Here is a 56510-nt window from a genome sequence, read left to right on the forward strand (position 1 = left end):
GGACAGCACCGACAGGGAGCGGGCGACGCGCTCGCGCCCGAGTTCGCCCACGTCGTCCAAGCCCGCCGTGTCGATGAAGACCACCGGGCCGATCGGGTGCAGCTCGCAGGCCTTCTCGACCGGGTCTGTGGTCGTCCCGGGGATGTCGGAGACGATGGAGAGGTTCTGGCCGGTGAGCCGGTTGATGAGGGAGGATTTGCCTGCGTTTCTGCGGCCGAAAATGCCGATGTGGATCCGCAGAGCCTTCTGAACTTCGAGTTTGATGGGAACGCTGTTCATTTTCTTTTGCTTCTTCTCTGTCCGAAGCCTGCCTCCAAGGGGTTGAGGCAGCCTTTTATTGTAAGGAGAGGCCGGCGGGAGGCTCCGCCCGGAATGGCGATTTTCCCACCCGGAGACCCCTTTTCGCGCAGGGGATTTTCCCTTAAGGGAAAAAATGCGGCCCGCTGCGCGCCGCCAAACAAAAAGCCGCCGCGGGCGGCGGGCGGACCCGCGCTGCGGCGGCTTTTCGGGGGCGGGTCGCCCGCGGCGAAAGCGCCGCGCCCGCCTCCAGAGGGCTCAGGTCAGGACTGGTTCTTCGGTTCCTTGATGTCGACCCTCACCACGTCGCGCTCAAACCAGAGCGGCGTGTGGTGCTGGGCGGCCTCGACCGAAATCGTGCCGGAGCCGAACCTCCACAGGCCCGTCACGTGAGACCAGGACAGGAGCGCGAGCGGAATGTGCGCGCACACAACGAGCACCGTGATGATCACCCCGCCCCAGACGTGGAAGTAGAACATCGGCTTGAAGACGCCCTTGCCGATCAGGGGCGCGCAGACCCACAGCAGCCAGCCCGTGATGCAAAGCGTGAAGATGAAGAAGAAAAAGAGGAGGTAGCTCATCTTCTGCCCGCCGTTGTAGCGGCCCTGCGGGGGCACTTCCACGGGCCCGAACGGGATGTGGAAGAAGCGCCGGGGATAGCCGCCCAGGTTCCTGAACCACAGGATCGAGTTCAGGTCCCACTCGAGCAGGTTCTTCATCGTGACGGCGAAGCGCTCGGGGGCCATGAGCAGATAGCTGATGATATTGATCGTGAAGATCAGGCCCACCACGATGTGGGCGAACATCAGGCCCGACTTGGTCGCGTCCGGGGCGTTGCTGAAGTAGACGATCGCGCCGGTGATGAGCAGGATGAACCAGGTGATCGCGTTCACGCCGTGAAAGATCTTGTCGGAGGCGTGGTAGCGGAGAATCCTCTCCTCGGTGGGGCAGACGTTAAGCTTCATGGCTCTTCTCCTCGAGGTCCAGGTTCGCGCGGGCCGAGTAGGTCGTGTGGACCAGGTCGTACATGAGGCCCTCGCAGGGCTTGCCGTTCATGTCCTCATAGGCCTTCTTCACCGAGGGGTTCTGGTGCGCGGAGGCGAGGTTCATCTTCTGCAGCCGCAGGTCGTCCCGGTAGAGACCGTCCTGGCGGGCGAGCAGGATCTTGTTGCGCTTGGCGATGAGGTCGCTGATCGCGAAGCTGGCGAGCGCCGCGCAGGCGACCACGAGCCCCACGACCTTAAAGAAGCCGCGGCGGCCGATCAGCATCGCGGCCGGCGCTTCCATCAGTGTGTAGCGGGTTTCCATTTAACTGTTATCTCCGAAATAGGGTCAGGCGCGCAGCGGCAGCGGCAGCGCGGGCTTGAGCCAGGCCGTGCCCATGTTCTGCACCGGCTGGCCGCCTCCGTTCACGCAGCCGCCCGGGCAGTTCATCACCTCGATGAAGTGGAAGGCGTTGCGGTCCTGGCTGAGGCGGTGCATCAGCACCGGCAGCCCCTGCAGCGCCCCGTTCACCACGGCCACGCGCAGCTTGAAGATCTTGCCGCCCAGGGCCTTCACCGGCACCGCGATCTCGGCGGTGACGAGCGCCTCGTTGCGGCCGCGCACGCGCAGCACGTTGGGGTCGGCCATGTCCTCGCCGGAAAGGGCGCGGTAGGCCGTGCGGATCGCGGCCTCCATCACGCCGCCCGAGGCGCCGAAAATCGTGCCCGCGCCCGTGTAGAGCTCCATCTCGGTGGGCTCGTAGTCCTTCGGCTCCTTCAGGGGGTTGATGCCCTTGCGCCGGAAGAGCTCGGCGAGGTCCCGCACGGTGAGCACCGCGTCGATGTCGGGGAACTGGGGCGTGGAGGCCGGGATCTTGCCCGCCTTCTTCAGGTAGTCGTAGGCCTGGTGGAACTCAGGACGGGAGGCCTCGTAGATTTTGGCCGTGCAGGGGGCGACCGCCACCATGTAGATCTTCGAGGGATCCTTGTGCCAGACGTGCTCGGCGGCCCAGGCCTTCGCCATCGTGCCGCCCATCTGGATCGGAGACTTCGTGGTGGAGATGTGCGGGATCCAGCCCGCGTAGTTGCCCTCCATGTTGCGCACCCAGGCCGGGCAGCAGCTCGTGAACTGCGGCAGCGGGTGGTGCGCCATCATGGCAACGTCCGGCGACCGGTCGTTGAGGATCCAGTAGCGGATCCTCTTCACGAGCTCCATGCCCTCCTCCCAGATCGTCTGGTCGGCGCTCTGGTTCACGTCGTAGACGGTGAATCCCACCTTGCGCAGCGCGTTCACCAGCTGGCCGGTGGAGAGGTCGCCCGGCTCGCCGCCGAATTCCTCGGCGATCGAGACGCGGTCAGCGGGCGAAGGATGCGCCACGCAGAAGAGCTCCTTGTTGTCGAGCGCCTTCATCACCTCGTCGACGAAGCTCATCTGCTCGATCGCGCCAAAGGGGCAGGCGATCAGGCACTGGCCGCACGACAGGCAGGCGTCGTTCTTGATCATGTGGGCGACGCCAAGGCCCCCCGAGATGGCGTCCACCGGGCACATCTTGCTACAAGTGTCGCAGCCGACGCACTTGTCCTTGTTGATCTTGATGATTCCGCGCAGTTCGCCCTTGCGGAAATTGCCCTGGACCGCCGGGCCGTTTTCACCCCGGCAGCCCGCTGGGGGTGTAAATGTCTTAATCGAAATGACGCTCACGATATCTCCTGGAACCGGCAGACCGGTCGTTTCTTCCTTTTCTTCGAACCGGCGCGAAGCCAGTCAATTAGACTGCCGAATTATAGGTTTAGATTTAGTTCTCTTTTTAAAAAGACGATATCTTCATCATTTTGTGAAAAAGTTAATAATCGATTGAATTTAACTAAAAATATTATATTTTTATCACTTAAGTCATAGGGGCTTTTCTGGTCTGTACCCAGTTTTTAATATACCTATTAAGGGTTATTAAGGAAAAAAGAGGAAAAACGCTTAAAAAACAAAAGACGCCGACACCGTATGAAGAACCGGGCGCGGAAATTCAGGTCTATCGATTTTGTAATGAGAATAATTATCATTACAATCTGTTTCGTTTTTGTCACCTCAAATCACTGGATCTCCAATCGTGAAACTTGCACCCATCCTTGCGATCGCTGCACCAGCCATTGTCTTAACGCCATCCTTCCCGGCCCGTGCCGATGTGATTGAACTGAATGACGTCATCGTGACCGCCGCCGGGCATGAACAGGACACGACCGAAGCGCCGGCCAGCTCCTCGGTGATCACCCAGAAGGAACTCATGACCAAGCCCGCCGCCGACATCGGGCAGGCCGTCGGCGACATTCCAGGCGTCGACATTTCCCAGACCAAGATGGGAAACAACCAGATCTCGATCCGAGGTTTCAGTCCTGAGTACACCCTCGTGCTGATCGACGGACGCAAGCAGAACACCTCCGACGGCATGATCAACAACGGCTTCGACGCAGGCGGCTTCTACATGCCGCCGGTCGGAGCCATCGACCGCATCGAGGTGCTGCGCGGGCCGGCCTCCGTAACCTACGGCACGGACGCGGTGGGCGGCGTGGTCAACATCATCACGAAAAAGCGCTACGACAAGTTCTCGGGCTCGCTCTCCATCGAAAGAAAGCAGTTCTTCGAGGACGATACCTGGGGCAACCAGACCGGAGCCTCTGCGGTCCTCGTCATCCCGCTGAAAAAAGGCGTCGCGTCGCTGCAGCTGCGGGGCCGCTATCTCAACCGCGACGCCTCCGAGATCCTCACCCCGGCCGGCAAATACGCCACGCACTCGCCCTCAAGCGGCTACACCGGAAACTTAGGCGGACGGCTCGACCTCACGATCAACGAGTCAAACGACATTTACTTCGATGCCGACTACTCGCGCTTTGAAGGCGGCTCCATGAGCACGAGCGCCTATTCCATCAAAAACGTCCGGACCTGGGAGAAGGCCAACGCGACTCACGGCGTGGAATCCTCGTTCGAACTGATCCTCAAGCTCAACCCCGAGTACTTCTTCGTGCTTGACCGCGACGTTCTGGACAACGAGCTCATCGCCTCAACCCGCGCGGCCCGGCAGAAAAAAATCATTTACCTGAACGCTGCGGCCTGGTACCTGTCCGAGGGCGGCGTTCAGTCCATGAACCTGATGCTCGATGATGTCGCCGGAGCTCTGGGGATGAAGGCATGACACAGGAAAAAAATTCGTCCGGCATCAGCCGCAGGACGCTCCTGAAGGGACTTGCTGCCGGAGCGGTTCCCTTAAGCGCGTCCGCCTCCCCCGAAGCCTCCGGCCCGGTCTCGGAGCTGCGGCTCGGGGAGCTGCGCCGCCTCGACTCCGAGATTCTGGCCGAGCCCCGCCGCCTGCGCGTTCATTTCTCCGCCGAAGCGGCCGCAGCCGCCTGCGCCGGAGCCCCCGTCGCGGCCTACTACGTGCTGGACGCCGAACGACTTTTCGCTCCCGTCGCAGCGTTCTGCGACTATCTTTCGGGCGGAAAGCTACGCGCACGCGCAGCGGCTTTTGTGGCCGGGATCGACACCGGAGGGCTGGAGACCCGGTTCCGCGACCTCACGCCGACAGCCTCGAGCGCAGGACGGGACGGGCAATCCGCCCCGGGTGCGCGGGTCCGGGGCGGCGGCGCCTCCCGCTTCCTCGAGTACCTTGCCCGGGAGCTCGTCCCGGCCGCGGAGTCCACTCTTCCCGACGGCCTGAAGCCAGCTCGAAGAGCGCTTCTCGGACACTCCCTGGGAGGGCTTTTCACGCTCTCGGCGCTGACCGCAGAAAGGCCCCGGGTCTTTCAGGATTTCATCGCGATCGACCCAAGCCTGTGGTGGGACCGGGGCAGCACGCTTGGAAACGGAGTGCGGGCCTTGGCCCGGATGCCGGATCGCGCGCTGCAGGGCTCGCGCATCTTCATCGGATTCGCCTCGGCGCCCCGCACCGGCAACGAGCTGCATCTGAACAAGGCCCGCAGCATCGAAACCGACTGGGGCCCCGCCCTCGCAGCACTGGGAGCGGGGCTGTCCACCCGCTTCTATCCGGGCGAGACTCACGACACGGTCGCCCTCGCGGGATTTCTGGATGCCCTGAAAGAGATGATGCTTGCCTGAACGCGCTCAGCCCTGCCCTGTGGCAATGGCTACCAACGGCATCGTAGACACCGAGGCCTCGGTCGTCATCGCACCCTCTAGACCGTCACGTCATAGGCCTTCGGGTTGTATAGCGCGGCCAGCAGCGGGATCACATTGCCCGAAGGCGTCGCGCTCGAGGACCACGCCGGCGAGACCATGCTGCTTTACACGCACATCGGCTTCTGGTCCGAGCTCGTGCGCAGGCGCATGCCGAAGACCCGATTCCTGCTTCAGGATGACCGCCGGACACTGCTGGAGCTCATCGGCAGCTCGGGTATCCCCGCCTTTACCACGGACATTGACAACCTGAGCCGCAACCTCGGGGGCCGGGTCTGCATTCCCTTTTCCGACCCCGAAGCCCGGGTCGACTACTACCTGGTGTGCCGAAAGGATTACTGGCGGCAGCTGCACCTCTAGATTCGGGAGAAGGACCGGCCGCAGTAAGGGTTATTACTAAAACAAGAAAGGCCCTCCCCCATATGTTGTTGTTCCCCGACTTCGGCCTAAAAAAGGTTTCCCTTTCTGAACAAGAGCTTTGGGAAACTCTGGGGCGGACGCTGACCACAAGCCTCCAAAAACACTAGAACTAGAAGAGCGAAACTTACAAAATACAATCCTTAGTCAGCGTGTAGAATGTGCCTTCGTGCGCGGAAGATTGTCCGCGGGTCCGGGCTGGCCCCGGCCCCGCCTTTTTTTTCGCTTCCGCGCTTGCTACTTGCTGAAAAGCTCCCGCGGTCCAGGCCTGATCCTCCGGAACTGACCCGCCCGCTCCAAGGTAAGGGCCGTTCTGAAGAGGACGCCTCGGGACCGCAGATTGTGAAAACACGGCTGATAGAGAAAAGAAAAATGGTACAGGTCATCAAAAAAGACGGTTCCCTCGAGAACTTCATCCCCTCGAAAATCTCGGTTGCGGCCAACAAGGCCGCCTTCCGCTGCGACAAGAAGTTCACCGAGCAGCAGCAGGCGCAGATCGTCGAGGCGGTGCTCAAGAAGCTCGGCAACCGGGACAAGACCACCGTCTCCGACCTGCACGAAATCGTGATCGCTACCCTCGGGTCCCTGGGCTACGTCGACGTCGCGCAGTCCTACGCCGAATACCGCTACTACAAGACCCAGTACGCGAAGACCTTCGAGAAGCTGCGCCAGGACGCCGACGACGTGCTGCACCTGGGCGACCGCGAGAACGCGAACTTCGACTCCGCGCTCGTCTCCACGAAGGGCTCGCTCATCAAGGGCTACCTCACGAAGTCCCTCTACAAGCAGTTCTACCTCTCCAAGCAGGAGAAGGCCCTCACCGAGCGCGGAGACATCTACATCCACGACCTGCGCGACATGATCCTCGGGAGCGTAAACTGCTGCCTCTTTGACATCGGCCGCGTCCTCAAGGGGGGCTTTGAGATGTCCAACGTCGAGTACACGGAGCCGAAGTCGGTGCTCTCGGCGCTGCAGGTCGTGGGCGACCTCACGCTGGTGGCGACCGCACAGCAGTTCGGGGGCTTCACGCTGCCCGAGCTCGACAAGGTGCTGCTGCCCTACACGCTCAAGACCTACAGGAGCGCCCTTGAGCGCTACAGGGGGCTGGGGCTTGCCGAGGACAAGTGCCTCGAGCAGGCCGAGAAAGACACCCGCCGCGAGCTAGAGCAGGGCTTCCAGAGCCTCGAGCTCAAGCTGAACACCGTGCCCTCGAGCCGCGGCGACTTCGCCTTCACGACCGTCACCTTCGGGCAGTGGTCGATCACGAAGACCACGCACGAGGAGCGCAAGTGGCTCGAGGCGATCGACGAGACGCTGCTGCGCACGCGCCGCAACGGCCACGGCAAAAACCACCAGCCGGTGGTCTTCCCGAAGCTGGTCTACCTCTACGACGAGAACCAGGTGAAGAACGACGACTCGGGCTACAGCCAGAAACTCTACGAGGAAGGCATCCGCACGTCGGCTGAGTGCATGTACCCCGACTGGCTGTCGCTCTCCTCGAAGTACGGCACCGTCTCGCACGAGTTCCAGACCCACGGCGAGATCATCAGCCCGATGGGCTGCCGCGCCTACCTCTCGCCCTGGGCGAACGAGAAGGGCGAGTACATCTCGGTCGGCCGCTGCAACATCGGCGCGGTCTCGATCAACTTCCCGCTCATCATCAAGTACACGCAGGTAAACTACCCCGACTCCTGGCGCGAGCGCTTCTGGGTCGAACTCGACCAGAGGCTCGAGGTGATCCGCGCGTTCCTGAAGAAGCGCTATGACGTGATCCGTCACCAGAAGTGCTCCTCGAACCCGCTCGCCTTCACGCAGGGCGGCTTCTACGAGGGCACAAAGGATCCGGACGACGAGGTGGGGGATCTCGTGCGCTACATGACCGCGTCCTTCGGCGTGGCTGCGCTCGACGAATCCACGTACCTGTGGACCGGCCGCCGCCTGGTCGAGGACGAGGGGCGCTTCGGCAGCGAGATCCTCAACCACCTCAAGGCTAAGATCGCGCAGTTCAAGAAGGAGGACGGCTACCTCTACGCGATCTACGGCACGCCCGCCGAGAGCTACAGCGGCACGCAGGCCCGCCAGTACGATGCCTACTGCAGGAGCGTCGGGGTTGACAACGTCTTCGCGCACACGAAGCACTACAACAAGGACTACTTCTCGAACTCCTTCCACGCGAACGTGACCGAGGACATCACACCGTTTGAGAAGCAGGACGCGGAGTTCCGCAACTTCCACCTCTGCGAAGGCGGGCACATCCAGTACGTGCGGCTCGACAACCCCGAGAACACCGAGGCGGTGAAGGCGGTCATCGAGCGCGGCATGAGCGACGGCTTCTACCAGGGCGTGAACTTCGACGCGGCCTACTGCCACGACTGCGGGACGCACTCGACCAACGTGCTCAACGTCTGCCCGCACTGCGGCAGCCGCAACATCACGGTGATCTCGCGCGTATGCGGCTACCTCGGCTACACGAACGTGAACGGGAAGTCGCGCATGAACGACTCGAAGCAGCTCGAGATCTCGCAGCGCGTCTCGATGTGAGGCGGGCGGACAGTCCGGGGAGCGACTTGACATGAACTACGTGGGCTTCAGCAAATTCGACACCGCCAACGGCCCGGGTGTGCGCGTCTCGCTTTTCGTGGCGGGCTGCACCGTGCACTGCAAAGGGTGCTTCAATCCCGAGTCCTGGGACTTCCGGGCCGGAAAGCCCTTTACAGGGGAGACGCTCGAGGCGCTGCTCTCGGGCCTTCGTAGCCCCTACGTGCGGGGGCTGTCGATCCTGGGCGGCGACCCCTTTGAAAAAGAGAACATGCCGCAGGTCCTCGCGATCGCGCAGGCCGTGCGCCGCGAGTTCGGCTCGACAAAGGACATCTGGATCTGGAGCGGGCGCACGCGCGAGGTGCTCGAGCGCGATTCCTCCGCCCGCGCGATCCTGTCCGAGGCCGATGTGCTGGTCGACGGCCCCTTCGTGGAAAAGCTGAAGGTCACCGAAAAGGGGCACTGGTTCGGAAGCACCAACCAGCGGGTGATCAGGCTGCGCCCGGTGGCGGCGGTGCCCGCCGCCCAGGACAGGGCGCCCCGGTAAGGCGCCTAACCTCATGCTGTAGCAATCTGTAGCGTTCCAAAAAAAGTACTATAAAACAATAATATAAGAAAATATTGCATTTTTGTCGTGCTGTCTCGTGCTGTGGATAACCGCCCACAGCTAACATATTTATGTAGTCCCCTATGTAGTCCCAGATGTAGCCAACAAAAGAGGGGAACGCTAACCAAATTAAGGCGAGAGCACATGAAAAAGGCAAGAGACCTTACCGATGTAGCAATCAGGGCGTTTATCAAAGAGGCTGAACAGCTGCCAACAGAAGGGGCGGAAAAACACAGGGCTGACGGGAAAGTACCGGGCCTGTCGGTCTGGGTTAGGAGAACAAGTCTAGGGACATCCGTACGGTGGAAATATGCCTACAGAACAAAAACGGTTAACAGGACGTTCGGGCTAGGGAGCTATCCGGGGATAACGCTTCAAAAAGCAAGGGAGCGGGCCGCGGCGATTAGGGATCAGATGGGGGCCGGTATTGATCCAAGGGAAGAAAAGAGGAAACGAGAGGCAGCTGCCAGACAAGAAAGGGAGGCGGCGGCTAAGGCTGCGGTGACAGTGGGCGATCTATTCGAGGAATTCGCCGAAACGCGCCGCGGCAGTTGGAGCAGAAAAAGGGACGAATTAACTGAACCTAACCGGGTTCGGCTTCATGTGCTGCCTGCTTTAGGCCCGCTGCCGGTTGAGAAAGTTACACCCGCGGATATTGCGGAAGCCATCAAACCATCTTGGAAAGACCACCCGGAGACAGCGAAAAAGGCGCTGACCATGCTGCGGAAATTTTTCGTTTGGGTTACGGACAAAGGCTTTAGGGAGAACAGCATCAACCCGGTTGATACCGAACGGATAGAGCTGCTCATAGGAAAAAAGGGAACAAGAGCGGGACACCATGCCGCTATGGACTGGAGGCAAATGCCGGATTTATTTGTAGAGCTTTCCCAGAGCACAGGAACGGCTGCACGGGCGCTCATTTATGCGATTCTGGCCAATGTCCGAATAGAGAACGCCATAGGGCTTAGGTGGGGCGCCGTTGACTTTGACAAGGGCGAAGTGCGGTATCTGGCTTCAGACATGAAGATAAAGCGCAACGGAGACTTCACGGTGTACCTGTCTCGCCAGTCTGCCGCCGTCCTGAAGTCTCAGGCAAAGGCTGATGCTGTTATGGGTACTACCGCCCCAGACGGCTATGTATTCCCCTCCCAAACAAGGAATAACCGGCCAATCACAAACTCGGCAGTTGAGAGCCTCCTTAAAACCTTCTGTGAGCGCCGCGGGTTCATTGATGCAAAAGAAACCGAGAGGATGAAGCGGCCGGCCTACCCTACGCCGCACGGGACGGCCAGAGCCTCGTTCATGACATGGGTAGAAGAGACAGGAAGGAACCGGACTGCCGCCGAGAGAAACCTTCACCACCGGACAGAGACATCAATAGGGCTTGCCTACAACCGCACCGACTACCCGGATGAACGCCGGAAGCTGTCTCAGGAATGGGCGGATTACTGTTTCTCGAAATGTATAACAGACAAAAAAGAAGGCAAAAAAAGCGGGAAAAACGGGAACACCTGAATTTATAGGGGTTAGCAAGGAATGGGGTAGCGGGAATAATGCGGGAATAGAGCGGGAAAAAGAGGGAATAAGAGGGAATTGATTATTTATTTATTATTTTTTTTATTTATTTATATATTTATATCTATATCTATGCAGTGTCTTTGGATGTGGCCAGAATTTTTAGCTCATCCATTCGGTGATTTCGGTTCTGATGATGCGCGGCCTTCCTGTCGGTGTTTGCCGCACCCTGTGAACAGGAAAGCCGCAGCGCAACGATTAAGAGAAAACGCGCAGCGCGCGGCCTCTATGCTCAATCCAGATTAGGGGCTACTTTTTCATACTGTCGGGCTGAGCAGGCAGCGGCGCCGCATCAATAGCGGTGTTCAGCCATTCGCGGCCGCCCAGTGCCTTTAATTTCTCTATGCGGGACGGTGCAAGGAACAGGACAACGCGCTGAACCCCCTCGCCTATCTTTTTCCGCCCGGCGCCCTTTAAATCCATCCAATTCAACTTAATTGAATTGATCCGTTGAATTGATCAGTTGAATTGATCCGTTGAATTGAATTCCGGCGCCTACTGGTTAATAAAACTAAAGGTTTCGGACATCCAGATCCCGCGACCGCTTCGGCTGCTAGTAAAAACTTGTGTTTCCGAAACGGTCCGCGCGTACGTGCATGATGGTGGGAGCAGCCCTGCGCCTTCAGTTGCTTGAAACTATGAGTTTCTAAAACAGCCGGAAATAGATATCCGGGTACAGAAAGCGAGGGGGCTTTAGCAGGAATTTATACAACGGTCCGCGCGGGTGCATGTGAATATGGGACAATTCTTATATGTCCGAACATATTCTTACGGCGGTGAACTGAATGCAGATGACATTACGGAGCAGAGGAAGAGAAAGGACGGTTAACGTTCCTGATGATTGGAACAAGGGGCGCACGTGCCTGAACGTGTATCAGGTAGCAGCGCTTTTAGGTCTGGCGCCTTCAACCATCTGGAGGAAGGTGAAGACTGAATCCGCCTTCCCCCGCCCTTGCCGTATCAGTGCGCACACAACAGCGTGGTACTCGGATGAACTGGATGAATACTTGAATGCTGCGCCCGCCGATTTTGGTAAGGGCGAAAGATTCCGGGACTGTGTGCTTGAAGCTATGAGGAATCCGCGATACAGGCGCGAGCTGATTGAGTTTCTTGTATCGTCCGGCCTGATCAATGAAACCAACATCAATAAAGCGCTTAACATTTCTTAGCTTCCCTACCCGCGGTCGGTGCCATCATCCTCGCGCGCGCGCGCGGACTGGCGCAGAAAATCTTCCCCACCCGCGGGCGGTGTCATCCCGGGGCCAATGTCGCAACTAGAACGCGCGCAGAGCCATCAGGCGGGCCGGGTATAAAGGAACACCGGCCTCATTGAGAAAGATTGGCAGCGAGAACCTGATAAAACCTTGCATTGCTAGCGCGCGAGGACTTCCATCCGGTGCCATAAAACGGAGAAACCCCGCGGCGCCCTGAGTTCATTGAGCCATTGCGTGGTCTGCGGGTTGTTGGAAGCACTGGGGCGCGGCTGTAACCTGAAACAGTTACGCACGGCATGAGCTGCTCCAGTGGCTGCGTTCTATGCGCTGCCTGTAAGCGCCAACGGGGGTAGGGGGATCAGATTTTGAAATCGAAAAACCTCAAGACCGCGCCCTTAGCCTTTTTTTTGCGCACGAATTTCATTTTTTGGAAACCTGAAGCAGCGGCCTATCCACCCTACCCCCGGTGTTCAAAAGTACACGCGAAAGCCCTATAGACCGCGTTCATAGCCAAGTTTTGTAAGTGCCTTTCGTTTTTAGGGGTTTTGGGGGTTTTGACCTTTTCCCCGGCGAATCAAGAAAACTGGCAGGAATGGAAACGCGATAAGGCGCACCGGTAGAGGCGCCGGTGCATTCCATTGAGTGCTGTGTTGTTGTGTAAGCCTCATCCCCGCGGAAGATCAGCACCGGAGCAGGCAGGCAGCCGCAAAGAAAACGGCCCGACCTAAAAAAACCTCACAAAACCTTACTTTTCTCGCCCGCGCAGGTGCGCCCGTGAAGGTGCGGCCGCGGCGCTGCTTTTTTCAATTCTTGATTTCCCTAAAACAGGAACGAATAGGCTCTAACCGGGGTTGTCATCTAAAATTGAATCAGGTGCGCTCCCGGCGCCGGATTGATCCCCGGCGTTTTTCCTGTGCTCTGTGAAACCCCTTTATAAGCAAGCACGGGACGGGGAGCGGCCTATCTTCGATTGGGCGAGAGCGAGGAAAGGGGAAAGGGGCGGCAATGGATAAGGAACGATACAACTACTGGCTGCATAAAGAAGGGTGGGATGCGGTTGAGGGCTGCTTATTGCTAGCGGACATAGACCCTGACGCAGAAGAGAAAAGAGAAATTTTCGGCGCGGGATCGTTTGACGGAAGTATAAAAAGCTGCCTTAAAAATTTTCTTAATAACTCCGGACAGTTTCCGACCTATAGTTTTAATTACCTTCCGGATGAATCTGATCTTGATGGCGCATTTAGCGGCGTTACATTTCCGCAATTTAAAAAATTTACAGAAATATTTTTAGCTTTTTGGGGAAGCATAGAGAGAGAAAACACACCCGATAACGAACGTTTTACGCAACGCAACGTTAGTGAAATTTTAAAAACCATTCATTTTTATAGAGGCGATCTCTTTATAAACAAGGATAGAAAAGAGCTTATTGATGTTGCGTTCCCGAAAGAATGGTTTTATGAATTTTCTGAACAATGTGTAAGCACCGTAGAAGAGGGGGACTATTGTCAGGATCCTCTGGCCTTAGATGTCCCGATTTTCGGATTGACTGTAGAGGCCAATCAAACATCCGAGTTATTCGAGCAAGCCACGTCAAAGCTGCAGCAGCGGATGGCTGACCTGTCTCCCGTACCGGAGCAGCCCGCTGATTCTGTAGATCGTTTTAATGACGATCTTGACGCCGATGATTATCCGGTTCAGGAAAGCGAGGAAGAAGGCGGCAATGAGCAGGCGCCGGTGCCAGAACCACCAGAAGGCAGTGACCCATTCGGTGATTGGTTGAGGTCCCTGCAGAAAGGCATAGAGGAAGAGAAAGCCAAAAACAAACAGATTCAAGAAAATCTGGCAGAAGTGGCTGCGCAACGGGATGAGCTGAAGAAAAAATTAGACGATTCCAAAGGAGGCGCCGAAGAGGATAAGGAAAAGCGCCAAAAACTGGAACAGGAAAACGCAGCACTGCAGGCCCGGGTAAATGATCTTGAAAAGAAAGTATCTGCAGATCCAAACGGCGATCTAGGCCGGGGCGTAACGGTCCGGGATATAAAAAGCATTCTGGAAGCGACCATTGAGCAGCCGAACCATGAGGCTATTTGCCTTCCCCTCGCTGCCATGATTGAAGCCTATTCGAGCGTTCACCGCAACGGCTCATACCGGTGTGGAACTAACGCGGCGGTTCAGCAATACATTGAAAAAAGGTTTGTTGACGGCGCCGGTAAAAGCATTTTTTCGAAGAATGTACGGGAGGCCATGGCTAAGGTGACAAACTGGAATTTCACCCCGGGCCGCCCTCCCAAAAACGCATACAGCTGAGCAAAAAATGGGGGGCACCCCCATTTAAACCTGTGGGCACCCCCATTTAAACCTGTGGGCACCCCCATTTTTTTATTGAAAACATCTGCATACGCTTTCCATTGAACGCGCCGGGAATGGCTAAGGCGCGCCAAAACATTACGGAGAACGCTATGCAGGGTAACAAACCACTAAAGCTTACTGTTCGGGTAAAAGAAATCGCGGCCGCTACCGGTCTGGGGCGGTCGACCATTCGGCAATATGTAGCAGAGGGGAAATTTCCTAAGCCTTTCAAAGTTGGAGCTGCCACGCTCTGGCTATGGTCTGATGTCGTCAGGTGGATTGATGAGCAGGCCGGGAAATCGAAGAATGCGGAGGCCTGAAAATGCAGCGCAGCCGCAGAAAATCGATTTCCATACTAGACATCTTCAGGACTGAACCAGAACACCATCCAGTTGCCACCAGAAGGCCCCGTAAGCCTTCCGGCGGGGACAAACAGCCGGAACCCTCAGACAGTCCACAGAAGGGCGAGAAAGGCCGCAGAACGAAAAGCGGGGCCGGTATTTGCCACGGGGCGCCGCGCAGTGCTAAAGTTTCCGCATCCGTATTAACAAGCGGATACGGCTTTGACAGGCCGAAAAGCTATAGGCGAGCAATCGCCGCACTTCTTCAAGCGCGGTTTTTTGTTGCTCAATCTCATGGCATTAGTGCGCCCGCAGTTTCTATGGGCGCGCCGTGCGGGACGCCTTCGGGCGTGCCGGTCCCTATAGCCCGGTCTGTCAACCCGCACGGTGCCGCCCGCCTTTTGACAGGGGCGCGCGGTTCCATTCCTTACTTAGCTATAGGAGCAAGCCATGATTAACGCTCGCAATGGCGGCCGCAGCATATCCGGCCGCAGCCTGTTTTCACCTTCTTCCCTCTCATCCATCCGGCGCCTTATCGGTGCAGCAGTGAACGCTGCCGCATTCCTGATGGCCATTGTCTTCGTTGTTCTTTTCTTCATGGAGAGGGCTTAATCATGGCTGAGAACAAATACCCCGAAACCCTTGAAGGATTTAAGGCGGCCTACAGGAACATGCTTCCCCCGGAGCAGCAGAAAATCGACCCACTGGAGCGGGCCTTCAATCTGTATCTGGCTTACTCGTGGTCGCTCTGTTTGGATAGTGACGAAAGGAGAAACCTTTTTACAGGCGGGGCGAACGCCGCTCTGGGGCTTGAAACCTATGAGGCCCTTGATCGGATATCCGGAATCATGGGTGCGGTCAATGCGTTTTCGTCTGATCTGCTCAAGGCTGTTCGAATTATTGGAACGCTTGAGAAAACAGCCCCGGGCGCAATACCGGAAATAATTCCGAAAACCCTCTGCTACAGGCTGCTTGTTCTGTCCCAGAACCTCATGGATTACGGGATTGTGCTCGCAACGCTGTTGGATGCGATAAGAGGACCCTCGGACTGGAGGGAGCGGCCAGATGAATAGTAGATATCTAACCTTCCCTTCCCGGTTCGAACTGTTCGCGGCTATAGGCATTGAAGACCGGGGCGACATCAAGACCGGCGGCCAGATCATCCGCACCAATCGGATTGATCGCGAGCGCCGGGACGATTCTGGCTACTACATGGTTTTCCCAACGGGCTGCATTCTGGCCGGCTGTTGGAGTACGGGGCTGTCCGGTCTGTACCTTCCCAAGGGCGGGCGCCGTCTAAGTAAAGAAGAGCTTCGCCATATGAAAGCGAAGATTGAGGCTGAGCGCGAAGCGGCGAGGATCAAACAGGCAAAGGAACATGATGCCGCGGCCGGACTGGCTAAGGCGGTCTGGAGCTTTTCCCTGCCGGTCAATCCCTCTTTCTGCTGCTTCGCCTATTTCCAGAAAAAGGGACTTTCCCCGGTTAGGGAATGCCGCACATTGGGCTGCATCAAAATCAAGAAACTAGCCCAACTTATCGGCTACTGGCCCCGTGGCAAGGGCGCCCGGCTGTTAGCCGGAGAGTGGTGCCTTGTCGTTCCAATCATCAAGCAGGGACGGATGTGCAGCCTTGAATTGATTGACGGAGACGGCTGCAAGTCCTTCCTCCGGGGCGGTGATCTGCGCGGCGGCTCATGGTGCACTCAGGGCGGTTTTGAGACTGCGCCTGTGATCGGAATATGCGAGGGAGTAGCCACTGCGCTCAGCATTGCCAGATTGAAAAAGTTCGCGGGTATTCCGGTGTTCGCTGCTATGTCCTGCGGAAACCTGAGGCGCTGCGCCGAGGAGGTTCAAGCCGATTATCCGGAGGCGACAGTGATCATCTTTGGGGACGTAGGCAACGGCTCAGAGTGCGCACGGGAGGCAGCGGCCTGCGTTAAGTCCGGCCTTGTCTGCTTCCCAAAATTCTCTGATTTGGACAAAGACATTTTCAGGGAATCGGTAGGCGGGGCGCCCTCGGACTTTAACGATTACTACCAAATACAACAAATCAAGGGAGCATACGCAACATGACGCTGAGCGAGAAAACAATAGAAAAAATCAGGAATGAAGGCGGCCGCGAATCCTCGCTAGACGAAGAGCAAGAATTGCCGATCATCAGCAATAACGGGCATGAATTTGTTCCAAAGGATGGAGCCTACTGGGTGCACGATAACAAGGACGCGCACGGCGACAGGGACTTTAAGCTGTGCTCAATCCTGAAGGTGGTCGGTCAGTTTAAGAGTGATGACAAAAAAAGCCGCGGCGTAATCGTAGATGTCTACGGTGATGATGACGAACCGCAGCGCGTTACTCTGGGGATGGATGTTGTAACGCGCCCCGACAGACTGGCCCAGACCCTCGCCAATGCGGGGCTGCAGATTTTCGCAGCGTCTAGGCAGAACTGCAAAGGGCTTATATCTGAACTCATCCTAGTCTACCCGCGCGCAGGAGTTGAAATGCTGCGCAGCGCAACGGTTAACGGTTGGGTTGAACCGGGGTTTTGCTACGTTCGCCCGGGCGGGGAGGTGTTGGGGTGCCTGTCCAACGGAACGAGGGTTATCAGCCTCAAAACAAAAAGCCCGGACCAGAGTAAGGGAACGCTTCCAGAGTGGCAGAAGGAAATCGCTGAAGGCTGCCTCAAATCGTCCCGAATGATCGCCGCTCTGGGCGTAAGCCTTGCCGGCGCCGTTCTAGGACTGGTTGACGTATCTTCCCGCGGCCTGCACTTCTATGGCCCTTCAACAACGGGGAAAACTATCGCGGCCCTCGCCGCCGTTTCGGTCTGGGGCAGCTCCAAGAATCTGTCTAAGCCCGGTAACGGGCATTTTGCCTCATGGAACAGCACGGTAGCGAGCGTTGAATTTCACTTTACTAGGAATAACTCAAGCCTGTCGGCACTGGATGAGCTGCACCTAGCCCAGAGGGTTGTACGCGGTATGGGTGATGTTTCTCTGCTGTTTGGCAATGAAACTCCCACAGGAAGAGGAAACGCCGATATGACAGGCAGGGATCAGGCCGGGTGGAGAGAAACGCTGATAAGCACGGGAGAAATTTCAATATCGGAAACTCTGGCCAAATTTGGGATAGAGCAATCAGTTGGCGCCGAGCGGCGCATTCCCGGGGTCTATGCCATCCCGCCCGGGGGAAGAGACATATTTGAACCCGGCTATTTTCCCTCATTTGCTGAATCGCAGATTTTCGTTGACCGGATTAGGAGGGTAACGGAATCGGAACAATTCGGAACAGCGGGACCCGCCTACGTCAATGCCATCATTGCCTTTTGCCGCGCCAACGGAATAGGCGCGCTGCGGAAAAAGATTCAGGACTACAGGGAGCAGGCTCGGAGGGACTGGCTGCCAACGATCAACGGAAATCTCATCGCGGGGCAGCAGGTCAACGAAGTACTCATTAGCTTTGAGGTGTTCTTTGCTGCGCTTAAACTGGGTAGAGAGTTCGGGGTGCTGCCAGAATCCTATACGGATGAATCAATAGGCGGCGCCATACAGTCCTGCGCCCATAGTGCCATGCAAGAGTTCCGCGGATCAGATTGGAAAATGCGCAGCTACGCTCAAAAGATTCTTGATGCACTGATTCAGAAGAGGGGGCATTTCATAGTGAGCGTTGAATCTACGAAAACCGTGAACGTCCCGGATGAACGGTTAGACGTGTACGGCTGCCTTTGCCGGTTTGGCATAGCCCCGGAGGAACCTGAAATAGCGTTTATCCTGACTGACGCTTTTAAAAATTCGATCATCCCGCGGTGCTCTGTCGCGTCAATCATGCGGCTGTTCCCCGCAGCCTGTTTTGCAGGCAATGACACCCCCAAAGGAAAGGACGGAGACGGTGAAAAGCGCAAATGGATCTACCACAGCCCCAAGCCATTACCGGGACTGGAACCCAACCAAAGATACATAGCGCTGAAGATCAAGGAGCTTCAAAAACTGGTCGGATGATGAGGGAAAAAGGCCAAAAAACGACAAAAAAGCGGGAATTCCCGCCTTTTCCCGCCCTTCGAAAAGGCCGAAGCGGGAAAAAAATTTAAATTTGTAATCAAATAAATAGATACAACTTTTTGCTTGTTCCCGCTTTTCCCGCATTTTTTGCATAGGGGTAGGCATATATAGCGGACGAAGAGCAAAAAAATACCCATCCGGGTTAAAGGATGGGTTCAAGTAGATTGAGCGAGAAATCAATCTACTTTTTATTTTATGCCGGAGTTTCCCGGCGTCAAATCAGGTCCAGTGAACTGTTTGATGTAGTCCATCATGTAGTCCACGCAGTTGTACCTGCCTCACAAGGCCTGAATTCATTGAATTCATGGCGTCCCGGTAAGGCGCCCGCCCCCGGAAAGGAGCGGAAGGCGGGGAGCGCCGCAGTCCCGGGCGCGCCCCGCCTTTCTTTCTTTATCTGCTCAAAAAATGGGCTAGAACGCCACCCTCGAAATCAGCCACCCGATGATCGTCCCGCAGAAGCAGAACACGAGCCCCGGGCGGAGATAGAAGTGGTTGATCACCCAGCTGCCCAGATGCGTGGTTCCCGTCCGATCGAAGGCCGTGCAGCCGATCTGCGCCGCACCGGGGATGAGGAAGTCCCCGTAGCAGCAGGCCCAGGTTCCGATGAGAAACTGCGGGGAGAGCCCCACCTTCAGCCCGAGCGGAATCATGATCATCGTGGTCACCGTGGGCGAGAACACAACGCTCGAGACCAGGAAGGCCGCGATGCAGAAAAGGAAGGGCATCCGCGTGGCGATGCTTTCAAAGGCCTGCTGAAGCAGCCCCGCATACTCGTCCAGAAAGGTTCCGGTGAGCCAGGCGATGCCGAAGACCCCGACCACTCCGACCAGCCCGGAGCGGAAGACGGAGCCGGTAGTGAATTTGTGCGGCGGCACGCGGCAGAAAAAGATGATCAGGCTCGCCGTGGCGAGCATCACCATCTGGATGAGGGACGGATCGGGTTGCCCGAAACCGAGGATATCCGCAGCGGACTCCTTCCTCTTCTCGCTTCGCAGCCGGCAAACTGCGTCTTATTTAAAGACAGGGCCTGAGCGGCTGCCAAAGCAGAAAGAGCTTTTTACATGCAGGACGCTTCGGCTTTAAAACCGAAGCGTTCTGCGGATTTTTTATAAAAATCAATCCAAGGCGCACATTAAGGACCCTGTTTTAGCTCAGCGGGCCTCGCCTTTACTTCTTTCTGAACTCAAGCGGAGTCCAGGTCATCGGGTTCACCCAGGGGTCCTTCCCGCACACGCTCTTGATCGAGTTGGCAAGCACCCCTCGGAACCACTGCTGGGCCGGGTCCCGGCTAAAGCGGCTGTGCCAGACGATCTTGATGCTGGGCGGAGTTGTAAACGGCTTGAAGTCTTCGGGAAACGGGATCGTTTCCAGATTGAAGTACATTTTGAACATCTGCTCGGATGTCAGCGTGCAGGCCACCATCCAGGCATCGGTTTTCAGTAGGAACACCGGGGCCGCAAGCGCATCGGGAACCACCACGAAGTTATCCGGACTCGTACTGTCTTGAAGGAACTGCCGGCCGCGCAGCCTCGAGGCCATCACGATGCACTCGGGGTACTGCGCGAGATCGGCCGCCCGCACCTGCCTGAGCGAGAGCAGCGGATGCCCGGGGCGCAGCGTGATCGAATAGCTGCAGTGCGAAGCAACGAGCTGCTCGAAGCCGCTGCGGATGTTGCCCGAGGGCGAGATCGCCACGTCGGCGCGCCCGTCGGAGAGCATCTCCTGCCAGTCGCTGCCCGGGGCGAGAAACACGACCCGGCAGCCCGGCGCCGTGACCGAAAGCTCATCGACCAGTACCGGACCGAAGCGCGACAGCGGTTGGTCGAACACGATCACGGTGAAGGTTTTTTTCAGCTGCCGCGGGTCGAAGACCTGGGGCTTGAGCAGCCGCTCGAGGGCTGCGAGGCCGTCCTGGACATAGGGCCAGAGCTCCTCGGCCGCCTTCGTGGGCTCCATCACGCTGCCCACGCGCACAAAGAGCTCGTCGCCCAGCGTCTCGCGCAGCGACTTGAGGATGCGCGAGGCCTTGGGCACATGCACCCCGAGCAGCGCCGCGGCCTCGGTGAGCGACCGCTTCACCCAGAGCGCCCGGAAAAGCTCGAGCTGCTGCCTTGAAATGTCTTTTCCCTCCTGCCGCATGCACATGCCCTCCGCTTTTCCCTTTTAAGCCCTTCCCGCGGGGCCCTCAGCGCCCGGGCCCCCGGCCCCTGGTAAGGGAAGGGTTCTCAGGCTCATCTTAAATCAGGGCGGAGTGTTGCGTTTAAAAACCGAAAACAGCCGTTTCATTTTGAGGAGGCGGCAAGGGGTAACCCAGACTGGTATACCACAGGCATCTCCATAAAATGGGCTACATCGAAGGGCTAGGCCGGCGCAAGCAGCCGCGGCGGCTCAGGCGCCGCCCTCCCCTTTTTCTGCTGGAGCGAAGACCATGGAAGAAAAATTCAGCCCGTCCCAGGCCTGCGCCGCCTTTGCGGCGGGGCTGCGCTACGAAGACATTCCCGACAAAGTGCTCGACCTCATCAAGCGCGACCTGCTCGACTGGGCGGGCTGCGCCATCAAGGGATCCCGGGACCGCTCCTCCCAGCCAATCAGAAGCGTGAAGACGCTGCTGGGCGGCGCCCCCCAGGCGGGCGTCTTCGGCGACCCAGCGCTCACCGACATGAGGACCGCGGCGACCGAGAACGGCTACTTCGGCCACATCTTCGAGATGGATGACGTGGACCGCGAGTCTATCTCGCACCCAGCTACCGTCGTGATGCCCCCGGCGCTTGCTGCCGCGCAATACCTCGGCCGCTCGGGCCGCGACATCCTCACCGCGATCGTGGCCGGGTTCGAGGTGATGCTGCGGATCGGGGCCGCGGTCACCCCGGCGCACTACAAGATCTTCCACACCACCTCTACCACGGGTGTCTTCGGCGCCGCGGCCTCCGCAGGTCGGATCCTCAAGCTCCCGCCCGAGCGCATGCTCTGGGCGCTGGGCAACGCGGGCACGCTCGCCTGCGGGCTGTGGCAGTTCAACCCCGACGGCGCGATGAGCAAGTTCATCCACGCGGGCGGCGCCGCAGGCAACGGGCTGTGGGTCGCGCTGCTCGCACAAAATGGCTTTTCCGGCGCCTCGCACATCCTCGAGGGCCCGCAGGGGTTCTTCGCGGGGTTCGCCCGCCAGGAGGTGAACATGGACCTCTTCCGCGACTTCGGGAAGCGCTGGAGGGCGGGCACCGTCTCCTTCAAGCCCTATCCGTGCTGCCGCCACACGCACTCGGCGATCGACGCGGCCCTGGAAATCAGAAGGCAGCTGCTCCAGCAGCCCGGCGACCGCATCGCCAGGCTCACGGCCCGCACCTATGGGACGGCCCTTTCAATAGCCGGAAAGACCTGTCCGAAGACGGGCCGGGACGCGAAGTTCTCGCTCTCCTACTGCATCGCCAGCGCGATCCTGCGGGGCACTCCCGCCGAGGCCTCCTTCAGCCAGCAGGCGACCCAGGATCCGGAGCTGCGTGCGTTGCTCGAGCGCATCACCGTGATCGACGACCCAAAGCTCGACGCCTGCGTGCCGCACAACTGGCCCTCCCGCATTGAGGCGGTCACCGAAAGCGGCCGCGAGCTCACGGCCCAGGTCCAGGCCCCGAAGGGCGACCCCGAAAACGAGATCAGCTGGGCAGAGTGCGAGACGAAGTTCCGCACTATGACGCTCGACATCCTCACCGACAAGCAGCAGGACGCCGTGATCGCCTACGCGAAGGGGTTCGACGGGGTCGCGGACTTCTCGCGCGAGAACCTCTTCAGGCTCGCAAACGGCTGAAAGCCTTCCTCCGGGAAACGCTCAAGGGGGAGCGCCGCGGGCGCCCCCGGGTCTTCTTCAGCGCTTCAGCCGTTAAGGCATAGGCGCCGCCGTCAGGTCTGACGGCGGCGCCTTTTCTTTCTCCTTCCTGCCCGCGCCCCGGCCGGGCCGCAGGCCGGTTTTCTTCTGATCCGTCAGGAGGCAGGCTCTTCGGCCTCTGCGGCCTTCGCGCTCCACTTCTCGACCACGCGGTCGGCGAACTGCGGGGCGAGCCCGAGATAGCTGTGGGGGTCGAGCATCGTGTCGATCTCCTCCTCGGTGAAGGCTGCCGTCACCTCCGGGGTCCTCATCAGCACATCCTTGAGCGGGATCTCCTTTTCGTAGGCCTCCATGCAGGCCTTGTAGACGATGCCGTGGGCGGTCATGCGGCCGAGCCTGCCCGCAAGGTGCATCATCACGCACTCGCTCATCATGAGGCCCTTCTGGGCGAAGAGGTTGCGCTCCATGTGCTTCGGGTAGACAATCAGGTTCTTCAGGATGTTCTTCGTCTTCGCGAGGGCCGCCCCCATGAGGTGGCAGGCGCGGGGAATGGCCTCCCACTCGGTGAGGAAGCACCCCCAGTCGCGCTCGTTCTCGCTCACCATCGACTCGGTGACGGCGGGGGCGATGCTACGGACGCTGCGCAGCAGCGCGAGCACGTTCTCGAGCACCGCAGGGTTGCGCTTGTGCGGCATCGTGGACGAGCCGATCTTGCCCATGAAGAAGGGCTCCTCGAGCTCGAGGATCTCGGTGCGCTGCAGCGACAGGATCTCGTGATTGATGCGGCCGAGCGTTCCGGCGCACAGCGCGAGGTTCGAAGTGAATTCGGCCTGCGAGTCCCGGGCCACGTGCCAGGCGATCGTGGGCACCCCGAGCCCGAGGATCCTGAACATGCGCTTCTGGGTCTCCAGACCGTGCTCAGGCTGAGAGGCAAGGGTGCCTACGGCGCCCGCCATCTCGCCCACGAAGACGCGGCCGGCCATGCCCTCGAGCCGCTCGATGTCGCGCCCGAGCTCGTCGGCCCAGACCGCGGCCTTGTAGCCGAAGGTAATCGGGATGGCGTGCACGACGTGCGTGCGGCCGGCCATCGGGGTCGAGCGGTACTTCCGGGCGAGATCGAGGCAGTAGCGCAAGCAAAGCTTCATGTCGCGCAGGATCACTCGGCAGGCGTCGCGCTCGAGCAGCACCAGGCCGGTGTCGACGATGTCCTGGCTCGTCGCCCCCCAGTGCACAAACTCTCCAGCTCGGTCCGGCAGCACCGTCTTGAAGGCCTTGAGCAGCGGCACGATCGTGATCGAGCTCCTGTAGAACTCGCCTATCGAGGGGATGTCGAGGAGTTCGGCTCGCGCATATTTCCTGATGACGTCGGCCTTCTCGCGCGGGATCACCCCGAGCTCGGCCTGCGCCTCGGCAAGCGCCGCCTCCGTATCGAGCCACTTCTGGACCCAGGACTTATCGGAGAAAATCTCGCGCATCTCATCGGTGCTGAACATGCAGCCGTGGATCTGGCTGTCGACAACGGTTGACGGCATCTCTTGGTTCCTCGTAAAAAAAGGGGGAGAAGGCGGCGCTGCACCGCCTGGGCCCTGCCTGTGAATCCGGTCTTTTTTCCCGCCCGGGGGATGATCTTATTGTCCCGATCCACTCGCCTCGCTTCCCCTTTTGGCCAATATGTCCTGATTTAATGAGCGAAGCCGTAGAAAGATATCATTTAGCGCGTTGAATTAAATAAATTAATGGCGCAGACGCAAAACCCCTGAAACAAATGCATTCGGACATAAAAGCGGGCGGCTCGCGCCGCCATTGCCCGCCCTCTACGCCGGAGGGAGCCTGCCGGCTCTTTCCTGCGGCGGGGCAAAGAAAAAAACCGGATCCCGCCGCAGCGGAAATCCGGTTTTTGAAAATCTGGTGGGCACTAAGAGGTTCGAACTCCTGACCTACGCCGTGTAAAGGCGCCGCTCTGCCAGCTGAGCTAAGTGCCCGCAAAAGGAGCAGTGAATAATAGCACAGCCGCCGCTCCTTCTCAGCAAACACCCGAGGTTACTTGACGGCGTCCTTCAGGGCCTTGCCCGGACGGAACTTCGGCAGGGTCGTTGCCTTGATCGTGATCTCCTTGCCGGTGGCGGGGTTGCGGCCCTTGCGGGCGGCGCGCTTGGAAACCGTGAAGGTGCCGAAGCCGACGATGGTGACGTCTTCCTTCTTCTTAAGGGAGCCGGTAACGCCGTCAACGATGGCATCAAGAGCAAGGCCGGCCTTGGCCTTGGAGATGTCGGCCTTTTCGGCGATGAGTTCGATGAGTTCAGACTTGTTCATGCTGTATTTCCTTTGAGAAAGCGCCTGTTCCAGCGCGGACTCGACTGCTCCCCGTCACATCGGGGATGACAGCTGAATTTTATCCATCGCGGCATAAAAATCCAATAAGCCAGGACGCAAAAGCCCTGCCGCAGCGGCAAAAAAACGAAAACCGGACTTTTCCAGTTCCCGCGGGACTCTGAAAGGGAGAGCGCGGACCTCGCATTCCTCCCCCTTTGCCCTCTCTCCTGTCCGGTCTTTTTCAGTGCGCGGCCAAGCCGCTCGAAGCCTTGCTCGGCTCGCACTGGACGGGCGGCATCGCCGCCTCGGCGGGCTGCGGCTCGGGCAGGGGCTTGGGCATCGTGACCAGCGCCTGCTCGAGCACCTGCTCGATCCAGCGCACCGGTACGATCTCGAGTCCTTCCTTGACGTTCTGCGGGATCTCGGCCAGATCCTTCACGTTGTCCTCCGGGATCAGCACCTTCTTGATGCCGCCGCGGAGCGCTGCGAGGAGCTTTTCCTTCAACCCGCCGATTTCCAGAATCTCACCGCGGAGCGTGATCTCTCCGGTCATCGCGACGTCGGGTCGCACAGGAATTCCGGTGAGCGCCGAGACGATCGCCGTGGTGATCGCGCCGCCCGCCGACGGGCCGTCCTTCGGGGTCGCCCCCTCGGGGAAGTGAAGGTGCAGGTCGGTCTTCGCGAAGACCTCGTCCTTGATGCCGAGGCTCTTCGCGCGCTCGCGGACCACGGAGCGGGCCGCTTCGACCGACTCCTTCATCACTTCGCCCAGGCTGCCCGTGCGCTGCACGACGCCCTTGCCGGGGAAGGCCGCGGCCTCGATCGAGAGCAGGTCGCCGCCCACCTCCGTCCAGGCGAGCCCGTTCACCTGGCCCACGCGCGGCTGCTTCCAGGCAATGCCGTAGGTGAAGCGGCGCACCCCGAGGTAATCCCCGACGTTGTCCTCCGTCACCGTGACGCACTTCGCCTTGCCCGTGCGGGTCTTCGTCTTCGGGTCTCCCATCATGATTGCCATCACCGCCTTGCGGCAGATCTTGGAGATCTCACGCTCGAGCCCGCGCACGCCCGCCTCGCGGGTGTAGTAGCGGATGATCGCGACGATCGCCGAGCGGTCGAACTTGAGCTCCTTCGCCTTGAGTCCGTTCATCCGCATCTGCTTGGGAATCAGGTGCTCCTCGGCGATGTGGATCTTCTCCTCCTCGGTGTAGCCCGACAGGCTGATCACTTCCATGCGGTCGAGCAGCGCGGGCGGGATGTTGTAGGAGTTCGAGGTCGCCACGAACAGAACGTTCGAGAGGTCGAACTCCACCTCCGCGTAGTGGTCGGAGAACTTACTGTTCTGCTCGGGGTCGAGCACCTCGAGCAGGGCGCTGGCCGGGTCGCCCCGGTAGTCCATGCCCATCTTGTCGACTTCGTCGAGCAGGAAGAGCGGATTGTTCACGCCCACCTTGATGAGGTTCTGCAGGATCTTGCCCGGCATCGAGCCCACGTAAGTGCGCCTGTGGCCGCGGATCTCGGCCTCGTCGTGCACGCCGCCCAGGGCGAGCCGCGTGAACTTGCGGCCCGTGGCCCGCGCGATCGACTCCCCGAGCGAGGTCTTGCCCACGCCCGGAGCCCCCACGAGGCAGAGGATCGGGGACTTCACCTTCTTCACCCGCGCCTGCACAGCGAGGTACTCGAGGATGCGCTCCTTCACCTTCTCAAGCCCGTAGTGGTCCTCGTCGAGAATCTTCTTCGCACGCACGATGTCGGTCTGCACCTTCGTGTGCCGGCTCCAGGGCAGACTGATCAGCGTGTCGAGATAGGCGCGCACGACGGTCGCCTCGGCCGACATCGGGCTCATCTGGCGCAGCTTCTTCAACTCCGAGAAAGCCTTCTCTTCGCCCTCCTTGCTCATGCGGGCCGCGCGGATCTTCTTCTCGTACTCGGCGAGGTCGCCCTCGGATTCGTCCTCTTCGCCGAGCTCCTTCTGGATCGCCTTGATCTGCTCGTTGAGGTAGTAGTCGCGCTGGTTCTTCTCCATTTGCTGCTTGACACGGCCGTGGATGCGCTTCTCGATCTGCTGAATCTCGGTCTCGCCGCCCAGCAGCTCAAGCAGCTGCGTGAGCGTGCCCGTGAGCTGGTCGCTCTCGAGGAGCCGCTGCTTCTTCTCCACCGAGATCGGCAGCTGCTGCGCGACCACGTCGGCGAGCCGCATCGCGTCCTCAGTCTGCGAGACGCTGCGCACGAGATCCTCAGGAATCTTCGGGTTGAGGCCCGCGTAGGTCGTGAATGCGTCGATCACCGCCCGGCGCAGCGCCTCGGTCTCCGAGGGGTCGCTGTCGTCCATCGGGCGCGGCGAGGCCGCAGCCGTGAGGTAGCCGTCGAGCTCGAGTACGCGGCTCACGTCGACGCGCTCTTTGCCCTCGACCAGGATCTTCACCGTCTGGTCGGGCAGCCGCAGCATCTGCAGCACCTGCCCCACGCAACCCACGGTGAAGAGGTCCTGCGCGGCAGGGTCGTCGATCTGGCCGTTGCGCTGCGCGACAAGGAGGATGCGCTTGTCGCGGTTCATGGCCGTTTCGACCGCTTTGATCGATTTGGCCCTTCCCATGAAGAGAGTGATCACCATGCGCGGAAACACGACAATGTCGCGTAGCGGCAGAAGCGGCAGCACGTTAGGCATGCTGGTTTGCGTCCTAGTTGTCATTCAAAAATTCTTTCCAAAACAATGGTCTTTGCCGGATTTCGGGCAGTTTTCCACCTTTTCCGGCAGCAGGCCCGATACAGCCCATATGGGGGCGGAGGGCTTGTTTTTCAAGGCCCCCGGGCCTCCTTTTCCCCATTCTAGCGGCGAAGGAAACAGGACCTGAGGCCCCCATGCGGGAAAGGGAAAGCGCGGGGCCGCCGCCCCGCGGCCCTTATTTCTTCAGGATGAGTTGCGGGCCGGCGCTTCTGCCTTCGACCGCGTCCTCGTCCACGATGACGCGCTCGACGTCGCTGCGCGACGGGATCTCGAACATCGTCTCGAGCAGTAGCCCCTCGACGATCGAGCGTAGCCCCCGCGCGCCGGTCTTTCTCTTGATCGCCCGCTGCGCGATGGCGCGGAGGGCCCCGGGGGTGAACTCGAGCTTCACCCCCTCGTTCGCAAAGAGCGCCTGGTACTGCTTCACGAGCGCGTTCCGGGGCTCGGTGAGGATCGCGACCAGCGCCTTCTCGTCGAGCTCAGAGAGCACCGCGATCACGGGCAGCCGCCCCACAAGCTCGGGGATGAGCCCGTAGCGCACGAGGTCCTGCGCCTCAAGCCGCCCGAGCAGATCGTTCAGGGGCTCGTCGCGGCGGCTCTTCACCTCGGCCCCGAAGCCAATCCCGCTTTTTTCCGTGCGGCCGCGCACGATCTTCTCCAGTCCGTCGAAGGCGCCCCCGCAGATGAAGAGGATGTTGGTCGTGTCGACCGGGATCATCTGCTTGCCGGGGTTCTTGCGCCCGCCCTGGGCCGGCACGTTCGCCACCGTGCCCTCGATCAGCTTGAGAAGGGCCTGCTGGACGCCCTCGCCCGAGACGTCGCGTGTGATCGAGGGGTTCTCGCTTTTGCGGGCGATCTTGTCGATTTCGTCGAGGTAGACGATGCCGTGCTGGGCGCGCTCGACGTCGCCGTCGGCTGCCTGCAGCAGCTTCGAGATGATGTTCTCGACGTCCTCGCCCACGTAGCCCGCCTCGGTGAGCGTCGTGGCGTCGGCGATCGCAAACGGCACGTCAAGCCGCCGGGCGAGCGTCTGGGCGAGCAGTGTCTTACCCGAGCCCGTGGGCCCCACAAGCAGGATGTTGCTCTTCTGCAGCTCCACGTCCCGGTTTTCGTCCTTCAGGCTCCTCAGGCGCTGGTAGTGGTTGCGCACCGCGACGGCGAGCGTCTTCTTCGCCCGCTCCTGCCCGATCACGTACGCGTTGAGGTGCTCGTAGATTTCCTTCGGGGTCGGAAGCGGCTTTTCAGCGGGCTCGGCCGCGGCCTGCTCCTGAGGCTTCTCCTGCCCGCCCGCGGCGGAGCCCTTCTCCTCGGACTCGAGCAGCGAGGCGAGCTCGCGCGTGCAGTCATCGCAGATGAAGACCCCGTTCGCGCCGAACAGGTGCTTCACCTCTTTTTCCCCGCGCCCGCAGAACACGCACCTGCGTTCGCCGCCGTTGTTGTCATTGCCGCTCATCGCGTTTTACTCCCGGAGCCTGCCGCTCTGAATGTCTGAAAATTTGCCCCCGGCGCCAGCCGGGGCGTGAAAAGCCCGGGGGCTGCGCGCCTCCCGGGCTTTCTGGGAATGCTTCCCCCGTCGGAAAAAAGAAAGGGAAGGCCGCTTCAGCGGACTTCGCCGCGCCGCACGAAGATGTGGTCGATCAGGCCGTAGGCCTTCGCCTCTTCGGGGTTCATGAAATTGTCGCGGTCGGTGTCCCTCTGGATCGCCTCGAGGGGCTGCCCGGTGCGCTCCGCAAGGATCTGGTTGAGCTCGCGCTTGAGGTACAGGATTTCGTTGGCCTGGATCTCAATGTCGCTGGCCATGCCCTGGGAGCCGCCCGAAGGCTGGTGGATCATGATCCGCGAGTGCGGCAGCGCGTAGCGCTTGCCCTTCGCTCCGGCCGCGAGCAGGAAGGCTCCCATGCTCGCCGCCATGCCGAAGCAGATCGTGTTCACATCGGGCTTGATGAACTGCATGGTGTCGTAGATCCCGAGGCCGGCGTAGACGCTGCCCCCGGGGCTGTCGATGTACAGCGAGATGTCCTTGTCGGGATTCTCGCTTTCCAGAAAGAGCAGCTGCGCCACCACCAGGTTCGCCGATTCCTCGGTCACGGGACCGTTGAGGAACACCACGCGGTCACGCAGCAGCCTGGAGTAGATGTCAAACGAGCGTTCGCCCCGGCCGCTCTGCTCAATGACCATCGGGACGAGGTTCATGCCCATCGGATTGCTTCTCTTCATGCTGCCGCCTTTTCCTCTTTATGCCTTCCTGATTTCCTGGCCTCGCGTCCGCCTCAGGCGGCGCGGCCCATCAGGGTGTTGAAGTCGATCGCCTCGTCGGCGGTCTTCGACTTGCCGAGGACGAAATCGACCAGGTTGTTCTCGATCACCGCGGCGGAGAGTTCCGCGTAGCGGTTCTCGTCCTTCAGGTACCAGGCCGTCACTTCCTCGGGCTTCTCATAGGCGGAAGCCATCTCGGCGGCAAAAGCCTTCACCTGCTCGGGCGTGCTCTGGATCTTGTTGTCGGCGATCAGCTTGGAGACGATCAGTCCGAGGCGCACGCGGCGCTGGGCCTGGGAGGTGAAGTTCTTCGGGTCGAACGGGATCTTCGAGACATCAAGTCCGCGGGAGGCGAGGTTCTGGCGGTATTCATTGGTGATGCGCTTCGCCTCGTCCTCAACCATCACCTGCGGGAGGTCGAACTTCGCGAGGTCAAGCAGCGCGGAGAAAACGCCTTCCTTGGTGCGGGCGTTGAGACGGCTCTTCACCTCGCGCTTCAGGTTCTCCTCGACTTCCTTCTTGAGCTTGTCGACGCCTTCCTTGATGCCGAACTCGCTGGCGAACTTGTCGTCAAGCGCGGGCAGCACGGGCTCGGCGACCTTCTTCACCGTCACGGTGAACTCGGCTTCCTTACCGGCGAGCTCCTTCGCGTAGCCCTCGGGGAAGGTGAGTTTGAAGGTCTTCGTCTCCCCCTTGGACATGCCGGTGGCGGCCTGGTCGAACTCAGGCAGCATCTGACCGGAGCCGAGCAGGAAGGAGAAGTCCTTGGCGGAGCCGCCCTCGAAGACCTTGCCGTCGATCTTGCCCTCGAAGTCGACCGTGATCTCGTCGTCCTTCTTGGAGGCGCGGTCCACTTCCTTGTAGGTGGCGCGCTGCTTACGCATCACGTCGAGCGTGCTCGTCACTTCCTTGTCGGTCACCTCGCAGGTGTAGCGCTTAAGAGAGACCGCGGAGAAGTCCGGAGCCTCGATTTCAGGCAGCACTTCGAAGCGGGCGGTGAACTTCAGGTCGCTCTTGCCGTCGGTGGGCATGTCCTTGGAAGGCTCGACCACGGGGGCGCCGGCCAGCCTGTAGGAGCCGTCGGCGACCGCCTTGTCGACTGCCTGACCCACGAGCTGGTTGAGCGCGTCGCCGTAGGCTTCCTGGCCGTACATGCTGCGCACGATGTTCATCGGGACGTGGCCGCGGCGGAAGCCGTCGATGCGGGCGCGCTTCGCGTAGTCCTTGAGGCGCTTTTCAGTCTCGGCGCTGAGGGCCTGCTGCGAGACGGAGACCTCGACGGTGCGCTCGAGCGGGTTCACCGGGGCGGTGACCGAGCTCTGCTCGGCCTTCGGGGCCTCGGCCGCTTCAGTCTTTTCGGCCGGCGCGGCCGCAGCGGGCTCTTCAGCCTTCTGGGCCGCCTTTTCGGCCTTTTCCACAGCCTTCTCCGCCTTCTTGGCGGCCTTTTTCTCTTCGTCCTTGACTTTTTCAGCCTTCTTAGCCATGTTGCACTTTCCTTCCAATGGGTTCAAAGAGGTGACCCCGGTGAACCCTGATTTAATGTGACCTTCGTCCATTCGGGCGCGGAGAGCGCGCCCCGGAGGCGGAGGGATGTCCTGCCCGGCTTCAGGGGGCGCTTTCCTCGAAAGCCGCTCCCGACCGAACGGAAATGATGAATTATATTTCAAAAGAAGAAGATCCGCCCGGGCCGGCCCGCGTTCGCGAAAGACCCGCCCGCGCGGGGCTGCAGGCCTTCCTGAAACATGCGTCGCAGCCCCCTCTTTCGGCTAAACTTGTCCGCGGTGTTTACCTTCCACGCAACTGTTCGGCACCGGTCCCCTTAGAGGCGCGCCGGAAAGGGTCTTTGTCATGCTTGCACTGAAACTCACCGCAAAGGACACCGTGGCCACCGCGCTCGATGACGCGAAGCCCGGCGACCGCGTAGAGCTGCTGCTTCACGGGGAGGATCGCCGCGAGGCGGTGACCGCCCAGGAGCCGATTCCCTTTGGATTCAAGGTCTGCGCCACGCCCATGAAGAAGGGCGACCTGGTGATCAAATACGGGCTGCCCATCGGGCGCGCGACGCGCGACATCCGAGTGGGCGAGCTCGTCCACGTGCACAACATTGAAGGCTGCCGCGGCCGCGGGGACTTGGAGGAAAAGAAATGAGCGAAAAGACTTTTCTCGGCTACATGAGGCCCGACGGCCATGCAGGCGCCCGCAACTGCGTGCTCATCATGCCCGTCGTGCGCTCGCTCAACTTCATTGCCTCCAATGTCGCCCGGATGACGCGCATGACGCGCCACTTCGAGATCCCGGCCGAGACCGGGCGCCCTGAGAAGGACCGCGAGACGATTGCCCGCACGATGATCGGCCTCATGCACAATCCGAACGTGGGCGGCGTGCTGCTGCTCGCGATCAAGCCGGCCGCCTCCTCGGCCTACAAGAACATGGGCATCGAGCGCTTCATCGCCGAGGCGGAGAAGACCGGCCGCCCCTGGCGTGTCGTCTATCTCACCGAAAGCGGCGGCAGCTACGGGCTGCTGGGCGAGGCGCTGCGAGCCGCCCGCGAACTCATCGTCACCGTTTCGGGAGCGCGCCGCACCCCCTGCCCGCTGTCCTCGCTCACCCTGGCGGTGAAGTGCGGGACCTCGGACGCCACCTCGGGTATCGCCGGCAACCCCTGCGTCGGAGCGGCCTTCGACCGCGTGGTGAACGCGGGCGGCACGGCCTTCTTCTCCGAGACCACCGAGATCATCGGCGCCGAAAACCTCGTGGCGGCCCGGGCCGCGACTCCAGAGGTGAGCCGCAAGATTCTCGCCGCGGCTAAGCGCTGGGAGGACAAGGCGCTCTCGACCGGCGAGGACATCCGCGAAATCAACCCCATCCCCGCCAACATCGCGGCCGGCATCTCGACCCTTGAGGAAAAGTCGCTCGGGGCGATCGCAAAGAGCGGCCACGCCCGGATCGAGGACGTGTTGCAGTACGCGCAGCGCCCCGCGGGCCACGGCCTGTACTTCATCGACGCGTGGATGTCATCGCTGTCGCTGCCGCTTTGCTTCGCGGCAAGCGGCGCCGCAATCGTGCTCTACCAGATGGGAGGCGGCGCCATGCCCAACCACCCGATGATGCCCGCCATCAACCCGACGGTGGTCTCGCCCTTCCTCTACGTGACGGGGAACAAGAACGCCTACGCCCGCTCGCCGGACAACTTCGACTTCAACTCCTCGCCGATCATGGCGGGCGAGATCTCGATCGCCGACGAGGGTGAGAAGCTCCTCGACCACCTGCTGGAGATCGGCTCCGGGACGCTCACGCGCATGGAAACTCTCAACTACGCCGAGCAGCTCGAGGTCTTCATGGAGGGGCCCGTGCTCTAGAGAGGCCCTGGCGGGAGCCTCGCCCGCGGGGAGTAAAGAAACGCAACTTTCCCGCGGAGGCGGAGGCTTTCCGCGGCGCCGCGGAATAAAATAAGCGGCGCCGCGTTTTCTCATTCCACCCGATACTGGCGACCCGGGTCTTGACGCTTTCAGCCTATGGATCATCTGAAAAAAATCTGGCTTACGGCGGCGGGAGCCTGCGCAGCGCTTTTTACCACGATAGCGCTCGCCCAGGATCCCATCACGGAGTTCCTGCTGCATTCCAACACGGCCACGGCCCGGGTGCCGCCCGCGCCGCGCGCCTCGAGCGCCGCACAGGCCGCTACGGCCTCCGCCGCCTCGGGCGACGACAGCCTGGTGCTCGAGCCTGAGTTCGACGGCAGGGAAAAAACCTCGGAAGACGTCGCCCGGCGCTTCCAGGAGGTGAAGGGCCTCATGGACCGGGTCTGCAGCCAGCCCTCCAACCAGCCCTATTTCGCGAAGACCCCGTGCATCGCCACGTCGCTCTCCGACAGCCAGGCCTCCGACACGTCCAAGGCGACCGCGCAGGAGGTTCAGGCCGCCCGGCGCGTGTTCCGGCAGATTGACGCCATCAACGAGAAAACGAGGAAAATCATGATCGCAAGCGGCCAGGACGCGCACGAGGACGCGGTTCGCAGCTCTCAGACCCGGCTCGACCCCAAGGTGAAGGAAAACCAGGACGCGCTGCTCACAGGGCGGCGCAGCTGGGGCGAATACAACCGGGCGCGGCTCGAGCTCACGCGCAGAATCCGCTGAAAGCCGCGCCGCGCGGATCCCGCCCGCGGCGCGCAGCCTCTTTTGATTTTTGAACAAAGGCGTTTTTATGGACACCCTTAACCGTTTCTTCGGCATCAACGCGGCCGGCTCCACAGTGAAGCGCGAGATTCTCGCGGGCCTCACGACCTTCATCACGATGTGCTACCTCCTCGCGGTGGTGCCGGGCATGCTCACGCACACGGGCCTTTCCTTCGGAGACGCCTTCGTTTCGACGGTCTGGATCACCGTGATCGCGACGCTCGTCATGGGGCTGTGGGCCAACTTCCCGGTCGCCGTCGCCCCGGGGCTCGGGATCAGCGCCTTTTTCTCCTTCATGGTCTGCGGGCCGATGGGCTACAGCTGGCAGACGGGATTTGCCGCGGTCCTCGTCTCAGGCGTCATTTTCGCCATCCTCACCTTCACCAAAATCCGCCAGCTCATCATCAACTCGGTGCCCGCCGCCATGAAGGCGGCCATTCCGGCCGGCATCGGGCTTTTCATCGCCTTCATCGGGATGAAGAACTGCGGCCTTATCGTCTCCGACCCCTCGACCTTCGTCGCGCTGGGAAAAATGACCAGCCCGCCGGTGTACCTCACGCTGCTGTGCGTGATCCTGATCGGGGTGCTGATCGCCAAGAACGTCACCGGGGCGATGATTCTCGGCATGGCCGCCGTCACTGCGCTGGGCTTTCTGACCGGAGCCTCGCCCGCCCCCGACCTCGCAAAGGGCTTTTCCGAGCCCCTGCATTTCTTCCCCTCGACCACTTTCCTGCAGCTCGACTTCAGCGGACTCATGCAGCACAGCATGATCACGGTACTCTTCACGCTGTGCTTCGTGGACCTCTTTGACAACCTGGGCACGCTGATCGGAGTGTGCTCCAAGGCGGGCTACATCCAGAAAGACGGCACCATCCACGGCATCGACCGCGCCCTGATGGCCGACTCCGTCGGGACGATCTGCTCGGGGCTGCTCGGCTGCACCACTGCGACGACCTACCTCGAGAGCGTCTCGGGCGTTTCGGCGGGCGGCCGCACGGGGCTCACGGCGCTCACGGTCGCGGTTCTTTTCGCGCTGTCACTGTTTCTCGCCCCGGTGCTCGCTCTCGTGCCCGTCTACGCCACCTCGGCCGCCCTCATCATCGTAGGGGCGATGATGCTGGGGACGCTGAAGAGTGTGCGCTGGGACGACTTCACGGATGCGCTTCCCGCCTTCCTCACCGTGATCACCATGCCGCTCACCTTCAACATCGCCACGGGCCTGGGCATCGGGTTCATCTCGTTTTTCCTGCTCAAGCTGCTGAGCGGCCGCAGGGCCGAAGTGAACGTGACGCTGGGCGTGCTCGCGGCGCTGTTCGTGGTGAGCTTCGCGCTGCGCTGAGAAAAAGCGCCCGATCGCCGCAGGGGGAGCCCTTTCCTTTTTCTTGAAGGCTCTCCCTTCTTTTTTCTCCCGGCTCCGCTGCGGCGAACTTAAAATACCTGCTTTCCCTCTACTTTTCCCCGTCACAGCGCAGTCCCATGATTTCACGCCGGAAACTGCTTCAGATCGCGATGGCCTCGCCGCTGGCCTCAGGCGGCGCCCTGGCCCACGCCCTGCCGCGGTCCTTTTCACTCGCTTTCTGCGGCGACATCATGATGGGCTCCACGTTCCCGGGCGAGGCGCTGCCCGAGCACGACGGGCAGAAGCTCTTCGTCGACGCCGCGCCGGTCCTGCGCGCGGCCGACCTCGCCTTCGGGAACCTCGAGGGGACACTGCTCGAGGGCGGAGAAACGCAGAAGGTCCCCTCGCCCACGACCTACGCCTTCCGCACGCCCGTGCGCTACGCGAGGTACCTGAAGGAGGCCGGGTTCGACTTTCTGTCGCTGGCGAACAACCACGCGGGCGACTTCGGCGAGGAAGGCATGAACTCGACGCAGCGGTGCCTTCGCGAGCAGGGGATCGCCTTCGCAGGCATCCGGGGCCGCTGCGAATACGCCCTGATTGAAAGAGGCGGAGTGCGCTTCGGCGTGGCGGCCTTCGGACACAACTCCTATACGCTCAGGCACGGCGACGAGGCCGAGGTCCGCCGGATCCTGGCCGCGCTGCGGCGCCGCTCCGACCTCATCGTCGTCTCCTTTCACGGGGGAGCGGAAGGCCGCAACCGGGCCCGCCTGCCCTACGGCGAAGAGATCTTTCTCAACGAGAAGCGCGGCAGCCTGAGGCATTTCGCCCATCTGTGCGTCGACCTCGGGGCCGATGCCGTCTTCGGCCACGGCCCCCACGTCCCGAGGGCGGTCGAAGTCTACAAGGATCGCTTCATCGCCTACAGCCTCGGCAACTTCTGCACCCCCTACATGGTGAGCCTCAAGGGCATCAGCGGACTCGCCCCCGTGATCGAAATCCAGATGAGCAGCAGCGGCCGCTTCCTTTCGGGACAGATTTACTCGTTCCGCCAGATCCGCGGCACGGGCCCGAGGCTGGACCCAGGGCGCGAGGCTGCGAAGCTCATCAAAACCCTCTCCGAGGAGGACATCAGCCCGCGCTTTTTCACAATCGACGAATCGGGCAGGATCCTGCCCGCCGTAGCAGCGGCTTCGGCGCCTGCGCAGACGTCCGCGGCCGAACCCTCCGGCGGGCCCTCCGGGCAGGGCGCGGAATCCGAGGATCCCAGGATCGGCGAGGACATCCTGATCGAAGAGCCGGCGCCTGAAGCTGCTCCCTGAGGCGAAAGCTCTCCGCGCGGGGAAGATCCCGCCCCGGATCCTTTCGGCTAAAGCAGTTAAGCCGCACGAATAAGGGTTACTACCTAATTTTAAAGAACTAAGAAGCGGTGTCCGTAGACTGTTTTTTATAGGTTCATAAACGACAGCGGCCTTCAGCCCGGCCGAAGAGTCGTTTTGAGGAGTTATTTTTTCCGGCCGGGGCCGGTGTGAGAACGCCCGGACCGAAGGAGGAACGCCGTGAGCAACAGAACGCTCGGCTGGTACGCCGCCATTGAGCGTCCGTTCGACCAGCCCTGGGATCTGGAGCACCCGGTGCTCGATCCCATCGTCCCCTGGATCACCCACAGCCTGCACCCGAAGCTCTACGGCCTCATTGAAAAATTGGGACGCCCAGGGCCCTGAAGGCCGACGAGCCCCTGATCCAGCCCGGCGAACCCGTGAATCAGGTGATCGTCGTCGCAAAAGGGGTGACCGGCCGCGAAGTGGGGCAGATTTCGGGCGCCATCGCAATCTCGCCGCCGCGCCACATCGCCGACAGCTCGGTTGAGAACTTCTACTGGCTGCGCGACAAGATCGACGTCAAGTTCCAGGCGGTCACCTACCACGGCGGCCACTCCGTGAAGCGCTCCCACGCGGTGACGAGCCACCGCGGCGACGGCTTCAACGGCTTCATCCTGCCGATGCTCGCCAAGTGCAAGGAATACGGCATCCCGGTGCGCCTGCGCACCTATGTCGAAGAAATCATTGAAGACGACCAGGGCCGCGTGGTCGGCGTCAAGGTCCGCGAGAAGTACCGCTTCCCCAGGGCGAACTCCGGCCCCGTGAAATACATCCGCTCTCTCAAGGGCGTGCTGCTCGCCTCCGGCGGCTTCGCGCAGAATGTAACGATGCGCATGAGCCATGACCCCCGGCTCACCTCCGCCTTTACCTCCACCAACTACCCGGGCGCCACGGGCGAAATGATTCAGGAAGCCCAGTTACTCGGAGCCAACACCGTCCAGATGGACTGGATTCAGCTCGGCCCCTGGACCAGCCCGGACGAGAGCGGCCTCGGACTGTGCCCCCTCATCACCGAATCCTCAGTGGGCTACGGCCCAATGGTCGACCCGGCCACGGCCAGGCGCTTTGTGCAGGAAACCGACAACCGCAAGGTTCGCGCGGACGCCATTGTGGCGATCGGGCATCCGGTCATCATGTTCACCAACGAAAAGAACGTCATGAACCAAGTGGTGAACCACAACATGACTCCCGCCATGTTTGAGAAAGTTCAGGCCTCCGGCGTCGTTCATAAATTCAACACGCTCAAGGAACTCGCCGCTTTCTACAAGATCGACTATGACGCCCTGATGAAGGAAACCAACAAATTCAGCTCCTACATGAAGGCGATGAAGGATCCGGAGTTCAACTGCAAGTTCTTCAAGGACGGCGTCCCGATCGAGGAAGGCAAGGGCCCGTTATACGGCTGGAGGCTCTGGCCGCGCGTCCACCACTGCATGGGCGGCCTCGAGATCAACAACAAGGCGCAGGTGCTCGACGCCCGCCACAACGTGATCCCGGGCCTCTATGCCGCGGGCGAGGCGACCGGCGGCGTGCACGGCATGGTGCGCCTCGGCACCGTCGCAGTGGCCGACTGCATCATCTTCGGTCGCACGGCCGCCCGCTCCGCGAAGGCCTATCAGGACTGACCCCCTGCCGAGCCCAGGCGCGAAGGAGCGGCTCCCTCTCCGGCCGCTCCTTCGCAGCCCGGCTTCGCACCGGGCTTACGCTTTCATGGAGAGCGCCTCTTCCAAACAAAGACACAGCACAGAGTCAGCGAATCAGGGACTTTGGTTGTAGGGAATAACACTAATTCATATGTTCAACTGGTTTGGATGCTGTAATCTGGGATTTGGTCTTAAAGATAAAAAAGAAGCTATCCGCTTCAAAAAAAACAAACTTTTCCATCAAGGAGATGGACCCATGAAGTTCTCAGCAAACCTCGCCATAGCCTCCATACTCTTGGCCTTTGCCGCTTCAAGCGCCTTTGCCGCTGGCGGCAATTTCGGCGCCGACAAGCACATCAAGGCCGGGCTCAAGTGTGAATCCTGCCACGGGCCGGACAAAAAGATTGAAACTCCTGAAAAGGAGCAGTGCATCAAGTGCCACGATCCGAAGAAGCTCGCGGAAAAAACCAAGAACGTGAAGCCCACCAATCCGCATGATTCTCCGCACTACCATCAGGACCTCGAGTGCACGCTGTGCCACCTGCAGCATGAAAAGCCCGAGATTTACTGCAACCAGTGCCACAAGTTTGATTTCAAGATGCCCTGAGAGCAACGCTCTTGAGCCGCACGAATTTGTGCAGAGGCGCCCCGTATACGGGGCGCCTTTCTTGTCTGCGCAAAGACAGTTCCAGAAAAGACGGCCGTCACAAACTAAAAGCCAATTCGGCGCTCCAGCGGTGGGAAAATAATTTCAAGACGGAGAAATGCTTCAAGGGAAGAATGCCTTCTGCGCGGCATACGGAAGGAAAAGGGAGGCCATCATGATGAGAACGGCGGCATGCGCCTTGCTGCTTGCGGCATCGGTCTTTTTATCCTCTGCCCTGGCGGTCTGCTTTGACCCGCAGCCGATCGGGTGGGACACCGTCGATGGGGATTACAGGAAATTCGGCGAACTGCGCTTTCCCTGCGGCGACTTGTCCGAGTCAATCGTCAAGGGCTCGAAGCTGACGACCACGAAACTCGACGGCGCCGTATCGATAGAAATTACAAATCTGGAATTCACCTGGAGCCAGGGCGTGAAGGCGGGGGTCATCATCCCGGCGAAAAAGAACCTGAAGTTCTCGAAGCAGTGCGAGCCGAAAATCTCGGTGGACATATCAAGAGGAGGCGGCAGCACAAACCCAGGCTTCGGAGAAGAGTATCCCTGCGGAGCCTACACAACGATGGCAGCCTACAGGAAGGCTCTGAGGAACGCCCCTCCGAAGGAAGACCCGGTGCCGGGCTCCGAAGGGTTCGAATACACCAGGCCCGACAGTTCCGGGCGGATGACGCTCCGGGACCGCGCGACTGGAGCCGAGTACAGCTGCAGGGACGGCTACTGCAGCCGGTAGCCTCCGACGGCGGCATCACCGCCCTCTCCTGAAGCCGCACGCTTAAAGCAGGGCCCCGCCGCAACGGGGCCCTTTGGCCGATACCGACCCCGGAAGAAAGTCTGAGGAGGTCAGGATCCCTTGAAGCTGAAGACCCGCACGGGCTGCTCCTCAGGGTCCGGCTCCGGCAGCGGCTGGACGGGGCGCCCCGCCATCTGCTCGCGGGCCACCGACATGAAAAGTTTCACGCGGTTGCTCACGTTCGCCTCTGAGTTTCCCGCCTCGAAGTCGATCGCCATCAGGTTGGACTCCGGGTGCTTCTCGCGGATCGCCTTGATCACGCCCTTGCCTGTGACGTGGTTGGGCAGACAGCCGAACGGCTGCAGGCACAGCACGTTGGTGACGCCGTTCGTGATGAACTCCAGCATCTCGGCGGTGAGCAGCCAGCCCTCGCCCGCCTGCTCACCGAGCGACACGAGCCCGTGCACCGACTGCTGCAGGCGCTGGAAATCCGAAACAGGGAAATAAGGCGTGCCCCTGAGGGCCTCGCGCATGGCGTTTCGCGCGGAATCGAGCCGGTTCAAGAAGAAGCGGCTCGTGATCGCCTTGATGAAGGGACCGTTTAAGAACCGGTGCTGCAGCACGTTGTCCGACAGGCAGTAGAGGAAGAAGTCGGCCATGTCTGTGAGCACCGGCTCGCCCCCCTCCTTCATGATGGTGTCGGTCAGGTGCCGGTTCGCATCGGGGTGGTACTTGAGCAGGATCTCGCCCACGATGCCCACGCGCGGCTTCACGATGTCGTCGGTCGGGACGCTCGCGAACTCGCGCACCATGTTGATCATGGCGGGCCTGAAATCCGTGAAGTTGTTGTGGAAGGCGATCTCGCGGGAGCGCCGGGTCCACTTCGCGAGCATCTCGTCGGCGTCGCCCGGGCAGAGCTCGTGCGAACGGGTCGCGAAATAAAGCCTCTGGAGCATGTCGCCCAGCAGGAGCCCGAGCACCATCCGCCGCATGGCAAGCGGCGAGAGCGAAAAGCCCGGCTGCTCGTTGAAGTTTCCGCCCGAAAGGGACACGATCGGAGTGTTCTTGAAGCCCTCCTCGGCCAGTGCCCTCTGCAGCAGCGCGATGTAGTTGGTCGCGCGGCACGGGCCGCAGGTCTGCGCGAGCATCAGTGCGGTGTTGTCCGGGTCGTATTTTCCACTCTTGATGGCGTGGACGAGCTGCCCGATCGAGACGATCGCCGGGTAGCAGGCGTCGTTGTTCACGAGCGTGAGGCCCGTCTCGATCGCGGCCATCGACACCGTGGGGAGAAGCTTCACGCGGTAGCCGCTGCCCAGCAGCGCGGCCTCGATGATCGGGAAGTGAATCGGCGACATCTGGGGCGCGAGAATCGTGCGGGTCTTCCTCATGGAGCGCAGGAACACGGGCGGCGTCCAGTCGGGGCCGCTCTTTTCTTCAGGCGCGGGCTCGATGCCCTTGTCCTCCGCCTCCTTCTTCTCGGCGACGGCGGCAAGCAGCGAGGCGATTCGAATCTTCGCGGGCCCGAGCGAATCCCCCTCGTCGATCTTGAGCAGCGTATGCAGCTTCCCCGCCTTGGCAAGGATCTGCGCAATCTGGTCGGAGGTGATGGCGTCGATCCCGCAGCCGAAGTTGGTGAGCTGCACGAGCTCCACCCCCGGCTCCTGCGCAGCCAGGGTCGCCACGCGGTACATACGGGCGTGGAAGGCCCACTGGTTGATCACTCGGAGCTTGTCGGGCTCGGGGGCGAGATGTGCGATCGAGTCCTCGGAGAGCACCGTGACGCCGAGCGACGCGATGTAATCCGGTAAGCCGTGGTTGATGTAAGGATCGGCGTGGTAGGGGCGCCCGGCTATGAGAATCACGACGCGGCCCTTCGCCTGGGCCTCGGAGAGCATGTGCTCGCCCTCGCACTGCAGCTGGTGCTGCCAGCTCTCCATCGCTTTTTCAGCCGCCTTGACGGCCGCCGCAATTTCGCGCTCAGGGATCTCGGGGAAATTCTCGCGTATCACGCGCGCAACCACCTTCCCGTCGGAGAGCAGCACGAAAGGCGTCAGGATGACGGGCTTTTTGCCCTCGGGGAAGTCGGCGTTAAGGCGCGCGACCTCCGGGTATCCCGCCACCACCGGGCAGGCGAAGGTGTTGTCCGACTCCTTGAATTCCTTTCTCTCGCGGGGCACGCACGGGAACCAGATGCGGGTGACGCCGTGCGAGGCCAGCCAGTTGATGTGCCCGTGGGCAAGCTTGGCCGGGAAGCACACGGACTGCGAGGGCATCGAAGTGAGCCCCGAGTCGAAGATGGACTTGCTCGACTCCGGCGAGAGCACCACACGGAAGCCCAGCTTCGTGAAAAGAGTGAACCAGTACGGGTAGTGCTCGTAGATGTTCAGCGCCCGCGGAATGCCGATCACGCCGCGCGGGGCCTTGTCTTCGGGAAGCGGCTCGCCCTGGAAGAGATGCGCGAGCTTCCAGGCGTAGATGTTGTTGCCCACGTCGCGCTTCTTGCCCGCGCCGCCTTTCGCTCCGAAGTCGCAGCGGTTGCCGGAAATGAACTTCCGCCCGTTGGAGAACCTGTTCATTGTGAGCAGGCAGCGGTTGTTGCACCCCTTGCAATGGAAGGAGCGCGTGATGACATCGAGCGTTTCGAGGGCTTCGGCCGAAAGCGTGGGCGCAGGCAGCGAGTTGCGCTCGGTCTTTTCCCGGGCAATCAGCGCGCAGCCGAAGGCCCCCATGAGCCCCGCGATGTCGGGTCTGAGCACCGTGCGGCCGAGCAGCAGCTCGAGCACCCGCAGCAGCGCGTCATTGATGAAGCTGCCGCCCTGGACCACCACGTGGTCCCCGAGCTCTTCGACCGAGCGCAGCCTCAGCACTTTATAGAGGGCGTTGCGGATCACGGAGTAGCAGAGTCCGGCCGCGATGTCGCCGATGTCCGCACCTTCCTTCTGAGCCTGCTTCACGCGTGAGTTCATGAACACCGTGCAGCGGGTCCCCAGATCGGCGGGATGCCGGGCGAAAAGCGCCTTCTTCACAAACTGGTCGAGCGTGAGCCCGAGGCTGCGGGCGAACGTCTGTATGAACGCCCCGCAGCCCGAGGAGCAGGCCTCGTTCAGCTTGACCTGCTCGATGATCCCGTGGTGCGTCTTCAGGCACTTCATGTCCTGGCCGCCGATGTCGATCACGTAGGTCGCTTCGGGGTCAAGGAAGGAGGCCGCCTTCAGGTGCGCGATCGTCTCTACTTCGAAAAGCGGGGTCCCCAGCACGGCGGCCGCGAGCTCCGCTCCGTATCCGGTCGTGCAGATCCCGCGGATCCGGGCGCCTTCGGGAATGCCGTGCAGGAGCTCCACGACCTTCGGGACCAGCGTCTTCAGGACATCGCCCGAGTTCGTGCCGTACCAGGAGGCGGCGATGCGGTTATCGGAGTCGAGCACCACGGCCTTCACCGTGGTCGAGCCGAGGTCCAGGCCCATCCAGAGGTCGCCCTTTGCGGAGGCAAGCTCCGAGGTCGGCGTCCTGCGGCTGTTGTGGGCGGCCTTGAAGGCTTCGTATTCCGCCTCATCCTTAAAGAGAGGCTGGAGCATGTTCGAGCCCCGGGCCGTCGGCTGGTAGGCGCGCAGGCGGCGCAGCCACTCGGCAAGCGGCAGCTCCTCCGAGCTCTGCTCTTTCGTGCGGTTCGGTTCAAGGCCGGTGAGCGCCGCGCCTTCGGCAACCACGTACTGCCCCTGCTCGCAGTCGACGACAAATTCGGGCGCGAGCTTGAGCGTCTTGATGAAGCACTTCTTCAATTCCGTGAGGAAGTGCAGCGGTCCGCCGAGGAAGGCGACATGACCGCGGATCGGCCGGCCGCAGGCGAGGCCTCCGATGGTCTGGTCGACCACGGCCTGGAGAATGGAAACGGCGATGTCCTCGCGCTTCGCTCCCGCATTGAGCAGCGGCACGACGTCGGTCTTCGCGAACACGCCGCAGCGCGAGGCAATCGGATAGGTGATGGTCGCGCCGGCCGCGAGGCTGTTCAGGCCGGAGGCGTCGGTGTTGAGCAGCGCCGCCATCTGGTCGATGAACGCGCCGGTGCCGCCGGCGCAGACCTCGTTCATGCGCAGCTCCATGCCGTCGGTGAGATAGAGGATCTTGGCGTCCTCGCCCCCCAGCTCGATCGCCACGTCGGTTTCCGGCGCGAACCGGCGCAGGGCCGTGCTGGTGGAAATCACCTCCTGCACGAAGCCCGCCCCGATGCCCAGGGAAACATCCAGGGCGGCCGACCCGGTCATGGTGAGCCGGAAAACATCCGTGGGGTGCGATTCTAGGATCTTCTCGAGCAGCGCCGCCGCGGTTTCGCGCACTGCGGCGCCGTGGCGCCGGTATTCGCTCCCCACCATCCTGCCCTCGGCGTCAAGGAGCGCGTATTTCGCAGTTGTGGACCCAAGATCGAGGCCCAGGCTATACATCGTCACAACATCGTCTCCGGAAGCTGTTCGGGAAACTCCCCCGAAGTAAGCGGCCTGGATGGCGCACCAGCATCTAAAAGTTCAATTCGTTCATTCTGCTCAAAATGAAGAGCTGTCGGCAGATCCAAAGGATCCTAACTAACCCTTAGACATTTTTTTAACGGGCAGAAAACGCAAGACAGCCCCTGCCGGAGTCCCGCCTTGCTAATTTTTGCAACATGGTATAAAAATGTACTCTTGATTGAAGGAAAGCGGGAAGGTCTGAGCTTCCCCCTTTTCGTCTTTCGCCAGGCCTGTCCGAGTGGTGGAATGGTAGACACTGGGGACTTAAAATCCCCTGCCGCAAGGCGTGAGGGTTCGATCCCCTCCTCGGATACCACCATGGGGTTTCTCCCCGTCTCCAAATCGTTTCAAAATCATTGATTTTTAAGTCATTCTCTCTTTTTCTTTGATTCCCGTTGTGTCAGAACAACCCTTTTTTTCCAAAAATCAGGGGACTCACGCGGGGATTTTCCTGGGGACTCAATCCTCAGGTGCCGCGGCTTTCCCAGCCGGTTCTTCTGTTTAGTCCCGCCTGTATGCCTGCATGCAGCACCCCGCGATCGGGCAGGCTGATTCCGCCAGGCTTCAGCCCTCTCGTCATCTAAAGCACAGCCCGGGACTGCGCCAGGCAGGCCGAACCACTTCAGCGCGTCCGCGCCGGGCTTTTGCCATTTGAAATCCGGGAATAGTCCGCCAGGACAGAGTTTTTGGGAGAAACTGTCCGCCCGCTCATGACAGGCAGCCTGAATCCCGGCGCGCGCTGCCGGCGCTCCGCCGATCTGAGAAAAAAGAAAAAGGAAATCAAGGATAAGAAGTGATGGTGGTGCGGGAAGTCGGACTTGAACCGACACGCCCTCAACGGGCACGGAGACCTAAACCCCGGGCGTCTACCAATTTCGCCATTCCCGCGCGTAGACCGCCCATTGTACTCAATCTTTAATGGAAAGGGAGCGCAGGCGGAGCACCCCGCTCCCTTTTATCGGCGGAAAAATCAGGCTTTTTCGCCGGAATGGCCGCAGCAGCCCTTCTCGTCGTGGTGATGTCCGCCGCAGCAGCATTCGCCCTCTTCGCCCTCACCGTGGTGATGATGACCGCAGCCGCACTCCCCGTCCTCGTCGCGGTGGTGCCCGCCGCAGCAGCATTCGCCCTCTTCGCCCTCGCCGTGGTGATGATGACCGCAGCCGCACTCCCCGTCCTCGTCGTGGTGGTGCCCGCCGCAGCAGCATTCGCCCTCTTCGCCCTCGCCGTGGTGATGATGACCGCAGCCGCACTCCCCGTCCTCGTCGTGGTGGTGCCCGCCGCAGCAGCATTCGTCCTCATCGCCGTCGTGGTGGTGATGGTGACCGCAGCCGCACTCCTCGTCTTCATCGTGGTGATGTCCGCAGCAGCAGCCGTCGTGGTGATGATGACCGCAGCAGGGGATGACCGGCGTGAACGGCTCGGTCACCTCGGCGCAGGCCAAGCCGATCTGCTTGAGGGCGGCGCCAAGCGCCTCATCGGCCGCGACTCCGAAGCCGTCCTCGGTCTGCATCACGCGGAAGCCCCTCATCATGAGGGCGGCTGCGGCCTGCTCGAGCATCGTGTGATCGCCCGTTACGTGATAAACCGCTTCCGGCGCCGCGTCGACCGCGTACATCGCGCCTTTTTCGTCCATGAAGATGTCGCCCACTTCGAGTACGCGCATGTCCGGGGCCATCACTTTGTAGGATTCGCCTGCGGCTTCAAACTCCGCGGGAAGATCGAGGCGCTGCGAGAACGTGAGCGGGATCTTTTTCATGCGGGCGAGAAGCACGGGAGCGGGCGCGGAGCCCGGCGGGAGGAGACGGTTCAGAGTAATCATTTCAGAATCCGAAGTGAGCAGATGGAAAAATAACGCAGTCTTCTAATCTTAAAGGCTTACGACATGCCCTGCACGGCGCTGATCGCCTCCGAGAGCTGCTCGACGGCCGTCACCTCGAGCCCTTCGATCGGAGCGCGGGGGCGGTTGGCCCTCGGGATGATGGCGCGCGAAAATCCGAGCTTGGCCGCCTCGCGCAGCCTGTCCTGGCCCCGCGGAGCCGGGCGGATCTCGCCGGCGAGCCCCACCTCGCCGAAGACGACAAGCCCGCGCGGCAGCGGCTTGTTGCGGATGGAGGAAAGAATCGCAAGCAGCACCGCCAGATCGGCCGCGGACTCGGAGACCTTCATGCCTCCAACCGCGTTGATGAAGACGTCCTGGTCAAAGCAGCTCAGGCCCGCATGCCGGTGCAGCACCGCAAGCAGCATCGACAGGCGCTGGCCGTCGAGCCCCACGGAGAGGCGCCGCGGCGCGGGCGAATGCGTTTCGTCCACAAGCGCCTGCACCTCGACCAGCAGCGGCCTCGTGCCCTCCTGGGTGACGAGAACCACGGAGCCCGGCACGTTGTCGCGGTGCTCGGAGAGGAAAATCGCGGACGGGTTGGAGACGCCCCTGAGGCCCTTGTCGGTCATGCCGAAGACGCCCAGCTCGTTCACCGCACCGAAGCGGTTCTTGAAGGCCCGGATCATGCGGAAATTCGAATGGGTGTCGCCCTCGAAGTAAAGGACGGTGTCCACAATGTGCTCGAGGATGCGCGGGCCGGCAAGCGACCCTTCCTTGGTGACGTGCCCGACGAAAAAGAGGGTGGTGCCTGAGGTCTTCGCAAGCCTGGTGAGCCGCGCGGCGCATTCGCGCACCTGGGCGACCGAGCCGGGGGCGGACTCGAGCTCGTCGGAAAAAATCGTCTGGATGGAGTCGATCACCACGAAGTCCGGTTTTTCCGCAACGATGACCCGCTCGATGGTTTCAAGCTCGATTTCGCTCATGAGCCTGATGCCCTCGGGAGGAAGCTCGAGGCGCTGGGCGCGCATGGCCACCTGTCCCGCGCTCTCCTCGCCCGAGACGTAAAGGGTCTTCAGCCCCTGGGCGACAAGCTTTGCGGTCACCTGCAGCAGCAGCGTCGACTTGCCGATTCCGGGGTCTCCGCCGATCAGGGTGACGGCGCCCTGCACCAGCCCGCCGCCAAGCACGCGGTCGAACTCGCGCAGCCCGGTGGGAATCCTCGGCAGGTTCTCCGCCTTCACGTCGGCGAGGTTTTTCACCTCCGTCGCCTCGATGATGGAGCGGCTCTTGTGGCGGGCCGAGCCGAACCTCGCCCCCGAGCCCTGCTCCACCTTGTATTCGGACAGCGTATTCCAGGCCTTGCAGGACGGGCACTGCCCCATCCATTTCGGGAAGCTCTCCCCACACTGACTGCAGACGTAGACGGTCTTGGTTTTCAAAGGCGCTCCTTGCTTGGTTTACCGCGCCCTCGCGGCGCGGGCAGCCTATTGTGCACCCGCGGCGGCTCCCGCGCGTGCCCCTTTTAAAAGGAAAAAGCACCCTGGGGCGAACCCTCGGCGCCGAAAAACCGGGCGTACTCCTCCCCGGTAAGAGCCGCGGCGCGCCTGCGGCTCCTCTTTGCCGCGGGACGCGGCTTGGCCGCGGCGCGCGGCTTTGAGGCCCTCGGCGGCCCAAAGAGCCCCTCGTCGGGCTCGGCCGTGAAGTCGGAGGCCATCAGGCGGAAGAATTCCCTTTCCAGTCTTTCTTTCTCTCTGGCTTTCATGATCATGCTCCTTTCTGCTGTTCAGGAACATCATCTCCCAGACCGGAGCGAGCGGGCGGGAATTAAATCTCTAATATATAAAAACTTATAAAAAACAAAATGTCTATAAAAAAGGGACGGAGTGGAAAATCCGTCCCTTCATCCCTTCCGGCAAAGGCTGCCGTCAGCCGACCGTGCGCACCGGCACCCGCGGCATCACCGAGCAGATGAGCTCGTAGCCGATCGTGCCCGCGCAGGCCGCCACCTTGTTCACCGGGTTGTGCTTGCCCCAGAGCTCCACCCAGTCGCCTTCGCCCGCCTCGGGGATGTCCGTGAGGTCGATTTCCATCATGTCCATCGAGACGGCGCCGGTGGTCGGGGCAATGCGGCCGGCCACATAGACCGGAGAGCCGTTGGGCATCGCGCGCGGATAGCCGTCGGCGTAGCCGCAGGCGATGACGCCGATCCTCGAGGGCCTGCGGGCGATCCACTTGGAGCCGTAGCCCACGGCCTCGCCGGGCTCGAGGTGCTGGATGGCGATCAGCTTCGCGCGCAGGGTCTGCGCCGGGATGATGCCGAGCTCTTCGCTCGTGAGGGTGCTGTCAGGGCTCACGCCGTACAGGGCAATGCCGGCCCGCACCGCGTCGCCCTTCACTTCCGGGTGGAAAAGAATGCCGGTGGTCGCCGCGAGGCACACGCCCTTTTCCGTTCTGGCCAGGTCGCCCAGGCGCTGCATCTGCCTAGCCACGGTCGCGGGGCCGTCGGCCGTGTACGAGCGCTCGCCGTTCGCGAAATGCGTCACGATGCCCTTGTATTCCACGCAGGGGATCTTCTGCAGGCGCTCTTTCATCGCGGGAATCTCGGCGGGCCTGAAGCCGAGGCGGTTCATGCCGGTGTTCACCTTGAGGTGGCAGGCGATGTGCCGGATGTGCGACTGCTCGAGCAGCTCGATCAGGCGCAGGTCGCGCACCACGACCTCCGCATTCGCCTTTTCGAGGACCGGGAGGTCCTCCGCGTCGAAAAAGCCCTCGATCATGAGGATGCGCTTCTTCCAGCCGAGCTCGCGCGCCTTCACCGCGTCCTCGATGTCGAGGATGGCAATCCCATCGGCGTCCTCGAAGGCCTTGATGCAGTTGGCAAGGCCGTGGCCGTATCCGTTGGCCTTGCAGACGGCCCAAAGCGTACGGCCGGCGGCCGCCTCCCGCATCTTCGCCTCATTGTGGCGCAGCGCGTTCATATCAATCACGAGCTCAATTGGACGGGGCATTTCAGTTCCTTTTTTGTAACAGCGCAGTGGTCTTTCCTCGCGCCGCCCGCGCTTTCTTCGCACCACTCTACCACCACGGCCTCCGGGCGGGGGCAGGAGACCAGCCCCTCCTGCCGATGCCCGCGCCGCGGCATCCCCGCAGTTACACCTGTTACTTAAATTCGTTTATTTCTTTATTTCAAACGTCCCGAGGCTTTACAATTTTCCAGAAAATTCTCGCGGCCCCACGCCGGCGGGTGCTTATAAAAAAGAGACTCCTGAGAGGAAAAGAATTGAATCGCGGCTTTTACACGATTATGGCGGCGCAGTTTTTTTCAAGCCTGGCCGACAACGCCCTGCTTATCGCCGCCATCGCTCTTCTGACCGAAATATCCGCCCCGGACTGGATGACGCCCCTGCTGAGGCTGTGCTTCACCATCAGCTATATCGTCTTTGCGGCCTATGTCGGCATTTTCGCCGACTCCATGCCGAAGGGGCGGGTGATGTTCCTCACCAACAACGTAAAGATGCTGGGCTGCCTGCTCATGCTTTTCGGCGGCCACCCGCTGCTCGCCTACGCGATCGTGGGCCTGGGGGCGGCTGCGTACTCGCCCGCGAAGTACGGCATCCTCACTGAAATGCTGCCGCCCTCGAAGCTCGTCGTGGCCAACGGCTGGATCGAAGGCCTCACGGTGATCGCCATCATCCTGGGCGTGGTGCTGGGCGGCGCGCTCATCCTACCCTCGGTCACCGGGCCGCTCTCGGCGCTGCCCGCGCTCCGGGCGATCGGGATCGACACAACAGCGCGCGCCGCGATCTTCATCATCTTCTTCATCTTCGGCCTGTCCGCGCTCATCAACCTGTTCATTCCGGACACCGGGGCGCGCTACCCGAAGAGCTCCTTCGAGCCGGTGAAGACCTTCTGCGGCTTCATGCGCTCCTGCCTCGTGCTCTGGAAGGACAAGCTCGGGCAGACCTCGCTTTGCGTGACTTCGATGTTCTGGGGGGCGGGCGCCGTGCTGCAGTTCCTCGTGCTCGCCTGGGCGGACACCAATTTCGGCCTGTCGCTTTCGCAGGCCACCGTGCTACAGGCGACCGTTTCGATCGGCATTGCGATCGGCGCAATGAGCGCCGCGCGCTTCATCCCCATCAAGAAATCCCTGTCCGTGCTGCCCATGGGCGTGGTGATGGGCGTGATCGTGATCCTCGCGGCCTTCTTCAAGCGCAGCATGCTGCCCTATGACATTTCTCTTCCCGGCGGCATCACGATCGGCGCCTCCATCATCGCGGCGGGCTTGATCATGATCGCCGTGGGGGCGCTCGCCGGCTTCTTCGTGGTCCCGATGAACGCGCTGCTGCAAAACCGCGGCTACGTCCTCATGAGCGCCGGCCGCTCGATCGCGGTCCAGAACTTCAACGAGAACAGCTCCATGCTGATCATGCTGGGCGTCTACTCGCTCATGATCAAGGGCGGGCTTTCGACCAGCTCCATCATGGCGATCTTCGGCGCTTTCGTCGCGCTCGGGATGGTGCTCGTCATCCGCACCCACCGGCAAAACGCCCTGATGCACGACCTCTCCGGACAGATCGGAGAGGAAAAGAAGTTCTGAAAAAAGCGCCCGCGGAGAACTTCCTTTTCAAGCCGCGCGGGCCCGGGGGCTGAGAGCGCCGCGCTCCCAGTCGAGGACGTTCTGCGCGGCGGCTCTCGCCATCAGCAGGCGGGTCTCCCCGGTGAAGGTGGAGGTGTGCGGCGTAAGAACCGCGTTTTCGCACTCCCGCAGCGGCGAGTCCGTGCAGGGCTCGCTGTCGTAGACATCGATCCCCGCGCCCCCGAGGTGGCCGCTTTTAAGTGCCGCAGCAAGGGCCCGGGCGTCGGCCACCGGTCCGCGCGCGATGTTGATGAAAACGGCCCCCTGCTTCATCGCGGCGAACTCTTTCGCACCGAACATGCCTCGCGTCTCGGGAGTGAGCGGCGTGTTGACCGAAAGGTAATCGCTGCGCGCGATGACTTCTTGCAGCGGCGCGTAGCTCGCCCCGTAGGCCTCGTCCCAGCGGGGGTCCGGATGGCGGCAGAAATAGAGGATCTTCATCCCGAAAGGCTTCGCGCGAAGCGCGATCTCGCGCCCGATCCCGCCGAACCCCACGAGGCCCAGCGTGGAGCCCTTCGCGCCTCTCGAGAGCACCTTTTTCCAGATGCCGCCGTGCATCATCGAGCTCTGCAGGTCGAGTCTGCGGGCGAAAAAGAGAATGTAGGCCATGACCTGCTCGGCCACGGCCCCCTCGACCGAACCCACGCCCCGGCAGACCGTGATCCCGAGCTCCCGGCAGGCCTCCAGGTCGATGGAGTCGCAGCCCACGCCGCAGCGCGAAATGAGCCTGAGCTCCGGCAGCGCCGAGAGCACCCGGCGGCTGTAGGACTCCCGACCCGCTATCACCGAGCGCGCTCCCTGCAGCGCCCCGATGAGTTCGTCCCCGGGACTGTTCGGCTGAAACCTGCCGCTCAGGTTCTGCACCTCGTAGCCCGCCTGCGCGAGCTCCGAGAGCAGCTGCGGATCCGCCTTCGCGAAGCCGCCTGCCGTAATGACCAGCTTTTTCATAAGTGAAAACCTTCCTGTGCCCGGTCAGCCCGGGGTTCAGAAGGCATTATGCCGCCGCGAGGAGCCGCTTGGCGGCAAGCAGGTCGTGCCAGAACTTCTCTTTTTCGGTCAGGCTTCGCAGCAGGTACGAGGGATGGTAGGTCACGATCGCGGGCACGCGCCTGCCGCCGATCTCCACCTCGTGGACCACGCCGCGCAGCCTCGCGATCGACAGGTCCGTGCCAAGCACCGTGCTCGCCGCGGGGCGGCCCATGAGAACGAGCGCCTTCGGGGCGAGAAGCTCGAGCTGGCGGTCGAGGAAGTGCCGGCACAGCGTCACCTCTCCGGGCAGGGGGTCGCGGTTGTGCGGCGGGCGGCACTTGAGCACGTTCACGATCGCGGCGTCGCGCCCCCGCTCGATCCCCACCGCCTCGAGCGCATTGGTGAGAAGCTGCCCGCTTTTGCCTACGAAGGGCTTTCCCTGCATGTCCTCTTCCGCGCCGGGGGCCTCGCCCACCATGACAAGCGGGCAGCCCGGGGCTCCGTCGGCAAAGACCGTCCGGATCCGGGTCTTCGCAAGGCCGCAAGCCTCGCAGAGCGGAACCCGCCGCGCGAGCTCCTCCCAGGTGGCGGACTCGATGCCTTCGAAAATGGCAAGCGCCTTCTCGTGGGCGGAGGGGCCGGAGGCGGCCGGAGCCGGAGCGGGGGCCGCAGCCTGCCGGGCCTGCGGGGCAGCAACGGCGGCCGCCGCCGCGGGCTGCGCCCGCCCGGAAGGCTCAGGCGACCGGAAGGGAGCCGGACGCGGAGGGACTGGCGCAGGGGCGGGGGCGGAGACGGGAGCTGCGCTGGCGCGCGTTCCGGAGGGAAGCAGCGGATCCTCGGCCCCGCGCTCGATCCACTGGGGCCCGATGCCGAGAGCCTCCCAGATTCGCGACCTTTCGGCGTCAAGCGGCATCCGGCTCGCTCCTTTCCATGATAAGGGCGTCCTCGCGGCCGCCGTTGGCGCAGCTGTAGTAGCCGCGGCGCCGGCCGACCTGAACGAAACCCTCGCCCGCGTAAAGCGAGCGAGCCGCTGCGTTGCTTGGCCGCACCTCAAGGAAGATCCTTGACACGCCCCCCGCTTTCGAAAAACTGAAGAAATCCCGCAGTAGTGCGCGGCCGACGCCCCGGCGGCGCGCACGCGGCGAGACTGCGATGGTGTAGACCTCAGCCTCGTCTAGCGCCTGGCCGGTCACGCAGTAGCCGAGAAGCGCGCCGTCCGGATCCACCGCAACGCGGCAGCGGGACCGGCCGGCGAGGGCCGAGCGGTAATCGGCGAGAGTCCAGGGGGATTCAAAGGCTTCGAGCTCGATCGCCATCACGGCCGGGAGGTCTCCGGCCGTCATGTCCCGAAGGGTGAACGCCGCGCTCAAAGCTTCTCTCCGGCTGCGCGCTGCTCGATCGTGAGCGCCACGCGGTTGCGGACGTAAAGGGGGGCGGCCTGCTCGGCGGGAACGGAGCGGCCCTCCAGGAAAAGGATCCGGGCGAGCCGTGCGATGTCAAGCGCCGTCGCCCGCGGCTCGTCCTGCAGGAGACGCAGACCCGCGCCCCGGAGCGCGTCGGGGAAGGCTGCAAGGGCGCTGCCTGCCGCGAGCCCGGCCCCGAGCCGCCCGGCCAGCGGCGCGAGCTCCTCCGGATTAAAGAGCGCAGGGGGTTCGAGCTCCTTCGGAGCCTGCCCGTCCCCGCCCTTTTCGTAAACCGCGGCATAGGCCTGGTGCATCCTCGCATCGATCGCCGCGAGCACCCGGGTGCCGGGGGCTTCGCACTCCAGAACCCTGAAGGCAAGCGCCTGCAGGTTGCCGACCGCGACGACGGGCTTTTCGCGCGCCCAGGCGAGGCCCTGGGCAACGCCACAGGCGACCCGCAGACCCGTGAAGGCCCCCGGGCCGGCTCCGAAGGCGACCGCGTCGAGGCCGCCCAAGTCCTCGCCCGCTTTCTTAAGCACCGAATCCACCATAAGGAGCACTTTCTCGGAGTGCCCGCTGCCCGTGCCCTCGTCCTCGAGAACGGACTGGGACCCGCGAGCAAGCGCGACGGAGCAGAACTGTGTGGCGGTATCAAGGGCGAGAATGAGCGGGTCGGTGTTCGGCATGACGATAGGATCAAAAAAAACGGTGCGCGAAAGGAGCCGCTTCTTTAATCAAAAGCGGCGCGCAGCCTCAGCATTCGGATTTTAACGCGGCCCCGGGCCCTGCAAGGAAGCGGCGCACGGCCTCAGGGGCGCACGGCCGGACCCGGGCCAGAGGCCGGACGGTCGTGCGGGAAGAGCCCGTGGTGCTGGTACTCCATGTGCACTTCCATGATCTGGCGGCGCAGGTACCGGCGCTCCTTGGGCGAAAGCGAGTCAAACTCCGCGGGGCCGCCCGCGGGGACCACCATGCAGTCATAGCGGCGGCGGATCTGGTCGCGGCGGATCGGGCGCAGCTTGTTGCGCAGCTCCTGGCGCTCGCCCTCGGTCATGTAGGACCAGAGGCGCTTTCTCGCCTCGCGGCTCATGGCAGGCCAGATGTCGGCGCGCTCCTGCAGCGAGAGCCCCGACCACTCGGCCGCCGTACAGGAGCGGTTGCAGGCCGGAGCCTCCTGGGCAAGCGTGGCGCAGGAGGCGAGCGTAGCGGCCAGCGCGGCGATGAATAGACTCTTTTTCATGGAGCAGGCAATGGGTTTTAAGGAAGGGGACGGCAGGAAATCAGCCTGCTGCCCCGCGATTCCTATCGTATGTCAAATGCCGCCGGATGTCCCGTGAAATTCTTTTCAACCGCAATTCAATTGTTACAGCTTGTTTTATTGCAAGGCAGAAAATTTGTAACAGAGGAAAATGTAACAGAGTTCCCGCCCGTGGCTGAGGCGGGGAAAATTGCTTTAAAAGGAAACAAGAGATGCCCTCTGAGCGCAAACCCAAGATTCTGGTGGTGGACGACGACCCGAGGCTGCGCGACCTGCTGCGCCGCTATCTCGGCGAAAACGGCTTCACGGTCTTCGTGGCCGAGGACGGCCAGTCGATGAACAGGCTGTGGATGCGCGAGCGCTTCGACGCCCTCATCCTCGACCTGATGCTGCCGGGCGAGGACGGGCTGGCCATCCTCAAGCGGCTGCGTGCCGCGAAGGACAAGACCCCGGTGATCATGCTCACCGCCCGCGGCGAGGACGTGGACCGCATCGTGGGGCTCGAGCTGGGCGCCGACGACTACATTCCGAAGCCCTTCAACCCGCGCGAGCTTCTCGCCCGCATCCACGCGGTGCTGCGCCGCCAGCCCGCCGTCGAGACGCCCGGGGCCCCCGCCGGTGAAAACGAAGTGGTGAAGTTCGGCGACTTCGAGCTCGACCTCGGCACCCGCGTCCTCAGGAAAAACGGCCAGGCCGTGCCGCTCACGACCGGGGAGTTTGCCGTGATGAAGGCCTTTGCGCGCCACCCGCGCATGCCGCTGTCGCGCGACAAGCTCATGGAGATGGCCCGCGGCCGCGAGTACGAGGCCTTCGACCGCTCGCTTGACGTGCAGGTCTCGCGCCTGAGAAAGCTGATCGAGCCCGAGCCGAGCAAGCCGCGCTACCTGCAGACCGTCTGGGGCCTGGGCTACGTCTTCATCCCCGACGGCCATAACTGACCGGCCATGCGGGCGGCGCCTGCCGCCCGCCCTTAGAATCACAGGCTTATGAGCAAGGATCGGGAAGAGCTGACCTACCGGGGCTCCAGCATGTTCTGGCGCACCTTCACCATGCTGATGCTCCTCATCACGCTGTCCGTGCTGGGGGGACTGCAGACGTACTGGACCTTCAATGAGCTGCCGGTCGCCAAGGGCGTTGAAATGCAGATCGTCTCAATGACGAACCTCACGCGCTTCGCCCTGGTGTCGGCGGACCCCCTCTACCGCACCGACCTGCTCACAAGCCTCGCCTCGCTCGAGATCCGGATCCTTCCCAAGGAGCCGGGCGACCGGGTCGAGCCGCTCAAGCAGAATGCGACAGTCGAGCTGATCGAGTCGATGGTGAAGGAGGACCTGGGCGACGACACCGTGCTTGCAGGCCGCGTGAACGGCGAGCCCGGGCTGTGGGTGTCGCTGTCGATCGATGGCGACGAGTACTGGCTCATGACCCGTCAGAACATCTTCGACAAGCCCTCAGGCTCGAACTGGCTGTGGTGGGCGCTGATCGCCTTCCTGCTCTCCACGATCGGCGCGACGATGCTCACGCGCCACATCGTCGAGCCGCTCGCCAACCTCACGCGCGCCGCCCAGGCGCTGGGCCACGGCAAAGTTCCCGACAAGCTCCCGGACGCGGGCCCCAAGGAGATTCGCGAGGTGAACCGCGCCTTCAATACGATGGTGCTCGACCTCGCGCGCATGGAAGAGGACCGCGAGCTACTGCTCGCGGGCGTGAGCCACGACCTGCGCACCCCAATCACGAGGCTGCGGCTCGAGGTCGAGCTCGCCTCGCTGCCCGAGGACTCGAGAAACGCCATGGTGCAGGACCTCGAGCAGATGGAGAACATCGTCAACCAGTTCCTCGCCTATGCGAGGCGCTCGAACACGCCGCTCGAGCTCACGAACCTGGGCGAGACCGTCGCCTCGGCGATCGCCACTTCCCGGATGGACGAGGACCCGAAAGTCTCGCTCGACTGCGTGATCCGCAAGGACGTCTTCATCATGGCCCACCCGGTCGAGATCGGCCGCATCGTACAGAACCTGCTCGTCAATGCGAGCCGCTACGGGCGCTGCGAGGACGGCAGACTCGAGGTTTTCGTGAACGTCGGAATACAAAACGGGCAGGCGCTGCTGTCGATCTGCGACCACGGCAGGGGGCTGCCCGAGTCCGAGATGGAGCGCGTGCTGCGGCCCTTCGAGCGCGGCGAGAAGGCCCGCACGGGCTCGACGGGCTCGGGTCTCGGGCTCGCGATCGTCGACCGGATCGCGAAGCGCTCGGGCGGCGCGGTGAAGCTCTCGAAGAACAACCCGAGCGGGCTCGCGGTCGAAATCCGCTTCCCCGTCGC

General features: G+C 61.8%; 48 protein-coding genes and 3 tRNA genes (2 of these 51 running past the window's edge). 27 read left to right on the top strand and 24 right to left on the bottom strand.

The features are described 5' to 3' along the window. The 4 genes from hydF to MAF45_RS05000 all read right to left on the bottom strand — a co-directional run. Positions 1 to 279, bottom strand: the 5' portion of a protein-coding gene (hydF, locus tag MAF45_RS04985) for a [FeFe] hydrogenase H-cluster maturation GTPase HydF (RefSeq protein WP_237978456.1). 1005 nt of this gene lie to the left of the window's left edge; the window shows 279 of its 1284 coding nt (coding positions 1–279); its start codon is at positions 277 to 279; the stop codon falls past the left edge of the window. 281 nt (positions 280 to 560) lie between these two features. After that, positions 561 to 1262 (bottom strand): cytochrome b/b6 domain-containing protein, encoded by a 702-nt coding sequence (locus tag MAF45_RS04990; RefSeq protein ID WP_237978457.1) that lies wholly within the window; start codon positions 1260 to 1262, stop codon positions 561 to 563. Continuing rightward, a complete protein-coding gene (locus MAF45_RS04995; protein ID WP_237978458.1) occupies positions 1252 to 1605 on the bottom strand; it encodes an iron hydrogenase small subunit in 354 nt (117 codons plus the stop codon). Before MAF45_RS04995 ends, MAF45_RS04990 begins: the two co-directional genes overlap by 11 nt. Positions 1606 to 1629: 24 nt before the next feature. After that, a complete protein-coding gene (locus tag MAF45_RS05000; RefSeq protein ID WP_237978459.1) occupies positions 1630 to 2982 on the bottom strand; it encodes a [Fe-Fe] hydrogenase large subunit C-terminal domain-containing protein in 1353 nt (450 codons plus the stop codon). Between the two features lie 403 nt (positions 2983 to 3385). Between MAF45_RS05000 and MAF45_RS05005 the strand changes: the two genes are divergently transcribed. The 13 genes from MAF45_RS05005 (at position 3386) to MAF45_RS05065 (ending at position 18499) form a co-directional block, all read left to right on the top strand. Next, a complete protein-coding gene (locus MAF45_RS05005) occupies positions 3386 to 4465 on the top strand; it encodes a TonB-dependent receptor plug domain-containing protein (RefSeq protein WP_237978460.1) in 1080 nt (359 codons plus the stop codon). Further along, the gene (locus MAF45_RS05010; RefSeq protein WP_237978461.1) at positions 4462 to 5385 is read left to right on the top strand and encodes an alpha/beta hydrolase; all 924 of its coding nucleotides are present in this window, start codon (positions 4462 to 4464) and stop codon (positions 5383 to 5385) included. The genes MAF45_RS05005 and MAF45_RS05010 overlap by 4 nt, the downstream gene beginning before the upstream one ends. A gap of 177 nt (positions 5386 to 5562) precedes the next feature. Continuing rightward, a complete protein-coding gene (locus MAF45_RS05015; protein ID WP_237978462.1) occupies positions 5563 to 5823 on the top strand; it encodes a hypothetical protein in 261 nt (86 codons plus the stop codon). A 429-nt stretch (positions 5824 to 6252) separates the two neighbouring features. Then, entirely contained in the window at positions 6253 to 8421 is a 2169-nt protein-coding gene (gene nrdD, locus MAF45_RS05020) for an anaerobic ribonucleoside-triphosphate reductase (RefSeq protein ID WP_237978463.1), read from the top strand. Between the two features lie 31 nt (positions 8422 to 8452). Further along, positions 8453 to 8965, top strand: coding sequence for an anaerobic ribonucleoside-triphosphate reductase activating protein (nrdG, locus tag MAF45_RS05025; protein WP_237978464.1), 513 nt, complete (start codon positions 8453 to 8455; stop codon positions 8963 to 8965). Between the two features lie 204 nt (positions 8966 to 9169). Beyond that, the gene (locus MAF45_RS05030; protein WP_237978465.1) at positions 9170 to 10540 is read left to right on the top strand and encodes a tyrosine-type recombinase/integrase; all 1371 of its coding nucleotides are present in this window, start codon (positions 9170 to 9172) and stop codon (positions 10538 to 10540) included. Between the two features lie 845 nt (positions 10541 to 11385). Beyond that, entirely contained in the window at positions 11386 to 11769 is a 384-nt protein-coding gene (locus MAF45_RS05035; RefSeq protein WP_237978466.1) for a helix-turn-helix transcriptional regulator, read from the top strand. A 1050-nt stretch (positions 11770 to 12819) separates the two neighbouring features. Continuing rightward, complete coding sequence (locus MAF45_RS05040; protein WP_237978467.1) at positions 12820 to 14121, top strand: hypothetical protein; 1302 nt, start codon at positions 12820 to 12822, stop codon at positions 14119 to 14121. Between the two features lie 152 nt (positions 14122 to 14273). Beyond that, positions 14274 to 14483 carry a helix-turn-helix transcriptional regulator gene (locus tag MAF45_RS05045; RefSeq protein WP_237978468.1) on the top strand — a complete coding sequence of 70 codons (210 nt, stop codon included), beginning with the start codon at positions 14274 to 14276 and terminating at the stop codon, positions 14481 to 14483. A 471-nt stretch (positions 14484 to 14954) separates the two neighbouring features. Then, positions 14955 to 15116 (top strand): hypothetical protein, encoded by a 162-nt coding sequence (locus MAF45_RS05050; protein ID WP_237978469.1) that lies wholly within the window; start codon positions 14955 to 14957, stop codon positions 15114 to 15116. A 2-nt stretch (positions 15117 to 15118) separates the two neighbouring features. Continuing rightward, positions 15119 to 15577, top strand: coding sequence for a hypothetical protein (locus MAF45_RS05055; protein ID WP_237978470.1), 459 nt, complete (start codon positions 15119 to 15121; stop codon positions 15575 to 15577). Beyond that, positions 15570 to 16577, top strand: a complete 1008-nt coding sequence (locus MAF45_RS05060; RefSeq protein WP_237978471.1) for a toprim domain-containing protein — start codon at positions 15570 to 15572, stop codon at positions 16575 to 16577. Before MAF45_RS05055 ends, MAF45_RS05060 begins: the two co-directional genes overlap by 8 nt. Continuing rightward, positions 16574 to 18499, top strand: a complete 1926-nt coding sequence (locus MAF45_RS05065) for a DUF927 domain-containing protein (protein WP_237978472.1) — start codon at positions 16574 to 16576, stop codon at positions 18497 to 18499. The genes MAF45_RS05060 and MAF45_RS05065 overlap by 4 nt, the downstream gene beginning before the upstream one ends. A 470-nt stretch (positions 18500 to 18969) precedes the next feature. Here the strand turns inward: MAF45_RS05065 and MAF45_RS05070 are convergent, their stop codons facing one another. Further along, a complete protein-coding gene (locus MAF45_RS05070; RefSeq protein ID WP_237978473.1) occupies positions 18970 to 19479 on the bottom strand; it encodes an anaerobic C4-dicarboxylate transporter family protein in 510 nt (169 codons plus the stop codon). 247 nt (positions 19480 to 19726) lie between these two features. After that, complete coding sequence (locus tag MAF45_RS05075) at positions 19727 to 20698, bottom strand: LysR family transcriptional regulator (protein WP_237978474.1); 972 nt, start codon at positions 20696 to 20698, stop codon at positions 19727 to 19729. Between the two features lie 289 nt (positions 20699 to 20987). Between MAF45_RS05075 and MAF45_RS05080 the strand changes: the two genes are divergently transcribed. Further along, complete coding sequence (locus MAF45_RS05080; RefSeq protein WP_237978475.1) at positions 20988 to 22361, top strand: MmgE/PrpD family protein; 1374 nt, start codon at positions 20988 to 20990, stop codon at positions 22359 to 22361. A gap of 173 nt (positions 22362 to 22534) precedes the next feature. Here MAF45_RS05080 and purB read toward each other — a convergent pair whose 3' ends face one another. From purB to tig, 7 genes are all read right to left on the bottom strand, one after another. Next, positions 22535 to 23911: an adenylosuccinate lyase gene (gene purB / locus MAF45_RS05085; RefSeq protein ID WP_237978476.1), complete on the bottom strand. Its 1377-nt coding sequence runs from the start codon at positions 23909 to 23911 to the stop codon at positions 22535 to 22537. A gap of 374 nt (positions 23912 to 24285) precedes the next feature. Next, positions 24286 to 24361 (bottom strand) — tRNA-Val (locus MAF45_RS05090). A gap of 58 nt (positions 24362 to 24419) precedes the next feature. Continuing rightward, entirely contained in the window at positions 24420 to 24725 is a 306-nt protein-coding gene (locus MAF45_RS05095; protein ID WP_283207011.1) for an HU family DNA-binding protein, read from the bottom strand. A 208-nt stretch (positions 24726 to 24933) separates the two neighbouring features. Beyond that, positions 24934 to 27381, bottom strand: a complete 2448-nt coding sequence (gene lon, locus MAF45_RS05100) for an endopeptidase La (RefSeq protein ID WP_237978478.1) — start codon at positions 27379 to 27381, stop codon at positions 24934 to 24936. Positions 27382 to 27592: 211 nt separating this feature from the next. Then, positions 27593 to 28870 carry an ATP-dependent Clp protease ATP-binding subunit ClpX gene (gene clpX / locus MAF45_RS05105; RefSeq protein ID WP_237978479.1) on the bottom strand — a complete coding sequence of 426 codons (1278 nt, stop codon included), beginning with the start codon at positions 28868 to 28870 and terminating at the stop codon, positions 27593 to 27595. 146 nt (positions 28871 to 29016) lie between these two features. Then, positions 29017 to 29634 carry an ATP-dependent Clp endopeptidase proteolytic subunit ClpP gene (gene clpP, locus MAF45_RS05110; RefSeq protein WP_281069893.1) on the bottom strand — a complete coding sequence of 206 codons (618 nt, stop codon included), beginning with the start codon at positions 29632 to 29634 and terminating at the stop codon, positions 29017 to 29019. Positions 29635 to 29687: 53 nt separating this feature from the next. Then, the gene (tig, locus tag MAF45_RS05115; protein ID WP_237978480.1) at positions 29688 to 31157 is read right to left on the bottom strand and encodes a trigger factor; all 1470 of its coding nucleotides are present in this window, start codon (positions 31155 to 31157) and stop codon (positions 29688 to 29690) included. A gap of 364 nt (positions 31158 to 31521) precedes the next feature. Between tig and MAF45_RS05120 the strand changes: the two genes are divergently transcribed. From MAF45_RS05120 to MAF45_RS05160, 9 genes are all read left to right on the top strand, one after another. Then, positions 31522 to 31821 (top strand): UxaA family hydrolase, encoded by a 300-nt coding sequence (locus tag MAF45_RS05120; RefSeq protein ID WP_237978481.1) that lies wholly within the window; start codon positions 31522 to 31524, stop codon positions 31819 to 31821. Further along, positions 31818 to 33032, top strand: a complete 1215-nt coding sequence (locus tag MAF45_RS05125; RefSeq protein ID WP_237978482.1) for a UxaA family hydrolase — start codon at positions 31818 to 31820, stop codon at positions 33030 to 33032. Before MAF45_RS05120 ends, MAF45_RS05125 begins: the two co-directional genes overlap by 4 nt. Before the next feature lie 156 nt (positions 33033 to 33188). Beyond that, positions 33189 to 33809, top strand: coding sequence for a hypothetical protein (locus MAF45_RS05130; protein ID WP_237978483.1), 621 nt, complete (start codon positions 33189 to 33191; stop codon positions 33807 to 33809). A gap of 67 nt (positions 33810 to 33876) precedes the next feature. Next, positions 33877 to 35187: an NCS2 family permease gene (locus MAF45_RS05135; protein ID WP_237978484.1), complete on the top strand. Its 1311-nt coding sequence runs from the start codon at positions 33877 to 33879 to the stop codon at positions 35185 to 35187. Between the two features lie 137 nt (positions 35188 to 35324). Then, positions 35325 to 36509: a CapA family protein gene (locus MAF45_RS05140; RefSeq protein ID WP_237978485.1), complete on the top strand. Its 1185-nt coding sequence runs from the start codon at positions 35325 to 35327 to the stop codon at positions 36507 to 36509. A 237-nt stretch (positions 36510 to 36746) separates the two neighbouring features. Beyond that, positions 36747 to 36911: a hypothetical protein gene (locus MAF45_RS05145; protein ID WP_237978486.1), complete on the top strand. Its 165-nt coding sequence runs from the start codon at positions 36747 to 36749 to the stop codon at positions 36909 to 36911. Between the two features lie 35 nt (positions 36912 to 36946). After that, positions 36947 to 38194 carry a flavocytochrome c gene (locus tag MAF45_RS05150; protein WP_237978487.1) on the top strand — a complete coding sequence of 416 codons (1248 nt, stop codon included), beginning with the start codon at positions 36947 to 36949 and terminating at the stop codon, positions 38192 to 38194. Between the two features lie 274 nt (positions 38195 to 38468). After that, positions 38469 to 38819, top strand: a complete 351-nt coding sequence (locus MAF45_RS05155) for a cytochrome c3 family protein (protein WP_237978488.1) — start codon at positions 38469 to 38471, stop codon at positions 38817 to 38819. 214 nt (positions 38820 to 39033) lie between these two features. Next, positions 39034 to 39603, top strand: a complete 570-nt coding sequence (locus MAF45_RS05160) for a hypothetical protein (RefSeq protein ID WP_237978489.1) — start codon at positions 39034 to 39036, stop codon at positions 39601 to 39603. 110 nt (positions 39604 to 39713) lie between these two features. Here MAF45_RS05160 and MAF45_RS05165 read toward each other — a convergent pair whose 3' ends face one another. Beyond that, positions 39714 to 44042, bottom strand: coding sequence for an acyl-CoA dehydratase activase-related protein (locus MAF45_RS05165; protein ID WP_237978552.1), 4329 nt, complete (start codon positions 44040 to 44042; stop codon positions 39714 to 39716). A 295-nt stretch (positions 44043 to 44337) separates the two neighbouring features. Here MAF45_RS05165 and MAF45_RS05170 point away from each other — a divergent pair. Beyond that, positions 44338 to 44421 (top strand) — tRNA-Leu (locus MAF45_RS05170). Between the two features lie 484 nt (positions 44422 to 44905). Here the strand turns inward: MAF45_RS05170 and MAF45_RS05175 are convergent. The 5 genes from MAF45_RS05175 to alr form a co-directional block, all read right to left on the bottom strand. Further along, a tRNA-Leu gene (locus MAF45_RS05175) sits at positions 44906 to 44993 on the bottom strand. A gap of 82 nt (positions 44994 to 45075) precedes the next feature. Further along, positions 45076 to 45924, bottom strand: coding sequence for an urease accessory protein UreE (locus tag MAF45_RS05180; RefSeq protein ID WP_237978490.1), 849 nt, complete (start codon positions 45922 to 45924; stop codon positions 45076 to 45078). 56 nt (positions 45925 to 45980) lie between these two features. Then, complete coding sequence (gene radA / locus MAF45_RS05185; RefSeq protein ID WP_237978553.1) at positions 45981 to 47306, bottom strand: DNA repair protein RadA; 1326 nt, start codon at positions 47304 to 47306, stop codon at positions 45981 to 45983. 140 nt (positions 47307 to 47446) lie between these two features. Then, positions 47447 to 47686: a hypothetical protein gene (locus tag MAF45_RS05190; protein WP_237978491.1), complete on the bottom strand. Its 240-nt coding sequence runs from the start codon at positions 47684 to 47686 to the stop codon at positions 47447 to 47449. A 163-nt stretch (positions 47687 to 47849) separates the two neighbouring features. Further along, positions 47850 to 48932, bottom strand: coding sequence for an alanine racemase (gene alr, locus MAF45_RS05195; protein WP_237978492.1), 1083 nt, complete (start codon positions 48930 to 48932; stop codon positions 47850 to 47852). 272 nt (positions 48933 to 49204) lie between these two features. Between alr and lplT the strand changes: the two genes are divergently transcribed. Next, the gene (lplT, locus tag MAF45_RS05200) at positions 49205 to 50521 is read left to right on the top strand and encodes a lysophospholipid transporter LplT (RefSeq protein WP_237978493.1); all 1317 of its coding nucleotides are present in this window, start codon (positions 49205 to 49207) and stop codon (positions 50519 to 50521) included. 27 nt (positions 50522 to 50548) lie between these two features. On the opposite strand, the gene MAF45_RS05205 is transcribed toward lplT, so the two are convergent. The 5 genes from MAF45_RS05205 to MAF45_RS05225 all read right to left on the bottom strand — a co-directional run bounded on the left by MAF45_RS05205 (position 50549) and on the right by MAF45_RS05225 (position 54172). Continuing rightward, a complete protein-coding gene (locus MAF45_RS05205; protein WP_237978494.1) occupies positions 50549 to 51508 on the bottom strand; it encodes a phosphoglycerate dehydrogenase in 960 nt (319 codons plus the stop codon). Between the two features lie 46 nt (positions 51509 to 51554). Continuing rightward, entirely contained in the window at positions 51555 to 52442 is an 888-nt protein-coding gene (locus MAF45_RS05210) for a uracil-DNA glycosylase (RefSeq protein ID WP_237978495.1), read from the bottom strand. After that, positions 52432 to 52899 (bottom strand): ribosomal protein S18-alanine N-acetyltransferase, encoded by a 468-nt coding sequence (gene rimI, locus MAF45_RS05215; RefSeq protein ID WP_237978496.1) that lies wholly within the window; start codon positions 52897 to 52899, stop codon positions 52432 to 52434. Before rimI ends, MAF45_RS05210 begins: the two co-directional genes overlap by 11 nt. Beyond that, entirely contained in the window at positions 52896 to 53618 is a 723-nt protein-coding gene (tsaB, locus tag MAF45_RS05220) for a tRNA (adenosine(37)-N6)-threonylcarbamoyltransferase complex dimerization subunit type 1 TsaB (protein ID WP_237978497.1), read from the bottom strand. The genes rimI and tsaB overlap by 4 nt, the downstream gene beginning before the upstream one ends. Positions 53619 to 53740: 122 nt before the next feature. Continuing rightward, positions 53741 to 54172, bottom strand: coding sequence for a DUF3106 domain-containing protein (locus MAF45_RS05225; protein ID WP_237978498.1), 432 nt, complete (start codon positions 54170 to 54172; stop codon positions 53741 to 53743). A gap of 230 nt (positions 54173 to 54402) precedes the next feature. On the opposite strand from MAF45_RS05225, the gene ompR reads away from it, so the two are divergent. Both ompR and MAF45_RS05235 read left to right on the top strand, forming a co-directional pair. Next, a complete protein-coding gene (gene ompR, locus MAF45_RS05230) occupies positions 54403 to 55128 on the top strand; it encodes an osmolarity response regulator transcription factor OmpR (protein WP_237978499.1) in 726 nt (241 codons plus the stop codon). Positions 55129 to 55176: 48 nt separating this feature from the next. Continuing rightward, positions 55177 to 56510 carry the 5' portion of an ATP-binding protein gene (locus MAF45_RS05235; protein ID WP_237978500.1) on the top strand. 85 nt of this gene lie beyond the right edge of the window, so 1334 of the gene's 1419 nt are visible here — the first part of the coding sequence; it begins with the start codon at positions 55177 to 55179; the stop codon falls past the right edge of the window.

It is taken from the genome of Mesosutterella porci, assembly GCF_022134585.1.
GTDB classification, from domain to species: Bacteria; Pseudomonadota; Gammaproteobacteria; order Burkholderiales; family Burkholderiaceae_F; genus Mesosutterella; species Mesosutterella porci.

What these genes read in the sequence shown, in the direction of transcription:
- MAF45_RS04990 (WP_237978457.1), bottom strand. Translation starts at nt 1,262, where the DNA reads ATGAAGCTTAACGTCTGCCCCACCGAGGAGAGGATTCTCCGCTACCAC.
- MAF45_RS04995 (WP_237978458.1), bottom strand. Translation starts at nt 1,605, where the DNA reads ATGGAAACCCGCTACACACTGATGGAAGCGCCGGCCGCGATGCTGATC.
- MAF45_RS05010 (WP_237978461.1), top strand. Translation starts at nt 4,462, where the DNA reads ATGACACAGGAAAAAAATTCGTCCGGCATCAGCCGCAGGACGCTCCTG.
- MAF45_RS05015 (WP_237978462.1), top strand. Translation starts at nt 5,563, where the DNA reads ATGCTGCTTTACACGCACATCGGCTTCTGGTCCGAGCTCGTGCGCAGG.
- nrdD (WP_237978463.1), top strand. Translation starts at nt 6,253, where the DNA reads ATGGTACAGGTCATCAAAAAAGACGGTTCCCTCGAGAACTTCATCCCC.
- nrdG (WP_237978464.1), top strand. Translation starts at nt 8,453, where the DNA reads ATGAACTACGTGGGCTTCAGCAAATTCGACACCGCCAACGGCCCGGGT.
- MAF45_RS05030 (WP_237978465.1), top strand. Translation starts at nt 9,170, where the DNA reads ATGAAAAAGGCAAGAGACCTTACCGATGTAGCAATCAGGGCGTTTATC.
- MAF45_RS05035 (WP_237978466.1), top strand. Translation starts at nt 11,386, where the DNA reads ATGCAGATGACATTACGGAGCAGAGGAAGAGAAAGGACGGTTAACGTT.
- MAF45_RS05040 (WP_237978467.1), top strand. Translation starts at nt 12,820, where the DNA reads ATGGATAAGGAACGATACAACTACTGGCTGCATAAAGAAGGGTGGGAT.
- MAF45_RS05045 (WP_237978468.1), top strand. Translation starts at nt 14,274, where the DNA reads ATGCAGGGTAACAAACCACTAAAGCTTACTGTTCGGGTAAAAGAAATC.
- MAF45_RS05050 (WP_237978469.1), top strand. Translation starts at nt 14,955, where the DNA reads ATGATTAACGCTCGCAATGGCGGCCGCAGCATATCCGGCCGCAGCCTG.
- MAF45_RS05055 (WP_237978470.1), top strand. Translation starts at nt 15,119, where the DNA reads ATGGCTGAGAACAAATACCCCGAAACCCTTGAAGGATTTAAGGCGGCC.
- MAF45_RS05060 (WP_237978471.1), top strand. Translation starts at nt 15,570, where the DNA reads ATGAATAGTAGATATCTAACCTTCCCTTCCCGGTTCGAACTGTTCGCG.
- MAF45_RS05065 (WP_237978472.1), top strand. Translation starts at nt 16,574, where the DNA reads ATGACGCTGAGCGAGAAAACAATAGAAAAAATCAGGAATGAAGGCGGC.
- MAF45_RS05070 (WP_237978473.1), bottom strand. Translation starts at nt 19,479, where the DNA reads ATGGTGATGCTCGCCACGGCGAGCCTGATCATCTTTTTCTGCCGCGTG.
- MAF45_RS05075 (WP_237978474.1), bottom strand. Translation starts at nt 20,698, where the DNA reads ATGCGGCAGGAGGGAAAAGACATTTCAAGGCAGCAGCTCGAGCTTTTC.
- MAF45_RS05080 (WP_237978475.1), top strand. Translation starts at nt 20,988, where the DNA reads ATGGAAGAAAAATTCAGCCCGTCCCAGGCCTGCGCCGCCTTTGCGGCG.
- purB (WP_237978476.1), bottom strand. Translation starts at nt 23,911, where the DNA reads ATGCCGTCAACCGTTGTCGACAGCCAGATCCACGGCTGCATGTTCAGC.
- lon (WP_237978478.1), bottom strand. Translation starts at nt 27,381, where the DNA reads ATGACAACTAGGACGCAAACCAGCATGCCTAACGTGCTGCCGCTTCTG.
- clpX (WP_237978479.1), bottom strand. Translation starts at nt 28,870, where the DNA reads ATGAGCGGCAATGACAACAACGGCGGCGAACGCAGGTGCGTGTTCTGC.
- clpP (WP_281069893.1), bottom strand. Translation starts at nt 29,634, where the DNA reads ATGAAGAGAAGCAATCCGATGGGCATGAACCTCGTCCCGATGGTCATT.
- tig (WP_237978480.1), bottom strand. Translation starts at nt 31,157, where the DNA reads ATGGCTAAGAAGGCTGAAAAAGTCAAGGACGAAGAGAAAAAGGCCGCC.
- MAF45_RS05120 (WP_237978481.1), top strand. Translation starts at nt 31,522, where the DNA reads ATGCTTGCACTGAAACTCACCGCAAAGGACACCGTGGCCACCGCGCTC.
- MAF45_RS05125 (WP_237978482.1), top strand. Translation starts at nt 31,818, where the DNA reads ATGAGCGAAAAGACTTTTCTCGGCTACATGAGGCCCGACGGCCATGCA.
- MAF45_RS05130 (WP_237978483.1), top strand. Translation starts at nt 33,189, where the DNA reads ATGGATCATCTGAAAAAAATCTGGCTTACGGCGGCGGGAGCCTGCGCA.
- MAF45_RS05135 (WP_237978484.1), top strand. Translation starts at nt 33,877, where the DNA reads ATGGACACCCTTAACCGTTTCTTCGGCATCAACGCGGCCGGCTCCACA.
- MAF45_RS05140 (WP_237978485.1), top strand. Translation starts at nt 35,325, where the DNA reads ATGATTTCACGCCGGAAACTGCTTCAGATCGCGATGGCCTCGCCGCTG.
- MAF45_RS05155 (WP_237978488.1), top strand. Translation starts at nt 38,469, where the DNA reads ATGAAGTTCTCAGCAAACCTCGCCATAGCCTCCATACTCTTGGCCTTT.
- MAF45_RS05160 (WP_237978489.1), top strand. Translation starts at nt 39,034, where the DNA reads ATGATGAGAACGGCGGCATGCGCCTTGCTGCTTGCGGCATCGGTCTTT.
- MAF45_RS05165 (WP_237978552.1), bottom strand. Translation starts at nt 44,042, where the DNA reads ATGTATAGCCTGGGCCTCGATCTTGGGTCCACAACTGCGAAATACGCG.
- MAF45_RS05180 (WP_237978490.1), bottom strand. Translation starts at nt 45,924, where the DNA reads ATGATTACTCTGAACCGTCTCCTCCCGCCGGGCTCCGCGCCCGCTCCC.
- radA (WP_237978553.1), bottom strand. Translation starts at nt 47,306, where the DNA reads ATGGGGCAGTGCCCGTCCTGCAAGGCCTGGAATACGCTGTCCGAATAC.
- MAF45_RS05190 (WP_237978491.1), bottom strand. Translation starts at nt 47,686, where the DNA reads ATGAAAGCCAGAGAGAAAGAAAGACTGGAAAGGGAATTCTTCCGCCTG.
- alr (WP_237978492.1), bottom strand. Translation starts at nt 48,932, where the DNA reads ATGCCCCGTCCAATTGAGCTCGTGATTGATATGAACGCGCTGCGCCAC.
- MAF45_RS05205 (WP_237978494.1), bottom strand. Translation starts at nt 51,508, where the DNA reads ATGAAAAAGCTGGTCATTACGGCAGGCGGCTTCGCGAAGGCGGATCCG.
- MAF45_RS05210 (WP_237978495.1), bottom strand. Translation starts at nt 52,442, where the DNA reads ATGCCGCTTGACGCCGAAAGGTCGCGAATCTGGGAGGCTCTCGGCATC.
- tsaB (WP_237978497.1), bottom strand. Translation starts at nt 53,618, where the DNA reads ATGCCGAACACCGACCCGCTCATTCTCGCCCTTGATACCGCCACACAG.
- MAF45_RS05225 (WP_237978498.1), bottom strand. Translation starts at nt 54,172, where the DNA reads ATGAAAAAGAGTCTATTCATCGCCGCGCTGGCCGCTACGCTCGCCTCC.
- ompR (WP_237978499.1), top strand. Translation starts at nt 54,403, where the DNA reads ATGCCCTCTGAGCGCAAACCCAAGATTCTGGTGGTGGACGACGACCCG.